The 54,979-nt window shown below is 65.9% G+C and carries 58 protein-coding genes and 1 tRNA gene (2 of these 59 cut by a window edge); 29 read left to right on the top strand and 30 right to left on the bottom strand.

The window, feature by feature from the left end:
• Positions 1-1,834, bottom strand: partial view of an AsmA family protein gene (locus ACSFBF_RS11500; RefSeq protein WP_435466948.1) — the 5' portion only. 185 nt of this gene lie to the left of the window's left edge; only the first 1,834 of its 2,019 coding nucleotides appear in the window; the start codon lies at positions 1,832-1,834; the stop codon falls past the left edge of the window.
• 255 nt (positions 1,835-2,089) lie between these two features.
• On the opposite strand from ACSFBF_RS11500, the gene ACSFBF_RS11495 reads away from it, so the two are divergent.
• Complete coding sequence (locus ACSFBF_RS11495) at positions 2,090-2,503, top strand: response regulator (RefSeq protein WP_435466946.1); 414 nt, start codon at positions 2,090-2,092, stop codon at positions 2,501-2,503.
• A 52-nt stretch (positions 2,504-2,555) separates the two neighbouring features.
• On the opposite strand, the gene ACSFBF_RS11490 is transcribed toward ACSFBF_RS11495, so the two are convergent.
• On the bottom strand, positions 2,556-3,188 hold the full coding sequence (locus ACSFBF_RS11490) for a response regulator (RefSeq protein ID WP_007837167.1): 633 nt from the start codon (positions 3,186-3,188) through the stop codon (positions 2,556-2,558).
• Between the two features lie 131 nt (positions 3,189-3,319).
• Here ACSFBF_RS11490 and ACSFBF_RS11485 point away from each other — a divergent pair, with 131 nt between their 5' ends.
• The 6 genes from ACSFBF_RS11485 (at position 3,320) to ACSFBF_RS11460 (ending at position 6,921) form a co-directional block, all read left to right on the top strand.
• The gene (locus ACSFBF_RS11485; protein ID WP_435466944.1) at positions 3,320-4,639 is read left to right on the top strand and encodes a CHASE3 domain-containing protein; all 1,320 of its coding nucleotides are present in this window, start codon (positions 3,320-3,322) and stop codon (positions 4,637-4,639) included.
• A 196-nt stretch (positions 4,640-4,835) separates the two neighbouring features.
• Complete coding sequence (locus ACSFBF_RS11480) at positions 4,836-5,000, top strand: DUF1328 domain-containing protein (RefSeq protein ID WP_007837165.1); 165 nt, start codon at positions 4,836-4,838, stop codon at positions 4,998-5,000.
• A 53-nt stretch (positions 5,001-5,053) separates the two neighbouring features.
• Positions 5,054-5,431, top strand: coding sequence for a hypothetical protein (locus ACSFBF_RS11475; RefSeq protein WP_093058053.1), 378 nt, complete (start codon positions 5,054-5,056; stop codon positions 5,429-5,431).
• A gap of 41 nt (positions 5,432-5,472) precedes the next feature.
• Complete coding sequence (locus ACSFBF_RS11470) at positions 5,473-5,856, top strand: hypothetical protein (protein ID WP_435466942.1); 384 nt, start codon at positions 5,473-5,475, stop codon at positions 5,854-5,856.
• Complete coding sequence (locus tag ACSFBF_RS11465) at positions 5,843-6,352, top strand: hypothetical protein (RefSeq protein WP_435466940.1); 510 nt, start codon at positions 5,843-5,845, stop codon at positions 6,350-6,352. The genes ACSFBF_RS11470 and ACSFBF_RS11465 overlap by 14 nt, the downstream gene beginning before the upstream one ends.
• Positions 6,349-6,921 (top strand): ferritin-like domain-containing protein, encoded by a 573-nt coding sequence (locus tag ACSFBF_RS11460; RefSeq protein WP_435466938.1) that lies wholly within the window; start codon positions 6,349-6,351, stop codon positions 6,919-6,921. Before ACSFBF_RS11465 ends, ACSFBF_RS11460 begins: the two co-directional genes overlap by 4 nt.
• A 74-nt stretch (positions 6,922-6,995) precedes the next feature.
• On the opposite strand, the gene ACSFBF_RS11455 is transcribed toward ACSFBF_RS11460, so the two are convergent.
• The 20 genes from ACSFBF_RS11455 to serA all read right to left on the bottom strand — a co-directional run bounded on the left by ACSFBF_RS11455 (position 6,996) and on the right by serA (position 27,320).
• Positions 6,996-7,514: a BON domain-containing protein gene (locus ACSFBF_RS11455; protein WP_435466936.1), complete on the bottom strand. Its 519-nt coding sequence runs from the start codon at positions 7,512-7,514 to the stop codon at positions 6,996-6,998.
• 66 nt (positions 7,515-7,580) lie between these two features.
• On the bottom strand, positions 7,581-7,778 hold the full coding sequence (locus tag ACSFBF_RS11450) for a CsbD family protein (RefSeq protein ID WP_435466934.1): 198 nt from the start codon (positions 7,776-7,778) through the stop codon (positions 7,581-7,583).
• Positions 7,779-7,902: 124 nt separating this feature from the next.
• Positions 7,903-8,724 carry a DUF429 domain-containing protein gene (locus tag ACSFBF_RS11445; protein WP_435466932.1) on the bottom strand — a complete coding sequence of 274 codons (822 nt, stop codon included), beginning with the start codon at positions 8,722-8,724 and terminating at the stop codon, positions 7,903-7,905.
• Positions 8,725-8,728: 4 nt separating this feature from the next.
• Positions 8,729-9,610: an EamA family transporter gene (locus ACSFBF_RS11440; protein WP_435466931.1), complete on the bottom strand. Its 882-nt coding sequence runs from the start codon at positions 9,608-9,610 to the stop codon at positions 8,729-8,731.
• 10 nt (positions 9,611-9,620) lie between these two features.
• Entirely contained in the window at positions 9,621-10,043 is a 423-nt protein-coding gene (locus ACSFBF_RS11435) for a BLUF domain-containing protein (RefSeq protein ID WP_093057484.1), read from the bottom strand.
• 3 nt (positions 10,044-10,046) lie between these two features.
• Entirely contained in the window at positions 10,047-10,778 is a 732-nt protein-coding gene (folE, locus tag ACSFBF_RS11430; protein ID WP_093057483.1) for a GTP cyclohydrolase I, read from the bottom strand.
• Between the two features lie 73 nt (positions 10,779-10,851).
• Positions 10,852-11,616, bottom strand: a complete 765-nt coding sequence (locus tag ACSFBF_RS11425) for an endonuclease/exonuclease/phosphatase family protein (RefSeq protein ID WP_435467414.1) — start codon at positions 11,614-11,616, stop codon at positions 10,852-10,854.
• 2 nt (positions 11,617-11,618) lie between these two features.
• Positions 11,619-12,095 (bottom strand): dihydroneopterin triphosphate diphosphatase, encoded by a 477-nt coding sequence (gene nudB / locus ACSFBF_RS11420; RefSeq protein WP_435466928.1) that lies wholly within the window; start codon positions 12,093-12,095, stop codon positions 11,619-11,621.
• A gap of 13 nt (positions 12,096-12,108) precedes the next feature.
• Positions 12,109-13,914 carry an aspartate--tRNA ligase gene (gene aspS / locus ACSFBF_RS11415; protein WP_093057480.1) on the bottom strand — a complete coding sequence of 602 codons (1,806 nt, stop codon included), beginning with the start codon at positions 13,912-13,914 and terminating at the stop codon, positions 12,109-12,111.
• Positions 13,915-13,953: 39 nt separating this feature from the next.
• Positions 13,954-14,586 (bottom strand): DUF502 domain-containing protein, encoded by a 633-nt coding sequence (locus ACSFBF_RS11410; protein ID WP_093057479.1) that lies wholly within the window; start codon positions 14,584-14,586, stop codon positions 13,954-13,956.
• Positions 14,587-14,595: 9 nt separating this feature from the next.
• Entirely contained in the window at positions 14,596-14,934 is a 339-nt protein-coding gene (locus ACSFBF_RS11405; RefSeq protein ID WP_435466925.1) for an FmdB family zinc ribbon protein, read from the bottom strand.
• 102 nt (positions 14,935-15,036) lie between these two features.
• The gene (locus ACSFBF_RS11400) at positions 15,037-16,485 is read right to left on the bottom strand and encodes a high affinity choline transporter 1 (RefSeq protein ID WP_093077449.1); all 1,449 of its coding nucleotides are present in this window, start codon (positions 16,483-16,485) and stop codon (positions 15,037-15,039) included.
• 13 nt (positions 16,486-16,498) lie between these two features.
• Entirely contained in the window at positions 16,499-18,064 is a 1,566-nt protein-coding gene (ubiB, locus tag ACSFBF_RS11395; protein WP_093077450.1) for a ubiquinone biosynthesis regulatory protein kinase UbiB, read from the bottom strand.
• On the bottom strand, positions 18,061-18,630 hold the full coding sequence (locus ACSFBF_RS11390; protein ID WP_093057475.1) for a ubiquinone biosynthesis accessory factor UbiJ: 570 nt from the start codon (positions 18,628-18,630) through the stop codon (positions 18,061-18,063). The genes ubiB and ACSFBF_RS11390 overlap by 4 nt, the downstream gene beginning before the upstream one ends.
• Before the next feature lie 160 nt (positions 18,631-18,790).
• Complete coding sequence (locus ACSFBF_RS11385) at positions 18,791-19,819, bottom strand: Tim44 domain-containing protein (protein WP_435466922.1); 1,029 nt, start codon at positions 19,817-19,819, stop codon at positions 18,791-18,793.
• A 32-nt stretch (positions 19,820-19,851) separates the two neighbouring features.
• Positions 19,852-20,583, bottom strand: a complete 732-nt coding sequence (gene ubiE, locus ACSFBF_RS11380) for a bifunctional demethylmenaquinone methyltransferase/2-methoxy-6-polyprenyl-1,4-benzoquinol methylase UbiE (RefSeq protein WP_435466920.1) — start codon at positions 20,581-20,583, stop codon at positions 19,852-19,854.
• A gap of 148 nt (positions 20,584-20,731) precedes the next feature.
• On the bottom strand, positions 20,732-21,145 hold the full coding sequence (locus ACSFBF_RS11375) for a gamma-butyrobetaine hydroxylase family protein (RefSeq protein WP_093057472.1): 414 nt from the start codon (positions 21,143-21,145) through the stop codon (positions 20,732-20,734).
• A complete protein-coding gene (locus ACSFBF_RS11370; protein WP_435466918.1) occupies positions 21,145-21,585 on the bottom strand; it encodes an HIT family protein in 441 nt (146 codons plus the stop codon). Before ACSFBF_RS11370 ends, ACSFBF_RS11375 begins: the two co-directional genes overlap by 1 nt.
• Positions 21,582-25,460: a DUF3683 domain-containing protein gene (locus ACSFBF_RS11365; RefSeq protein ID WP_435466916.1), complete on the bottom strand. Its 3,879-nt coding sequence runs from the start codon at positions 25,458-25,460 to the stop codon at positions 21,582-21,584. Before ACSFBF_RS11365 ends, ACSFBF_RS11370 begins: the two co-directional genes overlap by 4 nt.
• A gap of 627 nt (positions 25,461-26,087) precedes the next feature.
• On the bottom strand, positions 26,088-27,320 hold the full coding sequence (serA, locus tag ACSFBF_RS11360; RefSeq protein WP_354337676.1) for a phosphoglycerate dehydrogenase: 1,233 nt from the start codon (positions 27,318-27,320) through the stop codon (positions 26,088-26,090).
• Between the two features lie 229 nt (positions 27,321-27,549).
• Here serA and ugpB point away from each other — a divergent pair, with 229 nt between their 5' ends.
• The 6 genes from ugpB to ACSFBF_RS11330 all read left to right on the top strand — a co-directional run bounded on the left by ugpB (position 27,550) and on the right by ACSFBF_RS11330 (position 35,067).
• Entirely contained in the window at positions 27,550-28,863 is a 1,314-nt protein-coding gene (gene ugpB, locus ACSFBF_RS11355) for a sn-glycerol-3-phosphate ABC transporter substrate-binding protein UgpB (RefSeq protein WP_435466913.1), read from the top strand.
• Between the two features lie 136 nt (positions 28,864-28,999).
• Complete coding sequence (gene ugpA, locus ACSFBF_RS11350; protein ID WP_435466911.1) at positions 29,000-29,881, top strand: sn-glycerol-3-phosphate ABC transporter permease UgpA; 882 nt, start codon at positions 29,000-29,002, stop codon at positions 29,879-29,881.
• 54 nt (positions 29,882-29,935) lie between these two features.
• Positions 29,936-30,784 carry a sn-glycerol-3-phosphate ABC transporter permease UgpE gene (gene ugpE / locus ACSFBF_RS11345; RefSeq protein ID WP_435466909.1) on the top strand — a complete coding sequence of 283 codons (849 nt, stop codon included), beginning with the start codon at positions 29,936-29,938 and terminating at the stop codon, positions 30,782-30,784.
• A gap of 15 nt (positions 30,785-30,799) precedes the next feature.
• Positions 30,800-31,807 (top strand): sn-glycerol-3-phosphate ABC transporter ATP-binding protein UgpC, encoded by a 1,008-nt coding sequence (gene ugpC / locus ACSFBF_RS11340; protein ID WP_435466907.1) that lies wholly within the window; start codon positions 30,800-30,802, stop codon positions 31,805-31,807.
• Between the two features lie 3 nt (positions 31,808-31,810).
• A complete protein-coding gene (gene ugpQ, locus ACSFBF_RS11335; RefSeq protein WP_435466905.1) occupies positions 31,811-32,557 on the top strand; it encodes a glycerophosphodiester phosphodiesterase in 747 nt (248 codons plus the stop codon).
• A 77-nt stretch (positions 32,558-32,634) separates the two neighbouring features.
• On the top strand, positions 32,635-35,067 hold the full coding sequence (locus ACSFBF_RS11330; RefSeq protein ID WP_435466903.1) for a DUF3772 domain-containing protein: 2,433 nt from the start codon (positions 32,635-32,637) through the stop codon (positions 35,065-35,067).
• A gap of 13 nt (positions 35,068-35,080) precedes the next feature.
• On the opposite strand, the gene ACSFBF_RS11325 is transcribed toward ACSFBF_RS11330, so the two are convergent.
• Entirely contained in the window at positions 35,081-35,551 is a 471-nt protein-coding gene (locus ACSFBF_RS11325) for an Lrp/AsnC family transcriptional regulator (RefSeq protein ID WP_435466901.1), read from the bottom strand.
• 266 nt (positions 35,552-35,817) lie between these two features.
• Here ACSFBF_RS11325 and ACSFBF_RS11320 point away from each other — a divergent pair, with 266 nt between their 5' ends.
• From ACSFBF_RS11320 to ACSFBF_RS11305, 4 genes are read left to right on the top strand one after another with little or no spacing between them, the layout of a single operon-like run.
• The gene (locus tag ACSFBF_RS11320; protein ID WP_435467412.1) at positions 35,818-36,744 is read left to right on the top strand and encodes an ABC transporter substrate-binding protein; all 927 of its coding nucleotides are present in this window, start codon (positions 35,818-35,820) and stop codon (positions 36,742-36,744) included.
• A gap of 21 nt (positions 36,745-36,765) precedes the next feature.
• Positions 36,766-37,662: an ABC transporter permease gene (locus ACSFBF_RS11315; protein WP_435466899.1), complete on the top strand. Its 897-nt coding sequence runs from the start codon at positions 36,766-36,768 to the stop codon at positions 37,660-37,662.
• Positions 37,662-38,456, top strand: coding sequence for an ABC transporter ATP-binding protein (locus tag ACSFBF_RS11310; protein ID WP_435466897.1), 795 nt, complete (start codon positions 37,662-37,664; stop codon positions 38,454-38,456). Before ACSFBF_RS11315 ends, ACSFBF_RS11310 begins: the two co-directional genes overlap by 1 nt.
• Entirely contained in the window at positions 38,456-38,968 is a 513-nt protein-coding gene (locus ACSFBF_RS11305) for a GNAT family N-acetyltransferase (RefSeq protein WP_435466895.1), read from the top strand. The genes ACSFBF_RS11310 and ACSFBF_RS11305 overlap by 1 nt, the downstream gene beginning before the upstream one ends.
• A 10-nt stretch (positions 38,969-38,978) precedes the next feature.
• Here the strand turns inward: ACSFBF_RS11305 and ACSFBF_RS11300 are convergent, their stop codons facing one another.
• Positions 38,979-39,257 carry a hypothetical protein gene (locus ACSFBF_RS11300; protein ID WP_258353236.1) on the bottom strand — a complete coding sequence of 93 codons (279 nt, stop codon included), beginning with the start codon at positions 39,255-39,257 and terminating at the stop codon, positions 38,979-38,981.
• A gap of 112 nt (positions 39,258-39,369) precedes the next feature.
• Between ACSFBF_RS11300 and hemA the strand changes: the two genes are divergently transcribed.
• From hemA to paeA, 6 genes are all read left to right on the top strand, one after another.
• On the top strand, positions 39,370-40,641 hold the full coding sequence (gene hemA, locus ACSFBF_RS11295; protein WP_435466893.1) for a glutamyl-tRNA reductase: 1,272 nt from the start codon (positions 39,370-39,372) through the stop codon (positions 40,639-40,641).
• A gap of 97 nt (positions 40,642-40,738) precedes the next feature.
• A complete protein-coding gene (gene prfA / locus ACSFBF_RS11290) occupies positions 40,739-41,827 on the top strand; it encodes a peptide chain release factor 1 (RefSeq protein ID WP_435466891.1) in 1,089 nt (362 codons plus the stop codon).
• Positions 41,827-42,678, top strand: a complete 852-nt coding sequence (gene prmC, locus ACSFBF_RS11285) for a peptide chain release factor N(5)-glutamine methyltransferase (protein WP_435467410.1) — start codon at positions 41,827-41,829, stop codon at positions 42,676-42,678. The genes prfA and prmC overlap by 1 nt, the downstream gene beginning before the upstream one ends.
• A 30-nt stretch (positions 42,679-42,708) precedes the next feature.
• Positions 42,709-43,035 (top strand): Grx4 family monothiol glutaredoxin, encoded by a 327-nt coding sequence (gene grxD / locus ACSFBF_RS11280; RefSeq protein ID WP_093057456.1) that lies wholly within the window; start codon positions 42,709-42,711, stop codon positions 43,033-43,035.
• Positions 43,036-43,051: 16 nt separating this feature from the next.
• Positions 43,052-43,573 carry a cupin domain-containing protein gene (locus tag ACSFBF_RS11275; RefSeq protein WP_435466889.1) on the top strand — a complete coding sequence of 174 codons (522 nt, stop codon included), beginning with the start codon at positions 43,052-43,054 and terminating at the stop codon, positions 43,571-43,573.
• 55 nt (positions 43,574-43,628) lie between these two features.
• The gene (gene paeA, locus ACSFBF_RS11270; RefSeq protein WP_258353232.1) at positions 43,629-44,939 is read left to right on the top strand and encodes a polyamine export protein PaeA; all 1,311 of its coding nucleotides are present in this window, start codon (positions 43,629-43,631) and stop codon (positions 44,937-44,939) included.
• A gap of 18 nt (positions 44,940-44,957) precedes the next feature.
• Here the strand turns inward: paeA and ACSFBF_RS11265 are convergent, their stop codons facing one another.
• Complete coding sequence (locus tag ACSFBF_RS11265; RefSeq protein ID WP_435466887.1) at positions 44,958-45,638, bottom strand: lytic transglycosylase domain-containing protein; 681 nt, start codon at positions 45,636-45,638, stop codon at positions 44,958-44,960.
• Positions 45,635-47,380, bottom strand: a complete 1,746-nt coding sequence (locus ACSFBF_RS11260) for a proline--tRNA ligase (protein WP_435466885.1) — start codon at positions 47,378-47,380, stop codon at positions 45,635-45,637. Before ACSFBF_RS11260 ends, ACSFBF_RS11265 begins: the two co-directional genes overlap by 4 nt.
• A gap of 147 nt (positions 47,381-47,527) precedes the next feature.
• On the opposite strand from ACSFBF_RS11260, the gene ACSFBF_RS11255 reads away from it, so the two are divergent.
• Both ACSFBF_RS11255 and ACSFBF_RS11250 read left to right on the top strand, forming a co-directional pair.
• On the top strand, positions 47,528-48,196 hold the full coding sequence (locus ACSFBF_RS11255) for an RNA pyrophosphohydrolase (RefSeq protein ID WP_093057451.1): 669 nt from the start codon (positions 47,528-47,530) through the stop codon (positions 48,194-48,196).
• Complete coding sequence (locus tag ACSFBF_RS11250) at positions 48,144-48,737, top strand: CNP1-like family protein (protein ID WP_435466883.1); 594 nt, start codon at positions 48,144-48,146, stop codon at positions 48,735-48,737. The genes ACSFBF_RS11255 and ACSFBF_RS11250 overlap by 53 nt, the downstream gene beginning before the upstream one ends.
• 44 nt (positions 48,738-48,781) lie before the next feature.
• Here the strand turns inward: ACSFBF_RS11250 and proB are convergent, their stop codons facing one another.
• The 4 genes from proB to rplU form a co-directional block, all read right to left on the bottom strand.
• Positions 48,782-49,921 carry a glutamate 5-kinase gene (gene proB / locus ACSFBF_RS11245; RefSeq protein WP_435466881.1) on the bottom strand — a complete coding sequence of 380 codons (1,140 nt, stop codon included), beginning with the start codon at positions 49,919-49,921 and terminating at the stop codon, positions 48,782-48,784.
• Positions 49,922-49,986: 65 nt separating this feature from the next.
• Entirely contained in the window at positions 49,987-51,063 is a 1,077-nt protein-coding gene (gene cgtA, locus ACSFBF_RS11240) for an Obg family GTPase CgtA (RefSeq protein ID WP_435459348.1), read from the bottom strand.
• 71 nt (positions 51,064-51,134) lie between these two features.
• Positions 51,135-51,395, bottom strand: coding sequence for a 50S ribosomal protein L27 (rpmA, locus tag ACSFBF_RS11235; protein ID WP_093057448.1), 261 nt, complete (start codon positions 51,393-51,395; stop codon positions 51,135-51,137).
• Between the two features lie 12 nt (positions 51,396-51,407).
• Positions 51,408-51,719 carry a 50S ribosomal protein L21 gene (gene rplU, locus ACSFBF_RS11230; RefSeq protein WP_007833243.1) on the bottom strand — a complete coding sequence of 104 codons (312 nt, stop codon included), beginning with the start codon at positions 51,717-51,719 and terminating at the stop codon, positions 51,408-51,410.
• A gap of 191 nt (positions 51,720-51,910) precedes the next feature.
• On the opposite strand from rplU, the gene ACSFBF_RS11225 reads away from it, so the two are divergent.
• From ACSFBF_RS11225 to ACSFBF_RS11210, 4 genes are all read left to right on the top strand, one after another.
• A complete protein-coding gene (locus ACSFBF_RS11225; RefSeq protein WP_435467408.1) occupies positions 51,911-52,903 on the top strand; it encodes a polyprenyl synthetase family protein in 993 nt (330 codons plus the stop codon).
• 51 nt (positions 52,904-52,954) lie between these two features.
• Positions 52,955-53,031: transfer RNA gene (locus ACSFBF_RS11220), tRNA-Pro, on the top strand.
• Between the two features lie 113 nt (positions 53,032-53,144).
• On the top strand, positions 53,145-54,878 hold the full coding sequence (gene pilB, locus ACSFBF_RS11215; RefSeq protein ID WP_435466878.1) for a type IV-A pilus assembly ATPase PilB: 1,734 nt from the start codon (positions 53,145-53,147) through the stop codon (positions 54,876-54,878).
• Positions 54,879-54,904: 26 nt separating this feature from the next.
• Positions 54,905-54,979: the beginning of a type II secretion system F family protein gene (locus ACSFBF_RS11210; protein WP_435466876.1), read on the top strand. It continues 1,155 nt past the right edge of the window; the window shows 75 of its 1,230 coding nt (coding positions 1-75); it begins with the start codon at positions 54,905-54,907; its stop codon lies beyond the right edge, outside the window.

Raw genomic sequence — 54,979 nt, 5'->3', positions numbered from 1 at the left:
CAAGGGGCCCAACCTCCACGCCGCCCTTCGGATCGCCGAGCGTGCCACTCACCACCAGCGGCGTACGGATCGACAGGATGCTCTTGCTCTTGGGCTCCGGCCGGACCACGAAATCGAGCCCCTCTGTCGCCAGGTTGGCCTGGCCGGTGGCGATGAACACGGCGTTGGTCGTGTCCACCACGAGCGTGCGCCCGGTCATCAGCCCCTTGTTCACGTCGAAGGCCAAGGCAGCGCAGCGCAACTCGACGTTGCGGTCGCCACGCAGCATGAACTTGATGATGTCGCCACCCACCAGCGTCGCGAACACCGGCAGCAGGTTGCCGAACTGGCCGCGCCCCGAAATGACCGCTACGTCGCCAGACGCGCCCCCCAGCCAGTTGGCCACGCTGCTGCCGGAGCCCGACAGGTTGATGCGCCCGTCCAGCCGGCCCACGCTGTTGCCCGTGGTCTCGAGCTTGGGGAACAGCCGGGCGAGCTGCATCGCCCGCACGTCGAGCGAGGCGCGGATGTCCGCCGGGTTCTTCGATGCGTCGATGCGGATCGCACCGCTCAGTTTGCCGCCGGCCACGCCCAGGTCGAGCGGGTCGAGGGTGAGCACGCCGTTGACCAGCTTGACCTGCACGCTGCCGCTGTCTAGCGGGACGTCGCGCACGTTCCGGATGCGGTCTGCCGTGTACTTCACGTCAGCGTTCATCGCGCGCAGGCGTTCGAAGTCGAGCGGCGCCGTGGGCAGCACCTTGCCGCCCGGACGCTTGACCTGGGTGATGGTCGGCGGCGGAGCCACGCCTTCCACGGTGGCGGCGGTGCGCGCCGTGGGCGGCAGGCCGATCAGCGGGCCGAGGTCGTCCATGTCCATCACGCGCGAACGCAGGTCGCCCGCCAAGTGCGGCAACTGGCCGGCCTGGTCGAAGCGCATGTCGCCGGCGATGTCGGACAGGCCCAGCCTGCCCTTGAGGCCGGTGGCTTGCCACAGCTTGCCGCGCTTGCCCAGGCTGCCGCTCAGGGCGTAGGGCGAGGTCTGCGGCAGCGCGATGCCCAGCAGCGGGAACAAGGCGCCCAGCGTCTGGCCCTTGATTTCGAACTTGGCGTCGATGCCGTCGAGCCCCGACAGTTCGGCCACCGTGCCGGCAGCCTTCAGCTGGGTCTGGCCGGCGGCAGCGTTGATCTCCATCGGAAACGGCGGCGCACCCGCGGCGTTGATCTGCAGCACGTTGCCGGTGCGCCCGCTGGCGGTCAGCGGCTGCCCCTTGTAGCGGCCCTTGATGCGGTAATTGAGCGGCATCTCGCCGCGGCTGCTGTCGTAGCTCAGGTCGGCGTGCAGATCGACCCCCAGGTGCTTGGCCAGGAAGTCGACCGCGCCGGTGTCGACCTGCATCAGGCCGATGCTGGGCACGGTGCCGCCGTCGGAGGTGTCCTTGCCTAGCGCCCAGGTGCGGCGCCCGTCCGCCTCCATCTGCAGGCCCAGCGTGGGCGAGAAAAGCGCAAGCCGCGGAATGACGATCTTGCTGGCGATCAGCGGCCAGATGCGGATGTCGAACTCGGCGCGATCCGCCTTGACCAGGTAGGGATCGCGCGCCCACGAGGGGTTGGCGAACTCGATGCCGTCGAACTTGACCGTGGCCTGCCGCCAGCCAAGGCCCACGTCGAGCCGCCGCGTGATCTCGAACTTGCGCCCGGTCTTCTCGCTGACATAGCGGTTGACCGGCTCGCGCAGCATGTCCCAAGGAAAAAAGGCCAACCCGATGACCAGCGCCGCGAACAGCAGCACGACGCAAGCCACCAGCTTCTGCCAGAGCGGTCGGTTGCGCAGGATGTTCGTTGCGTTCGTTGCCATGGGTCGTTGTAACTCGAATGATCGTGCCGCCCGGGTCGGCGATGGGCCGCAGAAACCGTGAGGCATTGCCTACGAATGCACTTTGCAGACTTTTGCGACCTTGCGAGTGCACGCGTCGGACCTCGCCTACAAGAGCCACGCGCCGAAGCTTGCATGATCTGCCACCGCAACGCCTCAAAGTCCATGCTGGCAGGCATTTGCACCAGAGGGGCGCTGCGAATGCACCTGTCAACCTGAGAGGAAGCGCGGTTCGGCATGGATTCCAGATTGCAGACCTACGTCGTAGAAGACAACCTCACGATCCGTGAAAACCTCATTGGCACGCTGGAAGAACTCACCTCTACCACGGTCGTCGGCTTCGCCGAAACCGAAAGCGGCGCACGCGCATGGCTGCTCGGCCACGATGGCGAGTGGGACCTCGTCATCGTCGATCTCTTTCTCAAGCAGGGCAGCGGCCTGGGCGTGCTCCAGGCCTGCCAGTCGCGCAAGCCGGTGCAGAAGGTGGTGGTGCTCAGCAACTATGCGACGCCCGACATCCGGCGGCGCTGCGCCGAGTTCGGGGTCGACGCGGTGTTCGACAAGTCGAACGAAATCGACGCGCTGGTCGACTTCTGCATCGTGCAGGCCAAGGCCTTGCACCCCTCGCCCGGGACCCCCGGGGCGGGTTGAGGAAGAAGCCGCGTTGGGCTCCCTCCCCACTCTTTCCGCTCCCTGGCCGATCTCAATCGATCAGCTTGTTCTTCAGCGCGTAGTAGGTGAGGTCGCTGTTGGAGGAGAGGTTCATCTTCTCCATCAGGCGCGTGCGGTAGGTGCTCACGGTCTTCACCGACAGCGACAGCGTCTTGGCGATGTCGCCGGCGGTCTCGCCCTTGGCGAGCTTCAGGAACACCTGGAACTCGCGCTCCGAGAGCTGCTCGTGCGGCGCGGCGTCGTCCTTACGGTCGAGCTGGCGGGCCAGCAGTTCGGCCACGGCGGGCGTGATGTAGCGACGGCCCAGCGAGATGGTGCGGATGGCGTTGACGATCTCGATGGGATCGCATTCCTTGTTGAGGTAGCCGCTCGCGCCCTGGCGGATCAGGTTCATCGCGTAGTGCTCTTCGGGGTAGCCGCTCAATATGAGGATGCCCACGTCCGGCGCCTTGGCGCGGATCATGGCGAGCGCGTCGATACCGCTTTGACCGGGCATCGAAAGGTCCATGACCAGAACGTCCAGCTCCGTGGTGCGCACCAGCTCGATCGCCTCGCGGCCGCTGGCTGCTTCACCCGCCACGCGCAGGTCCACGTGCTCGGAGAAGAACTGCCGGAGGCCCGATCGCACGATGGCGTGGTCGTCCACAATTCCGATTTTGATCATCTGTTACTTTCTTCGTTGTGTTGCGGACATGCGGGTCGCAACATTCCGGGTCCCTGATTGTTATCAATTATTCACGAACTTGCGTAGTACGCAGCCTTGAAAGTTTCATGCACTGGTTAGCCCCTCCAAGAATGGCCGTGAGCCTGCTGCTCGCGGCGCTGGCTGCGCTGGCCCTCGTCGGCATCAACGAGGCCGGCTACCGGCAATCGAGCCGCGCCCTCGCCGACATCGACGAGGCGCAGCAGATGCGGGGCGCGCTCAACCAGATCCTGCAGAACATGCTGGATGCCGAGACCGGCCAGAGAGGCTACCTGCTGACCGGTGAGGTGAGCTACCGAAAACCCTATGACGACGCGGTCAAGCAGGTCGACGGCCAACTCGCGACCCTGCGCCGGCTGTACGCCGGCCGTCCGGCCGAACTCACACAGCTGGCCGAGCTGTCGAAGCACGTGCTGCGCAAGGTGGCCGAGATGGACATGAGCGTGCGGCTGCGCCAGGACGGCAAGGAAGACGCCTGGAAGTTCGTCATCACCACCGACGTGGGCCGCGAGGAGATGGACTCCATCCGCGCGACGGCGGGCGAGCTGGTGAAGATCAGCAACGTCACCCTGCACCAGAGCCAGGAGCAGGTGCTGCGCTCGCTGCAGCTGGCGCGCATCGGCACCGCCATCGTGGCGCTGGCCGCGCTGTTCGCCTTCTTCCTGTACCTGCGCCAGACGCATGCGCTGCACTCCATCGGCGAGCGCCAGCAGGAGGCCCTGCAGCGCGAGCGCAATGCGCTGGAAGACGAAGTGCGCGAGCGCACCGCCTCGCTGGCCGAGCTGGCCACCCACCTGCAGGACGTGCGCGAGACCGAGCGCGGCTATCTCGCGCGCGAGCTGCACGACGAACTGGGCTCGCTGCTCACCGCCGCCAAGCTGGACGTGGCGCGGCTGAAGTCGCGGCTGGCGGACTCGCCCGACGCGATCCAGCGGCTGCAGCATCTGACCGACCTGCTCAACAGCGGCATCGCGCTCAAGCGCCGCATCATCGAAGACCTGCGGCCGTCGTCGCTCTCCAACCTCGGGTTGGTCGCCTCGCTGGAGATCCTGGGGCGCGAGTTCGGGGAACGCTCCGGCCTGCAGGTCGAGATGGTGCTGGAGCCGGTGACCATGGACGAGTCGCGCCAGCTCACCATCTACCGCATGGTCCAGGAAAGCCTCACCAACATCAGCAAGTACGCCGAGGCCAGCGAAGCCACCATCGTGCTGAAGAACTACGACAACCACGTCATCGTGGAAGTGGCGGACAACGGCAAGGGCTTCGACACGCAGCGCATGCGGCCGTCGACGCATGGCCTGGCGGGCATGCGGCATCGGGTGGAGGCGGCGCGCGGCAAGCTCACGGTCGCATCGACGCCGGGCAGGGGTACCCGCCTGAGCGCCATGCTCCCCATCGTCAAGCCGGCCTGAGGCGCCTGCAGGAGCGGCACTCCTGCACATACCGGCGCAGAGCGACTCGGCCATCTCCTACGCACCCCGCCCCCGACCGCTGACAGGTCAGGGGCATGCCCCCACTTAAGGTTGCACCCATGCCATTCGAGACCTCCAGCGAGGTTCCGGAGGGGTGTTTTTCATAACGACGAGGCAAGCCTCGAAGGAGTTCCACATGCTGCATTACGCCGTGGTGTTTCTGGTCATCGCGCTTATCGCGGCCCTGTTCGGGTTCGGCGGCATCGCCGCCAGCGCGGTGGGCATTGCCAAGATCCTTTTCGTGATCTTCGCGATCCTCGCGATTGCGAGCTTCCTTGCCGGCTTGCTACGACGCAAGTAGCGTCGTTACGATCAACAGGCTTGCGCATTTCATTTTTCCGGAAAGGACCTCACATGAACACGACGACCAAGACTCCCTCGCAACTCGCCGACGACGTGCGCCAGACCGCGCGTGAAGCGGTCGAAACCACCCGCGCCTACGCACAGAACGCGGTGAATGCGGCGGGCGAAAAGGTCCGCGACCTGCAACGCGATGCCGAACCGGGCGTCGAGCAGCTGGCAGCCCGCGTGCAGCAAGCCGTCCAGCGCGGCCTGGACGCCGCGTCCACCACCAGCGCGCGTGCGCAGCGCCGCATCGAACAGGCTGCCGACGTCACCGGCCGCTACATCTCCGACCAGCCAGTGCGCTCCGTGCTGCTGGCCGCAGCCGCCGGCGCAGCCATCACGGCACTCATCGTGCTGGCCAGCCGCCGCAGCCGGGACGACTATTGATTCGCTGCTGAATTTCCGTCGCTGCACCGGTTCCCGGCACCATGCTTCATCCGATTTTTTCCACGGTGCTCGGGCATCCGGAACTCGTTGCTGAACATCTCGCCAACTACGCCGCCCTCGTCCGCCAGGAATCCGCGCAGGCGGGGCGCAGCCTCGTCGCCCGGCTCGTGGCGGCCTTGCTGGCGGTGGCCAGCGCCACGCTGGCCCTCGGGCTCATAGGCGTGGCCGTGCTGCTCGGCGTGATGCACGGCAGCTTTCACTGGGTGCTGGTGGCCGTGCCGGCCGTGGCGGTGGTGATCGCGGCTATTTGCGCGTGGTATGCGACGCGACCCGTGCCGGGCTACGGTTTCGACGACCTGCGCTCGCAGCTCGACGCCGACCTGCAGGCCTTGCGCGACACCGGAGCCCGCCATGGCCAGCGCTGAACGTCATCTCCTCACGCCGCAGCAGCGCCTGGCCCTCTCGCGCCGCGCGCTTGTGCGGCAGCTGAACGACAGCGCGGACGCACCCGACAACGACGATCTGGAATACGCGCAGCACGAAACCCCGGCCGCTGCGCCACCGCATGACCGGCACCCGCGCAACCCGCGAGGAGAAAGAGGAAGAAGCGAAGGAGGAGGAAGAAACAACGTGTGGCTCGGTGTGGGCCGCAGCGTGGTGGAACGCTGGTGGCGCCGGCATCCCGCGCATGCGGTCGGCCAGCTGGCGCGTCCGCTGCTCGAACACTACGCGCGCAAGGAGCCGGCCAAGCTGATGGCAGCCGCCGCTGCCACCGGCGCGGTGCTGGTGCTCGTCAGGCCATGGCGACTGCTGTCGGCCACGGCCGTGCTGGCGGCGGTACTGAAGACGTCCGACGTGGCTGACCTCGTCAACACGTTGATGCAGAAGACCCCAAGCCCCCCACGAAAGGACCCTCCATGAAAGCCGATGTCTCCTCCATTTCCAAGGTTTCCTCCAAGACCAACGGACACAAGCACCTGACGCTCGACCAGGGCGGCCTCGATGCCGCGCGCAAGAGCCTCGACGACGGTGCCGTCACCCCCAGCTACGGCCCCTGGCGCGACGACATCGTCCAGTTGCTGAACGATGCGCTGGCCACCGAGCTGGTCTGTGTGCTGCGCTACAAGCGCCATTACTTCACCGCCAACGGCGTCGAATCGCCCGCCATCGCCGACGAGTTCCTGGTGCACGCCAACGAAGAGTCGGGCCATGCCGACCGCATTGCCGAGCGCATCGTGCAACTCGGCGGCGAGCCCGACTTCGCGCCCTCGCACCTGCTGGAGCGCAGCCATGCGGCCTACGACGAATCGACCGAGCTGCAGGCGATGGTGCGCGCCAACCTGATCGCGGAACGCATCGCCGTGGAGTCGTACCGCCAGATGATCGCGCTGATCGGCGACAAGGACCCGACCACGCGCCGCATGCTCGAAGACATCCTCTCCGACGAGGAAGAGCATGCCGACGAGCTGAAGGACTGGCTCGGTCACTGAAGGCTGCGTGCCCCACCCATGAAAAAGCCCGGTCGAACCGGGCTTTTTCATGGGCAAAGTGCCAGGGCGATCAATCAGCTCTTCACTTCGAGCTGGTTGCTCACCGACGTCACACCCTGCACGCCCTTGGCGATCTCTTCGGCACGAGCCTTGGCTGCCGCCGTGGGTGCCGGGCCCTTCAGGCTCACCGCGCCGCCCTTGGTGTCGACGTTGATCTTGAGCGCGCTCAGATCCGGGTCCTTGGCCAGACCCGCGGACACAGAAGCCGTGATGGCGGCATCGTTCACCGTCGCGCTCACTGCTGCACCGGCGTCCTTGGCAGCTTCCTTGGCATTGGTCATGCCTTCCTTCACCTCGGCGGTGGTGCTGGATGACTCGACCTTGGCCGTGGCGTCCTTCACGGCCTCGCCGGTCTTGGCAGCCGCGGTATCGGCGGCCTTCTCGGTCTTTGCCACCGCGCTGTCGAGCTTCTCGCCCGCAGAGCGATTGTCGGCCTTGTCGCAGGCGGCCAGCGTCAGCGCCGCGCCGGCCACGAGCACGGCAAGCCACGCACGCGAATGCGGCATGGCGATGTGTTGATTCGATTTGTTCATGGGAATCCTCCAGTCACTCACGGAAATTGAAAAGGGCTGCGGGGAGATGCCCGCCGCCCCGTTCGGTCACAACTTGTCGGCGCCCGACTTGATCGCGTCCTTGGTCTTTTCCTTGATGTCGCCGTAGGTCTTCTGCACCTTGCCGGCAGCCTGATCGGCAATGCCCTCGCCCTCGAGTTTTTCGTTGCCGACGACCTTGCCGGTGACTTCCTTCAGCTTGCCCTTGGCCTCTTCGACGCGGCCTGCCACTTGGTCCTTGTTCATGTCGTTTCCTTCCTGATCAGATGGTGAAATTCGTGGGCCGGAATGACCCACTGATTTCAATCTAGGCCCCCGCCAGTGACAGTGAATGCCGACGGAAGCCCGAAGCGGTGTAGGACAACAAGGCTCAGGCGGTGACGATCCATCCTTCAAGCGGGTCGAATTCCGGCAGGCCGTGGCCCGGGCCGGGGCTGTCGGCGCGCAACAGGCCCCAGGCCGCCTGTACAAGGCACAGCACCGCGTCGATGTCGTCGCCGCGGGCATCGGCCAGCAGTTCGGCGCGCTGGGGCTTGGTGATGGAGAGCCGCAGGCCGAGGCGGGTTGCTCCGGCCTCGAGCGCGGCCAGCAAGTCGGTGCGTGCGATGCGGCGCTCGGGCGTCTGCTTCTGCAGGTCGTCGCTCTTGTAGCTGCGGCGCCCGATCAGCTCGCGCGCCAGCAGGCCGGGATAGGCCTCCAGCGCAATGCGGTCGGCACTGCTGCCTGCGTGCAGGCCAGGAATGCGCGCACCAGCCGCCAGCAGGCGCGGCACGCCCGCATGAAGCATGTAGGCCACCGGCGGGTTGACCCATTTCATCGAGGGGCTGGAGCCCGCGGGCCCGTCCGTCGCACGGTGCGCGAACTTGCCGCCGACCGGGCGCGCCGCGCAGAACGCGGCGAAGGTCTCGCGGATTTCGGCACGGCTCAGGCTGGCGTAGTGAGCCATCAGCGGCTCCCACTGCAGTGGCCATCGCAGATGCTCGACGAGTTCGCGCGGCAGGCTGAATGGAAAGTCGAAACCGCCGGTCCAGGACGGCGTGGCGCATAGCCATTCGCCCCATGCTTCGAGCGTCGCAAAGCGCCGCAGGCTGGTGAGCACAATGCGGTCGGCAGCGGCCAGTTCTCCGACAGCGATCACGATCGGCTTGCGTGCCGTTGGCGCGCTGGAGAAGTCGCAGCCGAACAGCACCATCGCCTCAGCCCATCGCGAGCGCCACCACCCCGGCGGCGATGAACAGCGCGCCCAGCAGCCGCAGCAGCCGGTCGCCTTCGCGCAGCAGGTGGCCGCCGATCAATGCGGCGAACAGCATCGACACCTCGCGCGCCGGCGCGACGTGCGAGATCGGCGCCTGCTGCACCGCGTACAGCACGAGCACATACGACACCGGGCTGACCGCCGCCACCAGCAGCGCGTATTTCCACTGCTCGCGCCACATGCGCACGGTGGTTGCACGGTCCTTCAGCGCGACGGGCGCCAGCAACACCATGCGCACGAGATTGCCGAAGTAGTCGAGCAGGATCGGCGACATCGCAAGGAACTTGACCGCGTAGCTGTCGGCCACGGTGTACGCCGCGATGAAGCCACCGGTCAGCACACCGTAGCGAATGCCCTTGTGCACGCGCTCGCGCTGCGCCGGGTCATGCGCCTTGCGCCACAGCTTGGGCCCACCCGCAACGAGAAACACGCCGCCCACCACGCCGGCGATGCCAGCCACGCCGACCACGCTGATCTTCTCGCCCAGGAAGAGCACCGCCACCAGCGACGACAGCAGCGGCCCAGAGCCGCGCGCCAGCGGGTAGACCACCGTGAGGTCCGACTTGCGATAGCCGCGCAGCAGCACGATGAAATAGAAGATGTGCAGCACGCCGCTGAGCACGACGAAGCCCCACTCGGTCAGGCCCCAGCCGGGCACCACGTTCCAACCCAACGTGATGCCCACGGGCGCCCAGATGAGCATGTTGAACACGCTGGTCTGGAAGCTGAAACGCGCATCGCCATTCGCCTTCTTGGCGGCGATGTTCCAGCCTGCGTGAACGATCCCGGCGAGCAGGATCAGCGCGAATGCGGAGAGCGGCACCCCTGCCGGACTAGTGGCGGCCGACGATGGCAGCGGTGGCCATCAGCTCTTCGAGCAGCGCCAGCGAAACCTTGCCCGACACCGCGTACGGGTTGAGTTCGGGCTTCTCGGAGTACTTCAGCAACGTCGAGGCATTGAGCTTCGACAGGTTGACCTGCCCCATCGTCCAGCCGCCGAAGCGGCGCTCGGAAATCTCTTCGTAATGCAGCAGCACCACGTCCTTGTGGCGCGCGTCGCGCTGGATGTGGCCGTAGAGCTCGCTGATGGCCATGCGGCCGCCCTCGATGGCCTGCAGGAAGGTGCCGGCGCCGTAGCAGAGGATGCCGGTGATGCCGCAGGTCGTGTTGTGCGTGCGCGATTGCGCGAGGATCGCCTCGATGGCCTCGGGGCTGGTGTCGACGGCGCGGCTGGCGTAGAGAAGTCGGACCAGCATGGCTCAGCTCTTTCGGGGAAGGAGAGAAAGGAATTCGCGGCGCAGGCTCGGGTCTTTGAGGAACACGCCGCGCATCACGGAGTTGATCATCTTGCTGTCCATTTCCTTCACGCCGCGCCAGGCCATGCAGAAATGCTCGGCTTCCATGACCAGCGCAAGGCCGTCGGGCTGCGTCTTTTCCTGGATCAGGTCGGCCAGCTGCACCACGGCTTCTTCCTGGATCTGGGGACGGCCCATGACCCACTCGGCCAGGCGCGCGTACTTCGACAGGCCGATCACGTTGGTGTGCTCGTTGGGCATCACGCCGATCCAGAGCTTGCCGATGATCGGGCAGAAGTGGTGCGAGCAGGCGCTGCGCACGGTGATCGGGCCGACGATCATCAGCTCGTTCAGGTGCTCGGCGTTGGGAAACTCGGTGAGCGAGGGCGGCGCCACGTAGCGGCCGCGGAACACCTCGTTCAGGTACATCTTGGCGACGCGCCGTGCGGTGTTGTCGGTGTTGTGGTCGTTCTCGACGTCGATGACCAGGCTCTGGAGCACGCCCTTCATCTTGACCTCAACCTCGTCGAGCAAGGCCTCAAGCTCGCCGGGCTCGATGAACTCGGCGATGTTGTCGTTGGCGTTGAAGCGCTTGCGCGCTGCGGTGAGGCGCTCGCGGATCTTCACGGAGACGGGCGTACCCTCGTCATCGTCGTTTCGATCGGGGCGCGGGTCGACGTCGGTTTTCCTCAGCATGGCGGGGATCGTACCAGTGAATGGCTCCAGACATTCGGGCCCGCAACGCCCGTCCCTTCTTGGAGCAATGCTATCAATTGAGGAGCGCGAAATCGGCCACCAGCGGCAGGTGGTCGGACATGCGGGCCCAGATCGGGCCACGCGGCACGTTGCAGGCCAGCGGCTCCAGCCTGCGTCCATAGACGAAGTCGAGCTGCGCCACCGGCAGGCGCGATGGGTAAGTGAGCGTGCGCGGACCGCGCAGGTCGCTGGTGTCGCGCAGGCCCATGGCGTTCATGGCGTAGCGCATGCGCGCACCCCAGTCGTTGAAGTCGCCTGCCACCACCACGGCCTCGTCGGGCGGCACCTCGCGGTCGATGAACTCGCGCAGGCGGGCAATCTGCCGCACCCGGCTGCCCTTGATGAGCCCGAGGTGCACCACGATGGTATGCACCCGCCGGCCCTCCACGTCGATCACCACGTGCAGCAGTCCGCGCTGTTCGAAGCGGTGGTCGGAAATGTCCTGGTGACTGGTTCGCAGCACCGGCCAGCGCGTGAGCAGCGCATTGCCGTGTTCACCGTGGCGCGTGACGGCATTGGTCTCGTAGACGGCGGTGTAGCCCTCGGGCGCGAGGAAGTCGGCCTGCGGCAGCTCGGGCCAGCGCGCGAAACGCGCGGCCGCCTGTCGGTTCATCTTGCGCACTTCCTGCAGGCAGACGATGTCGGCGTCGAGCTGCTCGATGGCGTGGCCGAGGTTGTGGATTTCGAGCCGCCGTGCGGGTCCGATGCCCTGAACGCCCTTGTGGATGTTGTAGGTCGCGACCCGGAGGTTCTGCGCCACTGCTGCCGGCTGGTTCATCGTCATCGCGCAAATTCTGGCAGCAACAGAATGGCTTCGGCGTTCGACGGGGAAAAGCAGGCGTCTGCTGCTTCGTGGTACGGCAACCAGCGCCAGTCGGTGTGCTCGCGCGGGTCTAGCGTGGGCGTGAGGCGCTCGGGCACGCACAGGCCGAACAGGTGCTCGGTGTTGTGGGTGACACCGGGCGCGTAGCGTGCACGCCAGCGCGGATAGATCTCGTAGACGTTGCGCAGTTGCCAGTCGACCAGCTGCGAGGCCAGCGCTGTGCCTTCGCCGCACTGGATGCCGGTTTCCTCGGCAACCTCGCGCGCCGCAGTGAGCGCGAGCAGCTCGTCGGCCGCGTCCTTGCTGCCGGTGACCGATTGCCAGAAGTCGGTCTCGGCATCCGCACGCCGGATAAGCAGCACGTCGAGCGCCGGCGTGTGGATCACGACCAGCACCGACTCCGGGATCTTCCAGGGCCGGGGGCTGGTCGTCATGTGCATCAAGCCATCAGGCAGCTTGGGGCGTGTTGCGCAGCTTGATGTGCAGCTCGCGCAGCTGCTTCTCGTCGACCGGGCTCGGCGCCTGCGTCAGCAGGTCTTGCGCGCGCTGGGTCTTGGGGAAGGCGATCACGTCGCGGATCGACTCGGCGCCAGTCATGAGCATGACGAGGCGGTCCAGGCCGATGGCGATGCCGCCGTGCGGCGGCGCGCCGTACTGCAGCGCGTCCAGCAGGAAGCCGAACTTGAGCTGTGCATCTTCGGCGCTGATCTTCAGCGCGCGGAACACCTTGCTCTGCACTTCCTCGCGGTGGATACGCACCGAACCGCCGCCCATTTCGATGCCGTTGAGCACCATGTCGTAGGCCTTGGCAATGCACTTCTCGGGGGCGGTGTCCATGAGGTCTTCATGGCCGTCCTTCGGTGCGGTGAACGGGTGGTGCACGGCGCTCCAGCGCTGGCCTTCCTCGTCGAACTCGAACATCGGGAAGTCCACCACCCACAGCGGTGCCCAGCGGTCGTCAAAGAGGCCCGCCTTCTTGCCGAATGCGCTGTGGCCGATCTTGACGCGCAGTGCACCAATGGCGTCGTTGACGACCTTCTCTTTATCGGCGCCGAAGAACAGGATGTCGCCGTTGCGCGCACCCGTGCGGGCGATGATCTCGGCCAGCGTGCTGTCGTCGAGGTTCTTGACGATCGGGCTTTGCAGGCCTTCGCGGCCGGCTTGGGCGTCGTTGACCTTGATGTAGGCCAGGCCCTTGGCGCCATAAATCTTGACGAATTCCTGGTACGCGTCGATCTCGCCGCGCGACAGGCCGCCCTCGGCACCGCCGCCGGGCACGCGCAGCGCCACCACGCGGCCACCGGTCATGGTGGCGGCATTCGAGAACACCTTGAACTCGACGCGCTTCATCAACTCGGTGAGTTCGGTGAATTCGAGCTTCACGCGCAGGTCGGGCTTGTCCGAGCCGTACTTGAACATTGCGTCGGCATACGTCATGGTCGGGAACACCGGCAGGTCGATGCCCGCGGCGTTGCGGAACACGTTGCGGATCATGCCTTCGAACATCTCGCGGATTTCCTCTTCGGCAAGGAACGAGGTCTCGATGTCGATCTGCGTGAATTCGGGCTGGCGGTCGGCGCGCAGATCTTCGTCGCGGAAGCACTTCACGATCTGGTAGTAGCGGTCGTAGCCGGCCACCATCAGCAGCTGCTTGAACAGCTGGGGCGACTGCGGCAGCGCGAAGAAGCTGCCGTCGTGCACGCGGCTGGGCACGAGGTAGTCGCGCGCGCCTTCGGGCGTGGACTTGCCGAGCATCGGCGTCTCGATGTCGATGAAGCCGTTGGCATCGAGGAACTTGCGCGTTTCCATCGTCACCTTGTAGCGCAGCATCATGTTGCGCTGCATGGCCGGGCGGCGCAGATCGAGCACGCGGTGCGTGAGGCGGGTGGTTTCCGACAGGTTGTCGTCGTCCAGCAGGAACGGGGGCGTGACCGAGGGGTTCAGCACCTTCAGTTCGTGGCACAGCACTTCGATCTTGCCGCTCTTGAGCTGGTCGTTGGTCGTGCCTTCGGGGCGTGCGCGCACAAGGCCCGTGATCTGCACGCAGAACTCGTTGCGCAGGTTCTCGGCCACGGCGAAGGTGGATGCGCGATCGGGGTCGCACACCACTTGCACGTAACCTTCGCGGTCACGCACGTCGATGAAGATCACGCCGCCGTGGTCGCGGCGACGGTTGACCCAGCCGCACAGGGTGACGGTTTGGCCCAGCAGGGCTTCGGTCACGAGACCGCAATAGTGAGTACGCATGGCCATAGGAATCCATTCCGGCGCCTTGTGGGCGCGTTCGTTCTTTTATGAGTTGGAAGATTTCACCGCCACCGTGGTGGGGCCGCCTGGAACGACCACCCCCATCGAGACGATGTACTTGAGCGCTTCGTCCACGCTCATCTTCAGTTCGATGCAGTCGCTGCGCTTGAGCATCACGAAGTAGCCGCCCGTGGGGTTGGGCGTGGTCGGCACGTAGACGCTGAGGAATTCCTCTTCGCCGAGGTGTTCAGCAACTTCGTTGCCGGGCGCGCCGGTGACGAAGGCGATGGTCCACACGCCTTCGCGCGGCCATTGCACCAGCACCGCCGTGCGGAAGGCATTGCCGTTCTCGGAGAACAGCGTGTCCGACACCTGCTTGACGCTGGAGTAGATCGAGCGCACCACCGGAATGCGGCGCACCACGGCGTCGCCCCAGCCCAGTAGGCGCTTGCCGACAAAGTTGCTGGCGGTGGCGCCCACCACCAGCAGGATGGCCAGTGTGAGCAGCACGCCCAGGCCGCGCACCTTGTGATCGCTGAGCCAGACCTGCCATTGTTCAGGCAGCAGCCATAGCGTCTGGTCGAGCGTGCCGATGATCCAGTTCAGCACGCCGAGCGTGATGACCAGCGGCACGATGACCAACAGGCCGGACAGCAGCCATTTGCGCAGGGCGAGCATGGTGATCGATCAGTCGCCGCTCTTGGCGGCAGCAGCCGGCGCGGGGGCCGGTGCCGCGGGCGCCGGAGCGGGGCTTGGCACGGCAGCGGCGGAAGATGAAGACTCGGCGGACTTGGCACCGTCGCTCGACACGGGCGCCGTGGCGGGCTCGGCCTTCTTGCCGCCGCCCTCACGGAAATCGGTCACGTACCAGCCCGAGCCCTTGAGCTGGAAGCCGGCGGCCGTGACCTGCTTTTCGAATGCACTCGCACCGCACGCCGGACACACCGTCAGGGGCGCGTCGGACATCTTTTGCAGGGCGTCTTTGGCAAAGCCGCAGGCGCTGCACTTGTAGGCGTAGATGGGCATGGGAAATGAGGTCAAAAAGCGGCGCAGCTGCCGCTCGCAAAGCCCTCGATTATAGGGGCGCCCCCGCCAAAGGGCGCCCGGCGTGGCCGCCGATCCCCAGCTTCAGGCCGGCTCCGTCGCCAAAGGGCGATGCGGCGTGTGAGTGTTCGCCAACCATTGCGGCAGCAGCGAGCCGGCCACCATGCCCACGAACGAGCAGAGCACGCCCGCCAGCTGGGCCGGGAACGCGCTGCCCCAGGGCATCCACAGGAACAGCAGCCACACGCCGATGCCCAGGACGATCGAGGCGACCGCTCCCTGGGTGCTGGCGCGGCGCCAGTACAGGCCGCACACCAGCGGCACGAAAGCCCCCACCAGCGGCACCTGGTAGGCGCCCGACACCAGTTCGTAGATCGGCGTGCCCTGCATGCGGATCGCGTAGGCCAGCACGGCGGCGCTGAACAGCAGCACCGTGATGCGCATCGTCATGAGGTTCTGGCGGTCGGTGCCGGCCGGGCGAAACTGGCGCCAAATGTTCTCGGTGAAAGTGACACTGGGCGCCAGCAGGGTGGCCGAGGCGGTCGACTTGATGGCCGACAGCAGCGCACCAAAAAACAGCACCTGCATCACGAACGGCATCTTCTGCAGCACCAGCGTGGGCAGCACCTTCTGCGGATCTTCTTTCAGCAGCGTGGCGGTCTGCTCCGGCATGATCAGCAACGCGCTGGCCACCAGGAACATCGGCACGAAGGCGAACAGGATGTACGCCACGCCGCCGATCACCGGGCCACGCTGGGCCGCCTTCACGCTGTTGGCCGACATCACGCGCTGGAACACGTCCTGCTGCGGAATGGAGCCCAGCATCATCGTGATGGCGGCCGCGAAGAAGAACACCATGTCGTGCCAGCTCGGCTCGGGCCAGAACTTGAAGAGGTCCTTGCTCACGGCAAAGGCCACCACCTTGTCAGCGCCGCCGGCCATGTTGCCCGCGAACACCGCGATGACGGCCAGGCCAGCCACCAGGATGATCATCTGCATGAAGTCGGTCACCGCCACCGACCACATGCCGCCGAACAGCGTATAGGCCAGGATCGAGACAACCCCGATCACCATGCCTACAGGGATGCTGATGGCGTCGCCCGACAGCAGGTTGAACACCAGCCCCAGCGCCGTGACCTGCGCCGACACCCAGCCCAGGTAGCTCAGCATGATGATCAGCGAGCAGGCCACTTCCACCGTGCGGCCGTAGCGTTCGCGGTAGTAGTCGCTGATGGTCAGCAGCGTCATGCGGTAGAGCTTGCCCGCGAAGAACAGGCCCACCAGGATCAGGCAGGTGCCCGCGCCGAACGGGTCTTCGACCACGCCGTTGAGCCCGCCCTCGATGAACTTGGCCGGTATGCCAAGCACCGTTTCGGAGCCGAACCACGTAGCAAAGGTGGTCGTGACGATCATGAAGAGCGGCAGGTGCCGCCCGGCAATGGCGAAGTCGGTGGTGTTCTTCACCCGCTTGGCGGCATAGAGGCCGATCGCGATGGTGACCAGCAGATAGACGATGACCAGCGTCAACAACACGGCGGAAACTCCTCTAGAACAAGCGCACGCGCACCAGCAATTGCATGGCGAGCAACCCCAATACAAAACCTATGCCACCGTAGACGATGGTCTGGAGCAACCGGTTGGTGCGCTTCTGCTCGGCCAGCAGTTCGAGCAGCTCGCGGCGGTTGTCGGAGGGGCGATTTTCCAGGAAATCGTGCAGCAATCGAGGAAGCTGGGGCAGCAGCTTGGCGTATCGCGGCGCCTCGGCCTTGAGTTGCTGCAGCAGCTTCTTGGGGCCGATCTGGTCGACCATCCATTTTTCGAGGAAAGGCTTGGCTGTGGCCCAGAGGTCGAGTTCGGGGTCGATGTTGCGGCCCAGGCCCTCGATGTTGAGCAGCGTCTTCTGCAGCAGCACCAGCTGCGGCTGGATCTCGACATGGAAGCGGCGCGAGGTCTGGAACAGGCGCATCAGCACCATGCCCAGCGAAATTTCCTTCAAGGGCCGGTCGAAGTACGGCTCGCAGACGGTGCGGATGGCGCCCTCCAACTCGTCGATGCGGGTGCCCACCGGCACCCAGCCGCTCTCAAGGTGCAGTTCGGCCACGCGCTTGTAGTCGCGCCGGAAGAAGGCCACGAAGTTCTGCGCGAGGTATTCCTTGTCCGACTCGGTCAGCGTGCCGATGATCCCGAAGTCCAGCGAGATGTAGCGCCCGAAGGTCTCGGGCTCCAGGCTCACCTGGATGTTGCCGGGGTGCATGTCGGCATGGAAGAAGCCGTCGCGGAACACCTGCGTGAAGAAGATCGTGACGCCGTCGCGCGCCAGCTTGGGAATGTCGACACCGGCCGCGCGCAGGCGGTCCATCTGCGCGATGGGCACGCCCTTCATGCGCTCCATCACGATGACCTCGGGGTGGCAGAAGTCCCAGAACATCTCGGGGATCAGCACCAGGTCGAGCTCGGCCATGTTGCGGCGCAACTGGGCGGCGTTGGCGGCCTCGCGCACCAGATCGAGCTCGTCGTGCAGGTACTTGTCGAACTCGCCGACCACCTCGCGCGGCTTCAAGCGTTTGCCGTCGGCCGAGAGATTTTCGAGCCAGCCGGCCATCATGGCCATCAGCGCCAGGTCTTTCTCGATCACGCCGCGCATGTTGGGGCGCAGCACCTTGACCGCCACCTCGCGCACATCGCCCTGGTTGGTGCGAATGGTCGCGAAGTGCACCTGCGCGATCGACGCGCTGGCAATGGGCGTTTCGTCGAACTGCACGAACACGTCGCCCACCGGGCGGCGGAATGCGCGCTCGATGGTGGCGATGGCCACCGCCGACGGAAACGGCGGCACGCGGTCCTGCAAAAAGGCCAGCTCGTCGGCGATGTCGGGCGGCAGCAGGTCGCGCCGGGTCGACAGCACCTGGCCGAACTTCACGAAGATGGGGCCGAGGCGCTCGAGCGCCTCGCGCAGCCGTTGGCCGCGCGGCGCATCGAGGTTGCGCCCGATGGAAACGACACGCGCCACAACGAGCAGCCAGGGCTTCCGGAAGCTCGTGAGCACGAGCTCGTCGAGGCCGTAGCGCAGCGCGACCCAGACGATGAACAGTCCGCGGTAGAAGCGCCTCATTCGGCCGTGCTCGCCGAGCCGGCCGTCGAGCCGCCAGCCTTGGCCGTGCGGTCGCCGACGAACTGGCGCAGCGCGCCCACGACACGCCGCACGCCGTTGCCGAGGGTGTGGGCGGGCACGTCGCCGATCACGCGGGCAAGGTCGTCCTCGACGTCCCAGCGCACATGGTCGACCAGCCAGTTGACCTCGGCCGCCAGTTGCACGTCGCCGATGATTTGCACGGCCGGCTTGTCGCCGCGCAGCGTGGCGCGGGCGATGTCGAAGGGGGAATCGTCGGTGACGGTGAGCGTGAGTTCGGGCACCGAACCGGCGGGGGCCAGGTCAAGCAGGCCGGCCGGCGTGGCCACCAGCTCCATGGTCACGAAGCGCCACTGGAAGCGCACCACCCGCCCCTGCTGGCGCAGCAGCCGCTGCTGGGCCTCGGGCTCCTGCTGCAGCACATGGTTCAGGAACAGGACCGCGCGATGCTGGATCTCGTGAACCGCCCAGTCCGGCGGCTGCAGGCGCTCGCCGATGCGGTTGAAGAGGTCGCCGAGAAAAGAAAATGGGGACGATGGTGTGGCCATGTCCCCATTATCCCGTCACTGTAGCGCCCCGCGACTCATGGACCGCATGCCCTTTTCCAGAAACACCGCAGAACCGGCTTTGCCGGGCTGCTGGTGTTGCCCCCGGTAGGGGGTAGGAGAAGCGACACGAAGTGCGCGAAGCCTGGGGGCGAGCCTTTATTTACTGCAGTGCTTGCACGCCAGCCACCAGCCAGCCGCTGTTGCCGCTGGTCGGCTTGGTCATGTTCCACACTTCGCGGAACGGACCCGGGCCGGCCGAGGCGTCTTCGCGGATCATGCCGGAGAACTCCACGCTGGCCATGTAGGCGTCGGGCAGCTCTTCGATGCCCAGCAGCTTGGCGTCGAGCATCACGACTTCGGTCTTGTTCGAGGCGCCGCCGGTGTGGCTGGCGCGGTCGGCCAGCTGCGAGCGGATCTCGTCGACCATGCCGTCGGTCATCATCGAACGCAGCATCGACACGTCGGCGCGGTCCCATGCGTCCTGCAGCGTCACGAAGTTGCGCTTGGCTGCGCCGAGGAAGCCGTCGATGTCGAAGCCCGTGGGAATGCCCCAGGACTGCGAACCAGCGAGTGCCGAGCCGATCATGCTGCCACCGGCCGCGGCGCCCGCTGCCGAGAGGCTGCTGCCGTGAGGAGCCGTGTCGTTTGCGGGCGCGGTGTCGAAGGCTGCGGCATTGCGCTCCCACGGACGAGCCGACGCATCGTTACCCACGTTGGCCGGGCTGTACTGCACCGGCGCACTGGCGTTGGAGGGGCTGCCGCCAGCACCCTGAAACGCGAAGCCACCCTGGCGGCTGCCTGCTGCGTTTTGTGAACGTGCCTTGATCATGCGCCACACCACCACACCGGCAAGCACGAGCAGACCGATCAGCAGGATGTTGCCGAAACCGGCACCGAGGCCGAGCGAGCTCGCGAGCCATGCGAGGCCCAGGCCTGCGGCAAGACCGCCGAGCATCGCGCCCCACGGACGCTTCGGTGCAGCGGCGGCGGGTGCGGGCGTTGCGGGCTTCGCCGCTGCCGCGTTGGTAGCGCTCTGCTGCGAGGGCGCGCTAGGCGATGCGGACTCGCGCTGCGTCACGTTGGACGACTGGCGTCCGACCGACTTGCCACCACCCATGCGGGCGGCCTCGGCCTGAACACTGCCCAGCACCAATGCAGCAGCCAAAAACAAAGAACCCAAACTCTTCATGTCGTCTCCTCTTGAGCGAAAGATTCGCTTCATCAACATTTGATTCCAACATGGAGGGCAGCAATGCCACCCGTCATGTTGTGATAGTCCACATGTCCGAAACCGCCCTCTTTCATGAGGGTCTTGAGCTCCTCTTGCGAGGGGTGCATCCGGATCGATTCGGCGAGATAGCGATAGCTCGCGTCGTCGCCGGCCACGAGCTTGCCCAGGCGGGGCAGCACGTTGAAGGAGTACCAGTCGTAGGCCTTTGCGAGCGGCTTCGCGACCTTCGAAAATTCGAGCACCAGCAGCTTGCCGCGCGGCTTGAGCACGCGGTTCATTTCCTTGAGCGCGATGTCCTTGTGCGTCATGTTGCGCAGGCCGAAGGCCACCGTGACAACGTCGAAGTGGTTGTCCGGAAAAGGCAGCTTCTCGGCGTCGCAGACCGTGGTGGGAAGCACCACGCCAGCGTCGAGCAGGCGGTCGCGGCCGGTGCGCAGCATGGCCTCGTTGATGTCGGTGTGGACCACTTGCCCGCTGGCGCCGACCTTCTTGGCAAAGGCCAGCGCGAGGTCGCCGGTGCCGCCTGCGATGTCGAGCACGCGCGAGCCCTCGCCCACGTTCGCAACCATCACGGTGTACGCCTTCCAGGCGCGGTGCAGGCCGGCCGACATCAGGTCGTTCATGACGTCGTAGCGCGAGGCAACCGAATCGAAGACACCGCGAACGCGGCGAGCCTTCTCGCTTTCGTCGACTGTTTCGAAGCCGAAGTGTGTGGTACTCATGCAACCGATGTTAGGCCGGAAGCCTTCACATCAAGCCGACGACCCCGCGCGCACGGCGGGCATTTGTTGCTTTTTTCCGCCCGCCCTTCCTGGGCGTAGGGCTATCTTTTCAATAGCGCGGCGCGGATTTTCAGGCGATTTCGCAGGCTTAGTGGCTGCCGCAGGCGTGGCCGCTCTTGTCGATCATCGGCGTGTCGCGATCGACGCCCGCCTCGAGCAGCCGCCGCTCGTAGGTGGCCCACAGCTCGGCCTGCTTCTCGCCGAGTTCGTAGAGCAGGTCCCACGAGTAGATGCCCGTGTTGTGGCCGTCGCTGAAGGTCGGCTGCACGGCGTAGTTGCCGACCGCTTCGAGGTCGACGAGCTCGACCTCGCGCTTGCCCGTCTGCAGAATTTCCTGGCCTGGGCCGTGGCCTTGCACTTCGGCCGACGGCGAGTAGATACGCATCAGCTCGAAAGGGATTCGAAAGGTCGCGCCATCGGAAAAGCCCACCTCGAGCACGCGCGACTGGCCGTGCACGGTGATCGATTGCGGCGTCGGTGCGCCCGGTTTCAAGCCTGCCATCAGAAACTCCTGTTGCCCAAGCGCTCGATCATCGCAGCCTCGACTGCAGGCAGGCGCGCGGCGATATTCGCCTCTTGCGCCGCATTGCGTTCGCGCTGCACCGGCGCCCACACCGAGCCCGGGAAATGGCTGTCGTCGGCGAAGCGCGCGATCACGTGCCAGTGCAGGTGAGCGACCATGTTGCCGAGCGCGGCGAGGTTGATCTTGGCCGGCTTCAGGTGCTCGCGCAGGCACTGCTCGACGACCGCCACCGCTTCCATGCACAGCGTGCGGTCGGCAGCGTCGAGATCGGAAAACTCCGCCGCATGGTCATGCCACACCACGCGATAGAAGGCCGGAAAGCCCGCCTCTTCCGCATGGATGACGCGAAGCTTCGCGCCCTCGAACACGAAGCGGCCACCCGGCCCCTCGCACAGCACGCAGCCTTGCGCCTTCGTCACACCAGCACCCGCTCGATCCCGCCCTGATTGGCTGCGGCCACATAGGTCGGCATCCAGTCGGCGCCGAGGATCTTGTTGGCCATCTCGACCACGATGTAGTCGGCTTCGAGCAGGCCGTTGTTCAGGTCGTTGCCGTAGCGCGAGAGGCCTTGCAGGCAGCTGGGGCAGCTGGTGAGGATCTTCACGTTGTCCTGTGCGCCAACCTTGCCGCTGTCGCGCAGCGCGGCTTCGCCCTTCTTCAGCTCTTCTTCCTTGCGGAAGCGGATCTGCGTCGAGATGTCGGGCCGCGACACGCCCAACGTGCCCGACTCGCCGCAGCAGCGGTCGTTCTTGAGCACGTTGTCGCCGACCAGCGCCTTCACGGTCTTCATCGGGTCCTGCAGCTTCATCGGCGAATGGCAGGGGTCGTGGTACAGGTAGCCGCCACCACCCGCATCGGCGAGCGTGATGCCCTTTTCGAGCAGGTACTCGTGGATGTCGATGATCCGGCAACCGGGGAAGATCTTGTCGAACTGGTAGCCCTGCAGCTGGTCGTAGCAGGTGCCGCAGCTCACCACCACCGTCTTGATGTCGAGGTAGTTGAGCGTGTTGGCCACGCGGTGGAAGAGCACGCGGTTGTCCGTGATCATCTTCTCGGCCTTGTCGAACTGGCCGCTGCCGCGCTGCGGATAGCCGCAGCACAGGTAGCCCGGCGGCAACACGGTCTGCACGCCCGCGTGCCAGAGCATCGCCTGCGTGGCAAGGCCGACCTGCGAGAACAATCGCTCCGAACCGCAGCCGGGGAAGTAGAAGACCGCCTCGGTTTCAGATGTGGTCGCCTTCGGGTTGCGGATGATCGGCACGTAGTCGGCATCCTCGATGTCGAGCAGCGCGCGTGCCGTCTTCTTCGGCAGGTTGCCCGGCATCTTCTTGTTGATGAAGTGGATCACCTGCTCCTTCACCGGTGCCGGGCCGAGCGTGGCTGGCGGTGCCGCCGTCTGCTTCTTCGCGAGGCCGCGCAGCAGGTCGTTGGCCATGCGCTGCGCCTTGAAGCCGATGCCCACCATGCCCGCGCGCACCGCCTTGATGGTCTGCGGATTGGTCGCGTTGAGGAAGAACATCGCGGCCGCGTTGCCCGGGCGGAAGCTCTTCTGGCCCATCTTGCGCAGCAGGTTGCGCATGTTCATCGACACGTCGCCGAAGTCGATCTTCACGGGGCACGGCGTGAGGCACTTGTGGCACACGGTGCAGTGGTCGGCAACGTCCTCGAACTCTTCCCAATGCTTGATGCTGATGCCGCGCCGCGTCTGCTCTTCGTAGAGGAAGGCCTCCACCAGCAGCGAAGTCGCGAGGATCTTGTTGCGCGGGCTGTAGAGCAGGTTGGCGCGCGGCACGTGCGTGGCGCACACCGGCTTGCACTTGCCGCAGCGCAGGCAGTCCTTCACGCTGTCGGCAATGGCACCGATGTCGCTCTGCTGCATGATCAGCGACTCATGGCCCATGAGGCCGAAGCTCGGCGTGTAGGCGTTGGTCAGGTCGGCATGCAGCGTCTGCGCCTCGCCGGCAGGCGCGCGCAGCAGCTTGCCCTTGTTGAAGCGGCCTTCGGGGTCGACCCGAGCCTTGTATTCGGTGAACGGGCGCAGCTCTTCGTCGCTCAGGAATTCGAGCTTGGTAATGCCGATGCCGTGCTCGCCCGAGATCACGCCGTCGAGGCTGCGCGCCAGCGCCATGATGCGCACCACCGCGGCATGCGCGGTCTGCAGCATGTCGTAGTTGTCGCTGTTGACGGGGATGTTGGTGTGCACGTTGCCGTCGCCCGCGTGCATGTGCAACGCGACCCACACGCGGCCCTTGAGCACGCGCTTGTGGATGGCCGTGCACTCGGCCAGGATCGGCGCGAATTCGGCGCCCGAGAAAATCTCCTGCAGCGGCTGGCGCAGCTGCGTCTTCCAGCTCGCGCGAAGGCTGTGGTCTTGCAGTTGCGGGAACAGCGCGTCGACGTTCTGCAGCCAGCCAGCCCAGAGCGTGCGCACTTCCTGCACCAACGCCACGGCCTGTGCCACACGATCTTCAAGCAGCTCGGCCGCCGGAATCTCGTGCGCATCGTCGGTCTTGCCCAGCGGCAGGTTGCCGCGCATGAGAAAGGCTTCGAGCTCGTCGGTGAGCGCGAGCTTGTTCTGCAGCGACAGCTCGATGTTGATGCGCTCGATGCCGTCGCTGTACTCGGCCATGCGCGGCAGCGGGATCACCACGTCTTCGTTGATCTTGAAGGCGTTGGTGTGCTTGCTGATGGCGGCCGTGCGCTTGCGGTCGAGCCAGAACTTCTTGCGCGCCTCGGGGCTGATGGCGATGAAGCCTTCGCCGCTGCGCGAGTTGGCGATGCGCACCACTTCAGAGGTAACGCGGGCCACCGCGTCGGCGTCGTCGCCGGCGATGTCGCCGAACAGCACCATCTTCGGCAGGCCGCCGTGCTTCTTCGACTTGGTGGCGTAGCCCACGGCCTTGAGGTAGCGGTCGTCCAGGTGCTCGAGGCCGGCCAGCAGCACGCCCGAGCGCTTCTGCTCGGCGAACATGAAGTCCTTGATCTCGACGATGCTGGGCACCGCGTCCTTGGCGTTGCCGAAGAATTCGAGGCACACGGTGCGGGTGTGCGAAGGCATCTTGTGCACCACCCAGCGGCAGCTGGTGATGAGGCCGTCGCAGCCCTCTTTTTGAATGCCCGGCAGGCCCGAGAGGAACTTGTCGGTCACGTCCTTGCCGAGGCCTTCCTTGCGGAAAGTGCGGCCGGGGATGTCGAGGCGTTCGGTGCGCAGCTTTGTCTTGCCGTCGGCGGCGTAGTACTGCAGCTCGAACACGGCACTTTCGGCGTCGTGGATCTTGCCGAGGTTGTGGCCGATGCGCGTGACTTCGAGCCATTCGGCCTGCGGCGTGACCATGCGCCACGAGGCGAGGTTGTCGAGCGCCGTGCCCCAGAGCACGGCCTTCTTGCCGCCTGCGTTCATGGCGACGTTGCCGCCGACACACGAGGCCTCTGCGGAAGTCGGGTCGACTGCGAAGACGAAGCCCGCGCGCTCGGCCGCGTCGGCCACGCGCTGCGTGACCACGCCGGCTTCAGTCCAGATGGTGGGCACGGGCGCCTCGAGGCCGGGCAGAGAGACGTGCTCGACATCGGTCATCGCCTCGAGCTTCTCGGTGTTGATGACGACGCTGTTCCAGGTCAGCGGGATGGCGCCGCCGGTGTAGCCGGTGCCGCCTCCGCGCGGGATGATGGTCAGGCCCAGCTCGATGCAGCCCTTCACCAGCAGCGCCATCTCGGCCTCGGTGTCGGGGCACAGCACGACGAACGGGTATTCCACGCGCCAGTCGGTGGCGTCGGTGACGTGCGACACACGCGAGAGCCCGTCGAACTTGATGTTGTCCTTGGACGTGAGCCGGCCCAGCACGCGCGTAGCCTTGCGGCGCAGGGCGGCGACGTCGCGGAATTTGGTGTCGAAGGCGGCCACCGCGTCGCCCACGAGGCCGGTGAGTTCGCCCACGAGCTGGTCGCGCGGCAGGTCGCTGTCGGGGGTGCGGCGCTTTTGCACCTCGGTCAGGCGGTGCCTGAGGGCGTCGACCAGCTGGCCGCGGCGGCGCGGGTTGTCGAGCAGGTCGTCGACGAGGTACGGGTTGCGCTGCACCACCCAGATGTCGCCGAGCACTTCGTAGAGCATGCGCGCCGATCGGCCGGTGCGGCGCTCGGCGCGCAGGGTCTGGAGCAGTTCCCAGCCGCGTTCGCCCAGCAGGCGAATCACGATCTCGCGATCGGAGAAGCTGGTGTAGTTGTACGGGATCTCGCGCAGTCGGACAGGCTCTGCGGCCTGTGCCAACAGCGTGTTCAACGCAGTCGGAGCATTCATCGGGTGGGGCGCCTCGGCCGGGCGCTGCGCGCCCATAGCCGGGCTGGGGATTTTAGGGCAGCGCCTGGGGGCTTGCCTCGTGGCGTGCCTGTTGTCCTTGTGCTAGTAGAGGCTCCCAGGCTTGGGGGCACCCGGCAGACGGTACGGCGCGGTCGGCCCCACTATGCCGGCCCTTCGGGCTCCCCTGCGGTGCTCGCGTTTCGCGGGGTCTCGCAGAACTCGCTGCGCTCAGATAGCTGCGAGCCCTTATCCGCGAAATGCTGCGCTCCTCGGCGGCACAGAGGGGCCGCCCACGCCGCACCGCCTGCCGGGCGCCTGTCGTGACGTGAATGCCGTTGCCCTCACCCCAGCCCTCTCCCAAAGGGAGAGGGAGCAAAACCATGTGCGGGCTCCAAGGAGTGGGGCTCAACAACTGCTCTGACCACGGCGGTGGGTGCTGTGCCCTTGGGCGGCCGTTGAGGCACCGCCGAGCAGCGCAGCGACGGGCGGATCAGGGCTCGCCCTTGTCTGAGCGAAGCGAGTTTGGGCGAGACCCCGCCCGTCGTGAGCAGCGCAGGGAAGCCCGAAGGGCCGGTGACGTCGGCCGCCCAAGGGCACAGCACCCACCGCCGCACCCCAAAAAACAAATCAGAACAGCACGCGGCTGCGGATCGTCCCGCCCACCTTTGCCAGCTTCTCCAGCGCCAGGTCCGAGGAAGCCGCGTCGATGTCCATCACCACGTAGCCGATCTTCTCGTTCGTCTGCAGGAACTGCGAGGAGATGTTGATCTGGTTGTCCGAGAAGATCTTGTTGATCTCGGACAGCACCCCCGGCACGTTCCGGTGGACGTGCAGCAGCCGGTGCTTGCCAGGGTGCGCGGGCAGCGCCACTTCGGGGAAGTTGACCGACGAGGTCGAAGTGCCGTTGTCGCTGTACTTGACCAGCTTTTCCGCCACTTCCAGCCCGATGTTGGCCTGCGCCTCCATCGTCGAGCCGCCGATGTGCGGCGTGAGGATCACGTTGTCGAGGCCCCGCAGCGGCGACTGGAACTCGTCTTTGTTGCTGCGCGGCTCCACCGGGAACACGTCGATGGCGGCGCCCAGCAGCTTCTTCGCCTTCAGGGCCTCGGCCAGCGAGTCGATCTCGACCACCGTGCCGCGCGAGGCGTTGATCAGGATGGCGCCGGGCTTCATCGCCGCGATCTCGGCCGCGCCGATCATCCATTGCGTGGCCTGCGTCTCGGGCACGTGCAGCGTCACGATGTCGCTCTGGGCCAGCAGCTGGTGCAGCTCGCGCACCTGGCGCGCATTGCCCAGCGGCAGCTTGGTGACCACGTCGAAGAAGGCCACGTGCATGCCCAGCGCCTCGGCCAACACCGACAGCTGCGCGCCGATGGAGCCGTAGCCCACGATGCCCAGCGTCTTGCCGCGGATTTCAAACGCGTTGTCGGCCGACTTGAGCCAGCCGCCGCGGTGCGCCACCGCGCTCTTCTCCGGCACGCCGCGCAGCAGCAGGATGGCTTCGGCCAGCACCAGTTCGGCCACCGAGCGGGTGTTGGAATACGGGGCATTGAACACCGCCACGCCGTGCTCGCGGGCAGCTTCCAGGTCGACCTGGTTCGTGCCGATGCAAAAGCACCCTGCGGCCACCAGCTTGTGGGCGGCGGCGAACACCTCGGCCGTCAGCTGGGTGCGCGAGCGGATGCCCAGGAAGTGCACGTCGGCGATCTTCGCCTTGAGCTCGGCGTCGGGCAGTGCGCCCGGCAGCGACTCGATGTTGGTGTAGCCGGCGGCGCGCAGCACCTCCACGGCCGAGGGGTGAATGCCTTCGAGCAAGAGGAACTTGATCCTGCTTTTGTCGAGGGAGGTTTTGCTGCTCATGGCGGTCTCTCGGAAGCCCTGGCCGTGGCGACAGGCTAGGCCAAAAAAGGGAGGGCGATGCTAGCATGGTGCGGCGCAGCATGCAGGCGCACCGTAGGGGTGCGCCACGGCGTCAAAGGGGGTTTACCCGGGTTTCTTGCACTGTGCACTCCGTGCGACAAACACCGCCGTAAAACCGTCACGTATGTAACCTACTATCGCCGGTTTACTTTTTCCCTACAGGAGTCCTATGCGCTTCAAGACGCTTGCCATCGCTTCGGCGCTGGCCACCACGCTGGCAATGCCAGTCCTTGCCCAGGCCCAGACTGAAATCCAGTGGTGGCATTCGATGGATGGCGCGCTGAACGACTGGGTCAACGACCTCGCCAAGCAGTTCAACGAGAGCCAGAAAGAGTACAAGGTCGTGCCGACCTACAAGGGCGAATACGACCAGTCGATGGCCGCCGGCATCGCGGCATACCGCTCGGGCAACGCGCCGGACATCCTGCAGGTCTTCGAAGTGGGCACCGCCACCATGATGTATTCCAAGGGCGCCATCAAGCCCGTGGCCGAAGTCATGAAGGAAGGCGGCCAGAAGTTCGACCCCAAGGCCTACATTCCTGCGGTGGCCGGCTACTACACGGCCCCCAACGGCCAGATGCTGTCGTTCCCGTTCAACAGCTCGACGACGGTTTTCTACTACAACAAAGATGCCTTCAAGGCCGCCGGCCTCGACCCCGAAAAGGCCCCCGTCACCTGGCCTGACGTGGTTTCAGCCGCCGCCAAGCTCAAGGCCAGCGGCAACCAGTGCCCGTTCACCACCTCGTGGATGAGCTGGGCCCAGCTCGAGAGCTTCTCGACCTGGCACAACACCTCGTACGCGTCCAAGGGCAACGGCTTCGGCGGCCTCGACACCCGCCTGGAGTTCAACTCGCCGCTGCACGTTCGCCACTTCGAGAACCTGTCGAACATGTCCAAGCAGGGCCTGTTCGTCTACAAGGGCCGCGCCAGCAAGCCGATCACTTCGTTCACCTCGGGTGAATGCGCGATGTTCATCGGCTCGTCGGGCAGCTACGCCAGCGTGAAGCGCGACGCCAAGTTCAAGTTCGCCGAATCCACTCTGCCCTACTACCCGGACGTGCAGGGCGCGCCGCAGAACACCATCGTCGGCGGCGCCAGCCTGTGGGTGATGTCGGGCAAGCCGGCCGCCAACTACAAGGCCGTGGCCGCGTTCTTCACCTTCCTGTCGAGCCCCAAGGTCCAGTCCGAGAGCCACATGCGCACCGGCTACCTGCCGATCACGACCGCAGCCTATGAGCTGACCCAGCAGTCGGGCTTCTACAAGGAAAACCCGGGCACCGACGTGGCCGTGAACCAGATGATCCGCAAGACCACCGAGAAGTCGCGTGGCGTGCGCATGGGCAACATGCCCCAGATCCGCGCCATCGAGGACGAAGAAACCGAACTGATCTGGACCGGCAAGAAGACGCCCAAGGAAGCGCTGGACAGCGCCGTCAAGCGTGGCAACGAACTGCTGGTGAAATTCCAGGCCGCAAACAAGTAAGCTCTGCCACCCCTGACGGCCGCGGCGAACCCCTGTTCGCCGCGGCCTTGTCCGAAAGAAGAACCGCAAGCCAGCCTGTCCCGTGCAGTGCTGGCTGTTTGCTTATTAGTGTGTCTGCGACCTGAACGCTCCCCTCATGGAAAAACGCGTCCTCTTCCGCTCGAAATGGCTGCCTTGGGCCTTGCTGGCGCCACAGCTGATCATCGTCGGCGTCTTTTTCTTCTGGCCAGCCGGCCAGGCGCTGGTGCAGTCGCTGCAGCAGCAGGATGCCTTCGGCAACTCGATCACCTGGGTCGGCTTCGACAACTTCGTGGCGCTGTGGAACGACAGCACCTACATGGCCTCGTTCCAGACCACCATCGTCTTCTCGGTGCTGGTGACCGTGCTGGGCCTGGGCATCGCGCTGCTGCTGGCGGTGTTCGCCGACCGCGTGGTGCGCGGCTCGCGCTTCTACCGCAGCGTGTTGATCCTGCCGTACGCGGTGGCGCCGGTGGTAACCGGCCTGCTGTGGTCGTTCATGTTCTCTTCGTCGATCGGCATCGTGTCCTATTGGCTCAAGAAGATGGGCTTCAGCTGGAACCACCTGCTCAACGGCAACGACGCCATGGCGCTGGTCGTGATGGCCGCCGTCTGGAAGCAGATTTCCTACAACTTCCTGTTCTTCCTCGCGGGCCTGCAGTCGATCCCGAAGTCGCTGATCGAAGCCGCCGCCATCGACGGCGCGCGCCCGATGCGCCGCTTCTGGACCATCCAGTTCCCGCTGCTCACGCCCACCACCTTCTTCCTGCTGGTGATCAACATGGTGTACGCCTTCTTCGACACCTTCGCGATCATCGACGCCACCACCCAGGGCGGTCCCGGCAAGGAAACCGCCACGCTGGTCTACCGCGTGTACTTCGACGGTTTCCGCGGCATGGACTTCGGCGGCGCCGCTGCCCAGTCGGTGGTGCTCATGGCCATCGTCATCGGGCTCACGGTGCTGCAGTTCCGCTACGTCGAGAAAAAGGTCCAGTACTGATGACCGCCCCGATGCAACTCCTATTCGCTCTTTCCTGCACCACGGAGGCCCGCCATGGTTGAGCGCCGCCCGTCCCTCGGCATCCTCGCGCACGCGATCATGATCTTCGGCGTGCTGCTGGTGGTGTTCCCGATCTACCTGGCCTTCGTGGCCTCGACCCACACGCCGCAGGAAATCGTGCAGGCGCCAATGCCGATCCTGCCCGGCAGCAACTTCTGGGAAACCTACAAGGCCGCGCTCACAGGCGGTGGCCACACCAGCACCAACGTGTCGGTGGCGCGGATGATCTGGGTCAGCACGGTCATCACCTTCATCATCACCTTCGGCAAGATCAGCATCTCGCTGCTGTCGGCGTTCGCGGTGGTTTACTTCCGCTTTCCGCTGCGCAACCTGTGCTTCTGGCTGATCTTCATCACGCTGATGCTGCCGGTGGAAGTGCGCATCGGCCCGACCTACCAGGTGGTGGCCAGCCTCGGCATGATCAACACCTTCGCCGGGCTCTCGGTGCCGCTGATCGCCTCGGCCACGGCAACCTTCCTTTTCCGACAGTTCTTCCTCACGGTGCCCGACGAGCTGGTCGAGGCCGCGCGCGTCGACGGCGCGGGCGCAATGCGCTTCTTCAAGGACATCCTGCTGCCGTTGTCGAAGACCAGCATCGCCGCGCTGTTCGTGATCCAGTTCATCTACGGCTGGAACCAGTACCTGTGGCCGCTGATTGCCGCCACCAGCGAGGACATGTACCCGATCGTGGTCGGCATCAAGGCGATGACCGGCAACGGCGAGTCGCCTGTGGACTGGAACGTGGTGATGGCCACGGCCGTGCTCGCCATGCTGCCGCCAGCGGTGGTGGTGGTGCTGATGCAGAAATGGTTCGTCAAGGGCCTGGTCGATACCGACAAATAAAACGCTGAACGAAAAATGGCTGCTCTCTCTCTACGCAACGTCATCAAGCGCTACGGCCACGGGCCGAAAGCAAACCAGGTCATCCACGGCGTGAGCGCCGAGATCGCCGACCGCGAATTCATCGTCATCGTCGGTCCCTCGGGCTGCGGCAAGTCGACGCTGCTGCGCATGGTGGCCGGCCTCGAGGAGATCTCGGCCGGCGAGATCTCCATCGGCAACCGCGTGGTGAACAACCTCGAGCCCTCCGAGCGCGACATCGCGATGGTGTTCCAGAACTACGCGCTCTACCCGCACATGACGGTCTTCGCGAACATGGCCTACGGCCTGAAGATCCTCAAGGTGCCGGTGCCCGAGATCAAGGTGCGCGTCGACAAGGCCGCGAAAATCCTCGAACTCGGCCACCTGCTGGAGCGCAAGCCGCGCGAACTCTCCGGCGGCCAGCGCCAGCGCGTGGCCATGGGCCGCGCCATCGTGCGCCAGCCGCAGGTGTTCTTGTTCGACGAGCCGCTGTCGAACCTCGACGCCAAGCTGCGCGCGCAAACGCGCCTCGAAATCCAGAAGCTGCACCGCGAGCTCGGCATCACCTCGCTGTTCGTCACGCACGACCAGGTCGAGGCCATGACGCTGGCGCAACGCATCATCGTGATGAACGGCGGCGTGATGGACCAGTTCGCCACGCCCGAAGAGGTGTACAACCGCCCCGCCACCACCTTCGTGGCGAGCTTCATCGGCTCGCCGCCGATGAACCTGCTGCGGCACGCGCCGGGCGTGCGCCCGGGCCAGATCCTGGGCATTCGCCCCGAGCACATGAAGCTCGACGAAAGCGGCTGGACGGTGCAGGTCGAGCAGGTCGAACTGCTGGGCGCCGAGCGCCTGGTGTACGGCCGCATCGGCGACGAGCAGATCATCATGCGCACCGACGAAGGCGACCATCCGCCGGTCGCGGGCGACACGGTAAAAATCGCGGCGCGCGAAGACAAGCTGCACTGGTTCGACGCCGGTTCGGGCAAACGCGCAGACTGAACGATGGCCTTGTCGACACCCTGGCCGTATCCCCGCTGGGTCGCGCACCGCGGCGCCGGCAAGCTGGCACCCGAAAACACGCTTGCGGCCTTCAAGCTCGGCGCTGCCCATGGCTACCGCATGTTCGAGTGCGACGCCAAGCTCAGCGCCGATGGCGTGGTCTTCCTCATGCACGACGCCACGCTCGGCCGCACCACCAGCGGCCATGGCATCGGCGGCGCGCAGCCCTGGAGCGAGCTCGCGCAGCTCGACGCGGGTGGCTGGCATTCGCGCAGCTACGCGGGCGAGCCACTGCCCACGCTGGAAAACATCGCGCGTTTCTGCCTGGCCAACGGGCACCTGCTCAACATTGAGATCAAGCCGACGCCCGGCGTCGAGCGCGAAACCGGCGAAGTGGTGGCGCGCGAAGCCGCCCGCCTGTGGCAGGGCGCGACCGTGCCGCCGCTGCTCACGTCCTTTCAAGTCGAGTCGCTGAAAGGCGCGCAGGCAGTGCAGCCCGAGTTGCCGCGCGGCCTGCTGCTCGACACGCTGTGGAACGACTGGCTCGAAGCCGCGCAGCAGCTGGGCTGCGTGGCCATCGTCTGCAACCATGCGCTGTGGGACGCGGCGGTGGTGGCGCAAGTGCACGGCGCAGGCCTGCGCGCGCTGAGCTACACGGTGAACGACGAGTGGGCCGCGCAGCGGCTGATCGACCTGGGCACCGACGGCATCATCACCGACAGGGTGGACCTGTTCAGCCCCGCCGGCTGAAGCTGCGCGGCTGAGGCTGCACCTACGCACTTACTTCTTACCGGCTCTTACGAAATGGCGGCTTCTATGATGCGGCCATGAGTTGGACCCTACGCTTCGCGAGCTTCTGCCTCGCAGCCCTGTGCATGTGCGGCGGCGCCTCGGCGCAGCCAGACCTTGGCGGCAACGCCAACAGTGCTGCCGCGGCCGCAGCAGCCCCCGCCCCCACAGTGGCCGAACTGCGCGAGCAGTTCACCAAGCTCAGCACCGCCGCCGAGACCGACGAAGACGCGCGCAAGCTGCTCGCGCAGATCAACGACATCGGCACCCAGGCCGACAAGTTCGTCACCGCGCGAACCGGTGAGCTCGCCGACCTCAACGCCCGGCTCGGCGAACTCGGCAACCCGCCCGCCGCTGGCGCCACCGAAGACCCCGACATCACCCGCCAGCGCGCGCGCCTGACCAAGGAGCGCAACGCGCTGGACGCCGACATCCGCCTTGCGCGCCTGCTGTCGGTCGACGTGCGGCAGCGCGGCACCGAACTGGTCACGCAGCGCCGGGCGCTGTTCGAGGCCCAACTCACCGAGCGCGCGGCCTCGCCGCTGACTGCCGAGTTCTGGAACGACCTGCGCGAGGCCTGGCCCGACGACAAGGCACGGCTGAAGGCGATGGTGTCCTCGGTGAACGACGGCCTGGTGGCCGCGACGCAACCCGAAACACGCCTGCAGGTGATCGCGGCCCTGGTCGCAGCGCTGCTGCTGGCGGTGTTCGGCAACTGGGCGGCCGAAGTCCTGCTCACCCGGCTGGCCGCGCGCGTCCTGCCGGCAGGGCGGCTGCGGCGCTCGGTGCTGGTGATCGGCATCGTCGCCAGTCATGTGCTGCTCGTGGCCGTGGCCGCGCACGGCTTCGTCGAGGTGCTGAAAGAATTCGCCACCTGGGAGTCGCAGGCGCGCAAGGTACTTAATTCGACGGCGCAGGCGCTGGTGTTCATGGCCTTCGTGATCGGGCTGGGTCGCGGGCTGCTGGCCACGCGCCGGCCCTCATGGCGCCTGCCGCCGATTCCCGACGCCATGGCCTCCCGGCTCGCCGCCCTGCCCTGGCTGGTGGCGCTGGTGGCTGCGCTGGCGTGGACCCCGGCGGAGGTCAATGCGCTGATCGACGCGAGCTTCGCGGCCGTGGTGGCCACGCACGTGCTCACGGCACTGGTGCTGACGGCGCTGGTCGCCACAGTGCTCTACGTCGTGAAGCCGCTGCGCGCCGATGCGGCCGAGGCCGGCCTGCCCGAGCGGCCGATGTGGGTCGGCCTGCTGGTGGCGCTGATCGGCGCGCTGATGATCGCGATCTGGGTGCTGGTGGCCGTCGGCTACGTGGCGCTCGCGAGCTTCCTGGCCTCGCAGCTCACCTGGAGCGGCATCGTGGCGGCGGCCTTCTACGTGCTGTTCAAGTTCGCGGACGACGTGTTCATGGCCACGGTGTCGTCGCGCGCCGCCTTCGGCCAGCGGCTGCAGAAGAGCTTCAACCTTGCACCGCAGACGCTGGACCAGGTCGCCACGGTGCTGTCGGCGCTGAGCCGGGTGGCGCTGTTCTTCTACATGTTGATAGCGCTGGCCGCGCCGCTGGGCACGGGGCCGGGCGAGGTGTTCCAGCGCAGCGGCAAGTTCGGCACCGGCGTGAAGGTGGGCGAGTTCCAACTGGTGCCGGGCGCGATCCTGAGCGCTATCGGGGTGGCGGTGGTGGGCTTTGTCGTGCTGCGGATCTTCAAGCGCTGGCTCGAACGAGCCTACCTGCCAAACACGAAGTTCGAGCCGGGCATGCAGAGTTCCATCACCACGCTGCTGGGCTACGTGGGCGGCATCCTGGTGGTGGCGTTCGCGCTTTCCGCACTGGGCATCGGCATCGAGCGCATCGCGTGGGTGGCGAGTGCGCTGTCGGTGGGTATCGGCTTCGGCCTGCAGGCCATCGTGCAGAACTTCATCTCGGGGCTGATCCTGCTGGCCGAGCAGCCGGTGAAGGTGGGCGACTGGGTGGTGCTGGGCACGGCGGAGGGCGACGTGCGGCGCATCAACGTGCGCGCCACCGAAATCCAGTTGGGCGACCGCTCGACACTGATCGTGCCGAACTCGGAGTTCATCACCAAGACCGTGCGCAACATGACGCTGGCCAATGCCGAAGGCCGCGTGCTGATCCGCCTGCCGATGCCATTGACCACCGACGCTCAGCGTGTGCGCGACCTGATCCTCGCGGCCTGCAAGGCGCACGAAGGCGTGCTGGAAACCCCGGCGCCGTCGCTCACGCTCGAGGGCATCGAGAACGGGCTGCTGATCTTCCAGGCGATCGCCTATGTGGCGAGCCCGCGGCTCGCGGGCGGCGTGCGCAGCGACCTGCTGTTCGTGATCCTCGACGAGCTGAAGAAGGCCTCGCTGCCGCTGGCGGTGCCGACGATGGTGATGACGGCTGCCGCGCCGGAAGCGCTCGCCACGCCCTCCGTGCCTTCGTCGCCCGCCTCGCCGATTCCGGGCATGCCGAGCTGAGGCTCTTCAGCAGTCATTCCAGCGGCAGCGCCGTGGTGAATTTGATTTCGTTGAGGCACACGCTCGAGCGCACCGCCGACACGCCGGGCATGTGCATCAGCGTGTGCATCAGGAACTGCGAGAGCGCCTCCAGGTCTTGCGCGACCACCTTCAGCACGTAGTCGAAGTCGCCCGTCACCGAATAGCACTCCAGGATCTGCTTCAGGTCGGCGATCAGGTCCTGGAACTTGGGCAGTTCGTCGACATGGCCGCGCGCCATGGTCACGTGGATGAAGGCGATCACGCCCAGCCCGATGTGGCGCGCGTTCAGCCGCGCCGCGTAGCCGTTGATGAGCCCCAGTTCTTCCAGCCGCCGGTGGCGCCGCAGGCACTGGGCCGGCGAGAGATTGGCCACCTCGGCAAGCTCCAGGTTCGACGCGCGACCATGCGCCTGCAGGTGCTCAAGAATCCTCCGGTCGATCCGGTCGAGTTCGATCTCATGCAATTTTGTCTCCCAATGCACCAGTTGGATGCAATTTTATGGCGTAAAGCGGGGTAAGCCCGAGCCGTTCATGCACCTTAATTGTGCAAAGTACGATCTAGACTCCAAAGCTGCCGGGATTGCATGCCGCGATCCCGCGCCGCTGAATTCCCCGCCCCGGCTCCTGCCGGCGGCCCCACTCAGACGCACCCATCCCCCAATCCGGAGACCCTCACGTGAAAAACGCTTTGCTTCGCACACCCTTCAGCGCAGTGGCCCTGGCCCTCGGCATGCTGGCCGCCGCGCCTTCGTTCGCGGCCGACATCAAGTCGGTGGCCGTGACCGCCATCGTCGAGCACCCGGCGCTGGACGCCGTGCGCGACGGCGTGAAGGCCGAGCTGAAGGCCGCCGGCTACGAAGAAGGCAAGAACCTCAAGTTCACCTACCAAAGCGCGCAGGGCAACGTGGGCACCGCCGCCCAGATCGCCCGCAAGTACGTGGGCGACGCGCCCGACGCGATCGTCGCCATTGCCACGCCGTCGGCGCAGGCCGTGGTGGCCGCCACCAAGACGATTCCGGTGGTGTATTCGGCAATCACCGACCCGGTGGCCGCCAAGCTGGTGAAGAACTGGGAGCCCTCCGGCACCAACGTGACGGGCGTGTCGGACCTGTCGCCGCTCGAAAAGCACGTTGGCCTCATCAAGCAGGTGGTGCCGAACGCCAAGCGCATCGGCGTGATCTACAGCCCCGGCGAAGCCAACTCGGTGGCCATCGTCGCCTCGCTGAAAAAGGCGGCCGCCGACGCCGGCATGACCGTGGTCGAAGCCGCCGCCGCCCGCACGGTGGACGTGCCGACCGCCGCCCAGAGCCTGGTCGGCAAGGCCGACGTGATCTACACGCCCACCGACAACAACGTGGTCTCGGCCTTCGAGGGCATCGTGAAGGTGGCGCAGCAGGCCAAGCTGCCGGTGGTGGCGGCCGACACGGCCACGGTGGAGCGCGGCGCCGTTGCGGCACTGGGCCTGAACTACAGCGACATCGGCCGCCAGACCGGCAAGATCGTGGTGCGCATCCTCAAGGGCGAGAAGCCCGGCACCATCGCCTCGCAGACCAGCACCAACTTCGAGCTGGTGGTGAACCCCGGCGCGGCCAAGCTGCAGGGCGTGACGCTGTCCGAATCGCTGCTGAAGACCGCCAAGGTCGTGAGCACGAAGTAAGCACGCGAGCCTTTTTCTCTCATGTCGCTCATCGCTTCGTTGGGCGCCATCGAGATCGGTCTGATATTCGGACTGGTCGCGCTGGGCGTCTTCATGTCGTTTCGCATCATCAACTTTCCCGACCTCACGGTGGACGGCAGCTTTCCGCTGGGCGCCGCCGTGGCCGCGACGCTGATCGTCGCGGGCTGGAACCCGGTGGCCGCCACCGCCGTGGCCTGCGTGGCCGGCGCGGTCTCGGGCTGGGTCACGGCCTGGCTCAACGTGAAGCTGAAGATCATGCAGTTGCTCGCGAGCATCCTGGTGATGATCGCGCTGTACTCCATCAACCTGCGCGTGATGGGCAAGCCCAACGTGGCGCTCATCACCGAACCCACGGTGTTCACCATGGTCGACTTCGGCGGCATGCCCGAGCAGTGGGCCAAGCCGCTGTTGCTGCTGCTGATCGTGATCGTCGCCAAGATCCTGGTCGACATGTTCTTCGCTTCTGAAGCCGGCCTGGCGATGCGCGCCACCGGCGGCAACGCGCGCATGGCGCGGGCCCAAGGCATCTCGACCGACTTCCACACCATGGCGGGCCTGGCGCTGTCGAACGCGCTGGTGGCGCTGGCCGGCGCGCTGTTCGCCCAGAGCCAGGGCACGGCCGACATCTCGATGGGCGTGGGCACGATCGTGATCGGTCTGGCCGCGGTGATCATCGGCGAGACGTTGCTGCCCGCGCGCAGCATGGTCATCACCACGCTGGCCTGCGTGCTGGGTGCGCTGCTGTACCGCTTCTTCATCGCGATGGCGCTGAACACCGACTTCATGGGCCTGCAGGCGCAAGACCTGAACCTGGTGACGGCCGTGCTGGTGGCGTTCGCGCTGCTGGTGCCAGCCTACAAGCGCAAGCTGGGCGGGCTTTTCAAGGGGAAGAACTGATGCTGCGCGCCCAACAACTCGAGATGACCTTCAACCCGGGCACGCCGATCGAGAACCGCGTGCTGCGGGGCCTGAGCCTGGAAATTCCGACTGGCCAGTTCGTCACCGTGATCGGCTCGAACGGCGCGGGCAAGTCCACTTTTCTCAATGCGGTGAGCGGCGACCTGATCGTCGACAAGGGCAGCATCGAGATCGACGGCAAGGACGTGACCCGCCTGAACGCCTGGCAGCGCTCGGGCATGGTGGCCCGCGTGTTCCAGGACCCGATGGCCGGCACCTGCGAGGCGCTGACCATCGAGGAAAACATGGCGCTGGCATGGAAGCGCGGCGAGCGCCGGGCCTTCGGCTTTGCGCTGAACCGCAACCTGCGCGAGCTGTTCCGCGAGAAGCTGTCGATCCTGAAGCTGGGGCTGGAGAACCGACTGGCCGACCGCATCGGCCTGCTCTCAGGCGGACAGCGGCAGGCGGTGAGCCTGCTGATGGCATCGCTCAAGCCCTCGCGCATCCTGCTGCTGGACGAGCACACGGCCGCGCTCGACCCGAAGACCGCCGCTTTCGTGCTGGAACTGACGGCCAAGATCGTCGAAGGCAGCCAGCTCACCGCGATGATGGTGACGCACAGCATGCGCCAGGCGCTGGACTACGGTTCGCGCACGGTGATGCTGCACGAGGGCCAGGTGATCCTCGACGTGGCCGGACCGCAGCGCTCGGGGCTCGATGTGCCCGACCTGCTGCGCATGTTCGAGCAGACGCGCGGCGAGAAGCTGGACGACGACAAGCTGCTGCTCGCCTGATGGTGTTGGACGCCCCGTTCGTGCGCGGCATGCGCGCCGACGACCTCGACGCTGTGCTCGCGATCCAGCTCGCCTGCTACGGCGCGGGGTTCGTGGAAGACGGCGCGCTGATCGCAAGGCGGCTCGCTGCAGCGCCGTACACGGGTTGGATGGCCGGGCATGAAGGCGGCGTGCGGGCCTATCTGGCGGGGTATCCGTCGGTGGCCGGCAAGCTCACGCCGCTGCACGGGGAGTTCGAAGTGGCGGCGCAGGCCGATTCGCTGTACCTGCACGACCTGGCGGTGCATCCGGACGCCTCGGGCGTGGGGCTGGGGCCCCTACTGGTACGCCATGCCTGGGCCCACGCGGCACAGGCCGGCTGGCGGCATTCGACGCTGGTGTCGGTGCAATCCTCGGTGGGTTTCTGGCAGCGCCAGGGCTATGCGGCCACGCAGCCCGCCGGCCCGGGGCAACAAGCCCGGCTCGCCACCTACCCTGGCGAATCGGTCTACATGGTTCGCCGGCTGGACTGACGACCGCTTGTCAGCGGCGCCAGCCGCGCATCGCCAGCCACTGGACAGTGCCGCAGACCACGACGAGCGCGGCGTAGGTCACCATCGCCCCGTCGCGCCCGAACACGGCAAGGCCGACCACCAACACCCCCACGCCGGCCGCAAAGGTCAGCGCCCACTGCACCCACCAGCGCGGGACGCCAGCGCGGTTGCCGCCCAGGAACCGCCCGACAAAGGCCAGCACCAGAGCCAGAAAAGCCGCGGGTGCTACAAAATTAAGCAGGTGGTTCAGGAGGGCCAGCAGGTCCATCAGAGGGGATTTCGCATGTGCCGGAACATGCGTCGAAGGTTATGGCTGTCATAGGGAAAGCCATTTGTCCCTCGGCGAGCCTCGTGCGGCTGCTGATTTTATAATCACGGCCATGTCAGTCTGGGCTCTCGGCTTGAACCATACGACCGCGCCGCTCGATCTGCGCGGTCGTTTCGCGTTCGCGCTCGACCAGATCGCCCCCACGCTGCAGAGCCTGCGCAGTTCCTTTGCCTCCGGCCGCCACCCCCAGGTCGAGGCCGCGATCATCTCCACCTGCAATCGCACCGAGATCTATTGCGCCTCGGAACACGCCGCGCTCGACCACACCTTCGGCTGGCTGGCGGCCAGCGGCGGCGTGGCCCCCGCCCTGCTGCGCTCGCATGCCTACACCCTGCACGACGACGAAGCCGCGCGCCATGCCTTCCGCGTGGCCAGCGGGCTCGATTCGATGGTGCTCGGCGAAGCGCAGATCCTCGGCCAGATGAAAGACGCCGTGCGCGCGGCCGAGACGGCCGGCGCGCTCGGCAGCACGCTGAACCAACTGTTCCAGCGCTCCTTTGCCGTCGCAAAAGAGGTCCGCACTGCCACCGAGATCGGCGCGCACTCCATCAGCATGGCCGCCGCGGCAGTCCGCCTGGCCGGACAGCTCTTCGAAGATTTGCACCAAACGCGCGTGCTGTTCGTCGGCGCGGGCGAAATGATCGACCTCGCGGCCACGCACTTCGCGGCCAAAGACCCGAAGTCGATTGCCATTGCCAACCGCACGCTCGAACGCGGCGAGAAGCTGGCCTCGCGCTTCGGCGGCGAGGCGATGCGGCTGGCCGACCTTCCCTCGCGGCTCGCCGAGTTCGACATCGTGGTGAGTTGCACCGCGAGCACGCTGCCGATCATCGGCCTGGGCGCCGTCGAGCGTGCGCTCAAGGCGCGCAAGCACCGACCGATGTTCATGGTCGACCTGGCCGTGCCGCGCGACATCGAGCCCGAAGTGAAGGCGCTCGAAGACATCTATCTCTACACCGTCGACGACCTCGCTCAGGTCGTGCAACAGGGCCAGGCCAACCGCCAGGCCGCAGTGGCACAGGCCGAAGTGATCATCGATGCCGGCGTGCAGAGCTTCATGCACTGGCTGGGCCAGCGCGGCACCGTGCCGCTGATCCAGCAGCTCAACGCACAGGCCGACGAATGGCGTGCCGCCGAAATGGCGCGCGCGCGCAAGCTGCTGGCCAAGGGCGAATCGGTCGATGCGGTGCTCGAAGCCATGTCGCGCGGGCTCACGCAGAAGATGATGCATGGCGCCATGGCCGAGTTGCACGCGGGCGATGCCGCCTCGCGCGAGCAGACGGCGCAGACGATCTCGCGCCTGTTCCTGCGCAAAGAGCGTTAGCGACGCTCGTCGGCGGCCCGGCCTGAACGGCTGCGGCTTTCATGCGCCCTGCCCTCGCACGGCAGCACCTTCCCATTTTTTCGAGCCTCTCTCCTCCGTGAAATCCTTTCTTCGCCACCAACTCGAACGCTACGCCCAGCGCCTGGGCGAGCTCGACTTCCTGCTCTCGCGCGAAGACATCATGAGCGACATGGCGCAGTACCGCACCATCTCGCGCGAGCATGCCGAGGTCACGCAGATCGCGGGCCGCTACGAGCGCTACCGTCAGCGCGAGGCCGACATCGCCGGTGCCAAGGAAATGCTCGACGACCCCGACATGGCCGAGATGGCGAAGGAAGAAATCGCGGGCGCCGAGGCCGAGCTGGTGCAGCTCGAAGAAGAGCTTCAGCGCCTGCTGCTGCCCAAGGACCCTGACGACGCGCGCAACGCGTTCCTCGAAATCCGCGCCGGCACGGGCGGTGACGAATCGGCCCTGTTCGCGGGCGACCTGCTGCGCATGTACACGCGCTACTGCGAGCGCGCCGGCTGGCGCTGCGAGGTGGTGAGCGAAAGCGAGAGCGAGCTCGGCGGCTACAAGGAAGTGGTGATCCGCATCGTCGGCAACGACGTGTTCGGCCACCTGCGCTTCGAATCGGGCGGCCACCGCGTGCAGCGCGTGCCGGCCACCGAGACGCAGGGCCGCATCCACACCAGCGCCTGCACGGTTGCCGTGCTGGCCGAACCTGACGAAACGGTTGCAGTGCAGATCAACCCCGCCGACCTGCGCATCGACACCTACCGCGCGAGCGGCGCCGGCGGCCAGCACATCAACAAGACCGACTCGGCCGTGCGCATCACACACATTCCGACCGGCATCGTGGCCGAATGCCAGGACGACCGCAGCCAGCACCGCAACAAGGCCAAGGCGCTGCAAGTGCTGTCGGCGCGCATCCAGGAAAAGGAACGCAGCGAGCGCGCCGCCAAGGACGCGGCAATGCGCAAGGGGCTGATCGGCAGCGGCGACCGCTCGGACCGCATCCGCACCTACAACTTTCCGCAGGGGCGGCTGACCGACCACCGCATCAACCTCACGCTCTACAAGCTGCTCGCCATCATGGAAGGCGACCTCGGCGACGTGCTCGACGCATTGCGCGCCGCACGCGAGGCCGAGCAGCTGGCCGAGCTGGAATCGAGCCTGCCGGCATGATGACCACCGAGAACCCGTTGCCGTCGACCGTGGCGCAGGCGCTGACCGCGGCTGTCGCCCTGGGCATCGACCGGCTCGACGCGCAGTTGCTGCTGCTGCACGCGCTGGGCCGCGCGCCGCACGACCGGGCCTGGCTGCTGGCGCACGACACCGATGCGATGCCCGACGCGGCGTGGTCGGCGCTGGCCGCGCAACTGTCGCGCCGCCGCACCGGCGAGCCGGTCGCCTACCTGCTGGGCGAGAAGGAATTCCACGGGCTCAACCTGCAAGTCGATGCCCGCGTGCTCGTGCCGCGGCCCGACACGGAAACGCTGGTCGAATGGGCCCTGCAGTGTCTCGAAGGCCATGGCGCTCCGCGCGCGCTCGACCTCGGCACGGGCAGCGGCGCGATCGCGCTGGCCCTGCAGCATGCCCGCCCCGATGCGCAGGTCGATGCGGTCGACGCGAGCGCCGACGCACTCGCGGTCGCCCAGGCCAACGCCCGGCGCCTCGGCCTGCCCGTGCGCTTTGCCCAGGCGAATTGGCTCGACGGCGCCGGCAGCGGCTACACGGTCATCGCCAGCAACCCGCCGTACATCGCCGCCGGCGACCCCCATCTGCCCGCGCTGCGCCACGAGCCTTCTTCGGCGCTGGTTGCAGGTGCCGACGGCCTCGATGACATCCGCCAGATCGTGCAGAACGCCCCCGCCCACCTCGCGGAGGGCGGCTGGCTGCTGCTCGAACACGGCCATGACCAGGCCGCCGCAGTGCGCCAGTTGCTCGCCGCGCGCGGTTTCGCCGAAGTGCAAAGCCGCGACGACCTCGCCGGCATCCAGCGCTGTTCCGGCGGAATCTGGCGCACGGTGAAATAATCCCCCCAGCCTATTTTTTCAGGAGTCCCCATGTCCGACGCCCAGCAACGCATCGACGACCTCGTCAAGACCAACGACCTCGTGCTCTTCATGAAGGGCAATGCAAGCTTTCCGATGTGCGGCTTCTCGGGCCGCGCGATCCAGATCCTGAAGGCGGTCGGCGTCGACACCAAGACGCTCAAGACCGTCAACGTGCTCGAAGACGACGGCATCCGCCAGGGCATCAAGGAATACAGCAACTGGCCCACGATCCCGCAGCTCTACGTGAAGGGCGAGTTCATCGGCGGCTCGGACATCATGATGGAGATGTACGAATCGGGCGAACTGCAGCAAGTGGTGAACGGCGCTGCCGCCTGAACCCACGAAGCCGGTCATGAGCCACGATCACGACGCGGATCACGGCCATTCGCATGACGGCGATGAAGGCGAAAGCGCCCCGGCCTGGAAGCACGACGGCGTGCGGGTGATCGGGGCCAACCAGCTCGACGTCAACACCGCCCAGACGCCCGGCATGAACCGGGCAGCCGCCATCAACTTCGCCCGCGTGGGCGCACAGAAGCTCTGGGCCGGCACCGTGACCATCCACGCCGACGCCAAGACCGGCGCCCACCACCACGGGCATCTCGAATCGGTGATCTACGTCGTGCGCGGCCGGGCCCGCATGCGCTGGGGCGAGAAGCTGGAGTTCACGGCCGAGGCCGGACCGGGCGACTTCATCTACGTGCCGCCCTTCGTGCCACACCAGGAAATCAACGCCAGCGCGACCGAGACGCTCGAATGTGTGCTGTGCCGCAGCGACGGCGAAGCAGTGGCCGTCAACCTCGACATCGAGCCCGTGGAAAAACCCGAATCGGTGCTCTGGGTCGACCCGACTCACCCGCACGGCGGGGTCTGAGCGTTTTTCCGGTGCCGAGTCATGGCACCATGGTGGCCGTCTTCGACGTGCCACCATGACTCTGACCCAAAGCCTGCTCATCATCGCGCTGCTGATTGCGCTGAGCGCCTTCTTCTCCCTTGCCGAAATCACCTTGGCGGCGTCGCGCCGTCTGCGTTTGCGCCAGATGGCCGACGAAGGCGACCCTCGGGCGGAGAAAGTACTGCGCGTGCAGGAACAGCCCGGCCACTACTTCACCGTGGTGCAGATCGGGCTCAACGCGGTGGCGATTCTCGGCGGCGTCGTGGGCGAAGGCTCGCTCAGCCCGTACTTCGCGGTCTTCTTCGAGAAATGGCTGAGCGTCGAGGCTTCGGCCAGTGCGGCTTTCCTGTGCTCGTTCATCATCATCATCGCGGTGTTCCTGGTGTTCGCCGACCTGTTTCCCAAGCGGCTGGGCATGAGCAACCCAGAGCAGTTGGCGGTGCGCATGGTCGGGCCGATGCAGTTGCTGATCACCACCTTCAAGCCGCTGGTGTGGTTCTTCACGCGCTGCACCGACCTGCTGTTCAAGCTGCTCGGCATGCCGATGGTGCGCGACGACAAGATCACCTCGGCCGACATCCTCGCGATGACCGAGGCCGGCGCCCGGGCCGGCGTGCTCGCGGTGCGCGAGCAGCAGGTGATCGCCAACGTGTTCGAGCTGGAAACACGCCTGGTGAGCAGCGTGATGACCGCGCGCGACAGCATCGCCTGGTTCCTGCACGACGACCCCGAGTCGGTGCTGCGCGCGCGCATCGTGGCCGAGCCCTTCTCGGCGTACCCGGTTTGCGACGGCGACATCGATCATGTGCTGGGCTATGTGGATGCCAAGGACATGTTCCAGCGCGTGCTCAGTGGCCAGCCGCTGGCCTTCGACCAGGGCCTGCCGCTGCACAAGGCGCTGGTCATTCCCGACCGGCTGTCGCTGACCGAGGTGCTCGAGCAGTTCCAGCAGGCGCATGAAGACTTCGCAATCATCGTCAACGAATACAGCCTGGTGGTGGGCGTGATCACGCTCAACGACGTGATGAGCACGGTGATGGGCGACCTGGTGTCGATGCCCGACGAAGAGCAGATCGTGCAGCGCGACGAGAACTCGTGGCTCATCGACGGCATCACGCCCATTCAGGACGTGCAACGCGCGTTGCACATCGATGAGCTGCCGCATGCCGAGGAGTACGAAACGCTCGCTGGCTTCCTGATGGTGATGCTGCGCCGCGTACCCAAGCGTACCGACAACGTGACGTGGGGCGGCTACACCTTCGAGGTGATGGACGTCGACAGTTACCGCATCGACCAGGTGATGGTCACGAAGGGCTCGGGCACCGCCAAGGCGCCGGCGAGTTGACCAGACTGGCTGACAGACTCAGGCCGCCGACCGGTCTTTGTCCTTTTCCTTCTCGCGTTCCTTGTCGTTGAACACCCAGAGCCGCTGGTTGGCGAACACCGCGTTCGGGTACGGCGACTTGCCCCGGCTGCCGTTGTAGCGACCGAGCGTCATGTACAGGTCGCCGTTCTCGCGGTCGAGGTAGTGGCGCAGGATCACGCAGCCGAAGCGCAGGTTGGTCTGCATGTGGAAGAGCTTGGCCGAATCGCTGTCGCCGATCACGCGCGTCCAGAACGGCATGACCTGCATGTAGCCGCGCGCGCCGGCGCTCGACACCGCGAACTTGCGGAAATTGCTCTCGACCTGAACCAGCCCGAGCACCAGGCTCACTTCGAGCCCCGAGCGCTTGGCTTCGTACCAGGCGGTCTGCAAAAACTCGATGCGTGATGGCGCGTCGGCGATCTTTTTCTTCAGCCGCTCGCTCATCTCGCCGAGCCAGCGCAGGTAGGCCAGCCGGGCTTCGGTGTTCGCAAACTGGGGCACCGGCGGCGCCTTGTTGTGGATGGCCGAGCTCAGCGCGGTGCGCACCGAGTCGATCAGCGGCTCCTCGATCTGCGCGCCGGCCAGGGCGGTCTGCGGCAGCGACAGCATGGTGAGGGCGCCCGCCGTCACGGCGCCGCCCAGGCACTGGCGTCGCGAGAGGCCGCCCTCGAGGCTCATTTGGCGAGCTTGCCGGTGATGAAGTCGGCGATGCCGGCCACAGGCACCTTAGTGGCCGCGGTGTCGCGCCGGCCCTGGTATTCGAGCTGGCCTTCCTTGAGACCGCGATCCGAGATGACCACGCGGTGCGGCACGCCGATCAGCTCCCAGTCGGCAAACATTGCGCCGGGGCGCTCGCCGCGGTCGTCGAGCAGCACGTCGACGCCCTTGGCGAGCAGCTCTTCGTAGAGCGCTTCGGCCGCCACCTTGACCTCAGGGCTGCGGTCCATGCCGATCGGGCAGACCACCACCGTGAACGGGGCCAGCGCGTCGGGCCAGATGATGCCGCGCTCGTCGTGGTTCTGTTCGATGGCGGCAGCCGGCAGGCGGGTGATGCCGATGCCGTAGCAGCCCATTTCGAGGAACTGCGGTTTGCCGCCTTCGTCGAGGTAGGTGGCGTTCATGTCCTTGCTGTACTTGGTGCCCAGCACGAACACGTGGCCGACTTCGATGCCGCGCTCGATGGCCAGCACGCCCTTACCGTCGGGCGAGGCGTCGCCCGCGACCACGTTGCGGATGTCGGCGATCAGGTCGGGCTCGGGCAGGTCACGGCCCCAGTTGACGCCGGTCATGTGGAAGTCGACCTCGTTGGCGCCGGTGATCCAGTCGGCCATGACAGCGGCTTCGCGGTCGGCCACCAGCTTGACGGGCTTCTTGAGGTTCAGCGGGCCCAGGTAGCCGGGCTTGCAGCCGAAGTGGTCCTCGATCTCGGCGAGGGTCGCGAAGCGGAAGCCCTGGTTCAGGCCGGGCAGCTTGCTGACCTTGATCTCGTTCATGTCGTGGTCGCCGCGCAGCAGCAGCAGCCAGACCTGCGAACCCTTCGGATTACCGGCCTCGTCGACGATGTCAGTGGCCAGCACCAGCGACTTGATGGTGGTCGAGAGCGGCACACCGAGCAGCTCGGCCACGTCGGCGCAGGTGCTCTTGCCGGGGGTCGGCGTTTTCTGGAGCGCCTTGGCGGCCGCGGGGCGCGGGCCAGCCGGGGCCAGTGCCTCGGCCTTTTCCATGTTGGCGGCGTATTCGCTGTCGGGGCAGTAGACGATGGCGTCTTCGCCAGTCGCGGCGATCACCTGGAACTCTTCGCTCAGGTCGCCGCCGATGGCGCCGCTGTCGGCCGCCACGGCGCGGTAGCGCAGGCCGAAGCGGTCGAAGATGTTGCGGTAGGCCTGCGCCATGGTCTGGTAGCTGGCCTTGGCGGCGTCGAGGTCGCGGTCGAAGCTGTAGGCGTCCTTCATGATGAATTCGCGCCCACGCATCAGGCCGAAGCGCGGACGGCGCTCATCGCGGAACTTGGTCTGGATCTGGTAGAAATTCTTCGGCAGTTGCTTGTAGCTGCGAATTTCCTGGCGCGCGATGTCGGTCACGACCTCTTCGCTGGTCGGCTGGATCACGTAGTCGCGGTCATGCCGGTCCTTGATGCGCAGCAACTCGGGGCCCATCTTCTCGAAACGACCGGTCTCCTGCCAGAACTCGGCCGGCTGCACCACGGGCATCGTCATCTCGACGGCACCGGCGCGGTTCATCTCCTCGCGCACGATGGCCTCGACCTTGCGGATCACGCGCAGTCCCATGGGCATGTAGGTGTAGATGCCCGTGCCGAGCTTCTTGATCATGCCGGCCCGCATCATGAGCCGGTGGCTCGCGACCTCTGCGTCAGCGGGCGCTTCCTTGAGGGTGGAGACAAAAAATCGGGAAGCTTTCATCGGGATCGGTGTGATGGATTCGCTGGATTCGAAAATGGGAAGTGGGGGACTGCTCCCCCGGAGAGACCCTGAGAGCCTGGCATCGGCAGCTTGCCGAGGGCAACCCGGCATGCATAATCGACTCAGTTCAAAAATTGGGGTTTGATTATGCTCGACCGGGACGGCTTCAGGCCCAACGTCGGCATCATCCTGCTCAACCAGAGAAACCAGGTTTTCTGGGGCAAACGCATACGCACGCATTCCTGGCAGTTTCCGCAAGGCGGCATCGACCGCGGCGAAAGTCCCGAGCAAGCCATGTTCCGGGAACTGCACGAGGAAGTGGGGCTCCATCCGGAGCACGTGCGCATCGTGGCCCGTACCCGCGACTGGTTGCGCTACGAGGTGCCGGATCGGTTCATCCGCCGTGACGCACGGGGCCACTACAAGGGCCAGAAACAAATCTGGTATTTGCTGCAACTCGTCGGCCACGACTGGGATCTCAACCTGCGTGCCACCGACCATCCCGAATTCGACGCTTGGCGCTGGCACGACTACTGGGTGCCGCTCGACGTGGTCGTCGAGTTCAAGCGCGGCGTCTACGAGATGGCGCTCACCGAGCTTGCTCGCTACCTGCCAAGGCAGGATTTCCGCAACCGCTTCCTGCGCAGCAACGTGCGCGCCCGAGAATTCGAGCGCCATTCGCCAGACGCCGGGGCGCCTCCCGGACTGGACCTGCCGCCCGGCGGCAGTTTCGATCCGCATCCCGACATTCCTTCTGCGAGCGATGAACCTCCTGTCCATAACAACAAAGCGCCGTTCCTTCCGACGCAACGCTGAACGCGCCCTGCTTCTGATCTGCTTCGGCGTCCTCGCGGGCTGCGCCTCGGGCCAGCACGACACCGACAACCCCGACTGGGCGCAGGCCGGCAGCCCGCCGCCGCCGAAGCGGTCCGAAACGGACAGGGAATGGGAAGAAACGGCAACGCCGCCGCCGCCGGCCTTCAGCGAAAGCCGTCTGCTGCCGATCGAGATGCCGCCCTACATGAGCCTGAAGTTCGGCGTCGACCCGAACACGATCGCAATCACTGGCGACGGGATCGTGCGCTATGTGGTGGTGGCGCACAACCGCAACGGCGGCGCCGTCAACGCCTTCTATGAGGGCGTGCGCTGCTCTACGGCGGAAATGAAGAGCTACGCGCGCTACAACAATGGCGCCTGGCAAGACGTCGCAAAGCCGGAGTGGAAGCGCCTGAACGACCTGAACTCCAGCTACACCCGGGCGCTGTCGACCCAGGCCCTGTGCCGCGGCAATGCGCCGCGCGCCTCGATCGGGGAAATGGTGCAGAACATACGCAACCCGGTGCGGGAAGTGCAGTAATCCAAACAACAACGGGGCCTTGCGCCCCGTTGTTGTTTGGATCATCAGTTGGGCATCAGCACCATGTTGTCGCGGTGGACCATCTCGGGTTCCGCAACATAGCCCAGCAGGCGCTCGAATTCGCTCGAGGGCTTGCGGCACAGCAGGCGCGCCTCCACGCTCGAATAGTTGGCAAGACCCCGGGCCAGCTCGACGCCGTCGACATCGCGCACCGCGATCACGTCGCCGCGTGAAAACTCGCCCGAAACACTGGTCATGCCGATCGGCAGCAGGCTCTTGCCCTCGGCCCGCACCTTGGCAGCCGCACCCGCATCGACGACGACGGCACCGCGCAGTTGCAGATGGTCGGCCATCCAGCGCTTGCGGGCCTGGTGCTTGGCGGTCTGCGCCACCAGCAACGTGCCGATGGACTCGCCTCGCGCCAGGCGCAGCAGGGCATCGGCCTCGCGACCCCAGGCGATGACGGTGGAGGCGCCCGAGCCAGCGGCGCGTTTGGCCGCAAGGATCTTGGTGATCATCCCGCCACGGCCGATGCTGGAGCCGGCGCCACCCGCCATCGCTTCGAGCGCCGGATCGCCCGCGGCGGCTTCGTGCACGAACTTGGCTTCCGGGTCCTTGCGCGGGTCGGCCGTGTACAGGCCCTTCTGGTCCGTGAGGATGACCAGCGCATCGGCCTCGACCAAGTTGGCCACGAGCGCGCCCAGCGTGTCGTTGTCGCCGAACTTGATCTCGTCGTTGACGACCGTGTCGTTCTCGTTGATGACCGGCACCACACCCAGCTTGAGCAGCGTGACCAAGGTGGAGCGGGCGTTGAGATAGCGCTCGCGATCAGCCAGGTCGGCGTGGGTCAGCAGCACCTGCGCGCTGCCGATTTCGTTTTCGCGCAGCTTGGTTTCGTACATCTGGGCCAGGCCCATCTGTCCGACGGCAGCGGCCGCTTGGAGTTCGTTGATTTCGTGCGGCCGGGTGCGCCAGCCGAGGCGCTTCATGCCTTCGGCGATGGCCCCGCTCGACACCATCACGACCTCGCGCCCTTCGCGCACCAGCGCAGCCAATTGCCGGCACCACTCGCCGATTGCGGCCTCGTCGAGACCCCGTCCCTCGTTGGTCACGAGGCTGGAACCCACCTTGACGACGATACGGCGGGCATCCCGCAAGGCAGTGGATCCGGAGTTCGAGGTCATGTTCGGGTTGTAACGGTCTTGGATGCTGCGTGGGTTGCTGTCTATCTATCTGTTGGCAGGGCCGCTCAGGCGCCCTCGGAAGGCAGCGGCGTGAAGCGCGGATCGACGACGACCGGCGCGTGCTCGGCCACCTGCTGCGCCTTGACCTGCTGATAAATGGCTTGCACCAGGTGTTCGCAGCCTTCGCGGGTGAGAGCCGAGATTTCAAACACGGGCCCCTTGAAGCGCAGGCGCTTCACGACGTCCTTGACGCGCGCCGCGCGCTCTTCGGTCGGCACCATGTCGAGCTTGTTGAGCACGAGCCAGCGCGGCTTTTCGTAGAGCGCGGCGTCGTACTTCTTGAGCTCGCCGACGATGGCCTTGGCCTGGGCGACAGGGTCGATGTTGTCGTCGAACGGCGCCATGTCGATCACATGCAGCAGTAGGCGCGTGCGTTGCAGGTGACGCAGGAAGAGATGGCCGAGGCCGGCGCCTTCGGACGCACCTTCGATCAGGCCAGGGAGGTCGGCCACCACGAAGCTCTGCTCCGGGCCGACGCGCACCACGCCGAGGTTCGGGTGCAGCGTGGTGAAGGGATAGTCGGCGATGCGCGGGCGGGCATTGGAAATGGCGCTGATCAGTGTCGACTTACCGGCATTCGGCATGCCAAGCAGGCCGACGTCAGCCAGCACCTTCAGCTCCAGCTTGACGCTGCGCTTTTCACCGGGCCAGCCGGGCGTCTTCTGACGCGGCGCGCGGTTGATGGCGCTCTTGAAGCGCATGTTGCCGAAGCCGCCATCGCCGCCCTTGGCAATGGTGATGACTTCGCCCTCTTTCAATAGTTCGAACAGCACCTCGCCGGTTTCGACATCGGAAATGATCGTGCCGACCGGCATCTTGAGCGTGATGTCGTCGCCCGCGGCGCCGAACATGTCGGAGCCCATGCCGTGCTCCCCGCGCTTGGCCTCGTGGCGGCGCGAGTAGCGGAAATCGACCAGCGTGTTGAGGTTCGAGTCGGCCACCGCGAACACGTGGCCGCCGCGGCCGCCGTCGCCACCGTTGGGGCCGCCGAATTCCTTGTACTTCTCATGACGGAACGACACGCAGCCGTTGCCGCCATCGCCGGCGGCGATGTCGATGAAGGCTTCGTCGACGAACTTCATGGGATGTCCAGTTTACAAATGAAGAAGCCCCGGCAATGCGGGGCCTCGGGCAGGTCGAAGTGACTCGAGGCTTACGCCGCGGGGGTCACGTTGACCGTGTGCTTGTTGAGTGCACCCTTGGTACCGAACGACACGTGGCCGTCGACCAGGGCAAACAGCGTGTGGTCCTTGCCCACGCCGACGTTCACGCCGGGGTGGAACTGGGTGCCGCGCTGGCGCACGATGATCGAGCCTGCGCTGATCAGTTCGCCGCCGAAAGCCTTCACGCCGAGCATCTTGGGCTTGGAATCGCGCCCGTTTCGCGTTGAGCCGCCGCCTTTTTTCTGTGCCATGGAATCTGCTCCTTAGCCGGCGATCGCGCCGATTTGCAGTTCGGTGAACTGCTGGCGATGGCCTTGACGTTTCTGATAGTGCTTGCGACGGCGCATCTTGAAGATGTGGACCTTGTCGTGCTTGCCGTGCGACAGTACCGTGACTGTCACCGTTGCGCCGGACACCAGGGGCGTGCCAACCTTGATTTCAGCGCCGTTTCCGACGGCCAGAACCTGGTCGATCACGATTTCCTGGCCTACGTCCGCAGCAATCTGTTCTACTTTAATTTTCTCGCCGGAAGCAACGCGATACTGCTTGCCACCGGTTTTTATGACCGCGTACATGTAAACCTCTTAGAAATGAGTCTCCGCAGCGAATTCCGCAGAGCCCAAGATTATAGCGCGGTTTGTGCCTGCTAACCACTTTCGACCCAGCGCAACCCCGGCAAACCGCTGCGGCTCCCTATAATTTGCGCCTTCCGGTCCTTCCCCAGCTTGGGCCGCCCTCATCCTCAGCAGCGCCCCGCGCCTCCGCTTTGCCAGTTCCCGCCGCCGACACCTCCCCCACCGCCACCGTGCTGGACCTGATTGCCGGCGACATGGTCGAAGTCGACCGTGTGATCGCCCGCCGCCTCGACACGGGCGTGCCGCTGGTCAGTCAGGTTTCCAGGTACATCATTTCCGCTGGCGGCAAACGCCTGCGGCCGGCACTCCTGCTGCTGATGTCGGGCGCGCTGGGCTACACCGGCGAGCAGCGCTTCAATCTGGCGGCCGTTGTGGAATTCATTCATACAGCCACCCTGCTGCATGACGACGTGGTCGACGAATCGACCCTGCGGCGCGGTCGGGCAACCGCCAACGAATCGTTCGGCAACCCAGCCAGCGTGCTGGTCGGCGACTTTCTCTACTCACGCGCATTCCAGATGATGCTGGATGCCAACAACATGCGCGTCATGCAGATCCTGGCCGAAGCCACCAACGTGATCGCTGAGGGTGAGGTGCTCCAGCTGATGAACATGCACGACGCATCGTTGGACGAGGCAGCGTATCTGCGCGTGATCCGCTCGAAGACCGCGAAACTCTTCGAAGCCAGCACCCGCCTCGCGGCCGTGCTGGCAGGCGCCACGCCCGAAGTGGAAGAAGCCTGCGCAACCTACGGACAAGCACTCGGCACCGCCTTCCAGGTGATCGACGACGTGCTGGACTACGCAGGCGATGCCAACGAGACAGGCAAGAACGTCGGCGACGACCTGCGCGAAGGCAAGACCACGCTCCCACTCATTTTCGCAATGCAGCGAGGCACCTCGGCTCAGAGTGAACTGGTGCGCGCCGCCATCGAGGCGGGCGATACCGCTCAGTTAGGCAAGGTCGTCGAGATCGTTCGCGAAACAGGCGCCCTGGATGCCTCCCGCGCCGCCGCCGCCGCCGAAGCCCAGCGCGCAATTCATGCGCTGCACGGCTTCCCGTCCAATTCGCACGCTTCAGGTTTGCTACAATTGGCGGCTCAGTTGCTTGAGCGACGTGCCTGAACACCTCTCCTGAGTTGGCATCTAGGACGATTTCTTTTTTCTTGCAACCATCGGGGTGTAGCTTAGCCTGGTAGAGCGCTACGTTCGGGACGTAGAGGCCGGAGGTTCGAATCCTCTCACCCCGACCAGCCTTTGGCTGGCATAAATAAATGGCCATGCCTGTTGCTGTGTAGCGATTTACAGCACAGGACTGTTCAGCGATGATCGTGAAGCACTTTTTCACATCTTTTTCATTCGCTGAATGGCCGCTGCCGAACTTCCAGTTAAAGAACCCTCGCAGATTGCCCTCCCTGGGCTCGCGCGCGCCCTGGTGTCGGCCGGCAAGCTTCCTGCCAGGGCGGCCGAGGACATCTACCAGAAGTCCCTGAGCGGCCGCACCAGCTTCATCGCGGAGCTGACCGGCTCTGGCGCCGTCTCGGCCGCCGATCTCGCCCACACCCTTTCCACCGCTTTCGGCGCGCCGCTGCTCGATCTCGACGCCATCGATCCCCAGCGCCTGCCGAAGGACCTGCTCGATGCGAAGCTGTGCCATGCGTACCGCATCGTTGTCCTCAGCAAACGCAACAACCGTCTGATTGTTGCAACAGCTGACCCCTCGGACCAGCAGGCGGCAGAGAAGATCAAGTTCGCCTCCCAGATGGGCGTCGACTGGGTCATCGCGGAATACGACAAGCTGTCGCGAATGATCGAAGCCGCCGCAGTGACGGCAGCGGAGACCATCAACAGTATCGTCGGCAGCGAGTTCGAGTTCGACGACGTCTCGGCCGACACTTCGGGCGACAGCAACGAGCAGGCGGTCGCGGAAGTCGAGGACGCACCAGTCGTGCGCTTCCTTCACAAGATGCTGCTCGACGCCGTCGGCATGCGGGCCTCGGACATTCACTTCGAGCCCTACGAGCACCACTACCGCGTGCGCTTCCGGGTCGACGGCGAACTGCGCGAAATCGCCAGCCCGCCCACCGTCATCAAGGACAAGCTGGCCTCGCGCATCAAGGTCATTTCCCGGCTCGACATCTCCGAGAAGCGCGTGCCGCAGGACGGCCGCATGAAGCTCAAGATCGGGCCCGACCGCGTGATCGACTTTCGCGTGAGCACGCTGCCCACGCTGTTCGGCGAGAAGATCGTCGTTCGTATTCTCGACCCGAGCAGCGCGCGTCTGGGTATCGATGCCCTGGGCTACGACGCGGATGAAAAGGCGCGACTCCTGCATGCCATCGGCCGCCCATACGGGATGGTGCTCGTCACCGGCCCGACGGGCTCCGGCAAGACGGTTTCGCTCTACACCTGCCTGAACCTGCTGAACCAGCCGGGCGTCAACATCGCAACGGCGGAAGACCCGTCGGAAATCAACCTCCCCGGCGTCAACCAGGTCAACGTCAACGAACGGGCCGGCCTGACCTTTGCGACCGCGCTGCGCGCCTTCCTGCGCCAGGATCCCGACATCATCATGGTCGGCGAAATCCGCGACCTCGAAACCGCCGACATCTCGATCAAGGCCGCGCAAACGGGCCATCTGGTGCTCTCCACGCTGCACACCAACGACGCGCCGACCACGCTCACGCGGATGCGCAACATGGGCATCGCACCGTTCAACATTGCATCGAGCGTGATCCTGATCACGGCGCAGCGCCTTGCACGGCGGCTATGCACCGTCTGCCGCGTGCCGGCCGACGTTCCGCGCGAAGCGCTCCTCGACGCAGGGTTCAGGGAAGAAGATCTGGACGGCACCTGGAAGCCCTACCGCCCCGTCGGCTGCTCCGCCTGCAGCGGCGGCTACAAGGGCCGCGTGGGCATCTACCAGGTGATGCCGATCACTGAGGCCATCCAGGAAATCATCCTGCGTGACGGCAGCGCGCTCGACATCGCACAGCAGTCCGAGGCGGAGGGCGTACGCTCGCTGCGTCAGTCGGGTCTGCGCAAAGTGATGCAAGGTCTGACTTCTCTGGAAGAAGTCGTGGCCTGCACCAACGAATAACGAACACACTGAAAACCGGAGATCGAATGGCAACAGTGGCATCCACCCGCTCACGTGATGGGCTCAAGGAGTTTGTCTTCGAATGGGAAGGCAAAGACCGC

It is taken from the genome of Variovorax nivicola (assembly GCF_051216475.1).
Taxonomy (GTDB): domain Bacteria; phylum Pseudomonadota; class Gammaproteobacteria; order Burkholderiales; family Burkholderiaceae_C; genus Variovorax.
The sequence above is the reverse complement of the archived record's forward strand: the minus strand, read 5'-3'. Positions and strand labels throughout refer to the sequence as shown.

Coding starts and splice junctions, on each gene's coding strand:
- ACSFBF_RS11495 (WP_435466946.1), top strand. CDS start 2,090: ATGGATTCCAGATTGCAGACCTACGTCGTAGAAGACAACCTCACGATC.
- ACSFBF_RS11490 (WP_007837167.1), bottom strand. CDS start 3,188: ATGATCAAAATCGGAATTGTGGACGACCACGCCATCGTGCGATCGGGC.
- ACSFBF_RS11485 (WP_435466944.1), top strand. CDS start 3,320: ATGGCCGTGAGCCTGCTGCTCGCGGCGCTGGCTGCGCTGGCCCTCGTC.
- ACSFBF_RS11480 (WP_007837165.1), top strand. CDS start 4,836: ATGCTGCATTACGCCGTGGTGTTTCTGGTCATCGCGCTTATCGCGGCC.
- ACSFBF_RS11475 (WP_093058053.1), top strand. CDS start 5,054: ATGAACACGACGACCAAGACTCCCTCGCAACTCGCCGACGACGTGCGC.
- ACSFBF_RS11470 (WP_435466942.1), top strand. CDS start 5,473: ATGCTTCATCCGATTTTTTCCACGGTGCTCGGGCATCCGGAACTCGTT.
- ACSFBF_RS11465 (WP_435466940.1), top strand. CDS start 5,843: ATGGCCAGCGCTGAACGTCATCTCCTCACGCCGCAGCAGCGCCTGGCC.
- ACSFBF_RS11460 (WP_435466938.1), top strand. CDS start 6,349: ATGAAAGCCGATGTCTCCTCCATTTCCAAGGTTTCCTCCAAGACCAAC.
- ACSFBF_RS11455 (WP_435466936.1), bottom strand. CDS start 7,514: ATGAACAAATCGAATCAACACATCGCCATGCCGCATTCGCGTGCGTGG.
- ACSFBF_RS11450 (WP_435466934.1), bottom strand. CDS start 7,778: ATGAACAAGGACCAAGTGGCAGGCCGCGTCGAAGAGGCCAAGGGCAAG.
- ACSFBF_RS11445 (WP_435466932.1), bottom strand. CDS start 8,724: ATGGTGCTGTTCGGCTGCGACTTCTCCAGCGCGCCAACGGCACGCAAG.
- ACSFBF_RS11435 (WP_093057484.1), bottom strand. CDS start 10,043: ATGCTGGTCCGACTTCTCTACGCCAGCCGCGCCGTCGACACCAGCCCC.
- folE (WP_093057483.1), bottom strand. CDS start 10,778: ATGCTGAGGAAAACCGACGTCGACCCGCGCCCCGATCGAAACGACGAT.
- ACSFBF_RS11425 (WP_435467414.1), bottom strand. CDS start 11,616: ATGAACCAGCCGGCAGCAGTGGCGCAGAACCTCCGGGTCGCGACCTAC.
- nudB (WP_435466928.1), bottom strand. CDS start 12,095: ATGACGACCAGCCCCCGGCCCTGGAAGATCCCGGAGTCGGTGCTGGTC.
- aspS (WP_093057480.1), bottom strand. CDS start 13,914: ATGGCCATGCGTACTCACTATTGCGGTCTCGTGACCGAAGCCCTGCTG.
- ACSFBF_RS11410 (WP_093057479.1), bottom strand. CDS start 14,586: ATGCTCGCCCTGCGCAAATGGCTGCTGTCCGGCCTGTTGGTCATCGTG.
- ACSFBF_RS11405 (WP_435466925.1), bottom strand. CDS start 14,934: ATGCCCATCTACGCCTACAAGTGCAGCGCCTGCGGCTTTGCCAAAGAC.
- ubiB (WP_093077450.1), bottom strand. CDS start 18,064: ATGAGGCGCTTCTACCGCGGACTGTTCATCGTCTGGGTCGCGCTGCGC.
- ACSFBF_RS11390 (WP_093057475.1), bottom strand. CDS start 18,630: ATGGCCACACCATCGTCCCCATTTTCTTTTCTCGGCGACCTCTTCAAC.
- ACSFBF_RS11385 (WP_435466922.1), bottom strand. CDS start 19,819: ATGAAGAGTTTGGGTTCTTTGTTTTTGGCTGCTGCATTGGTGCTGGGC.
- ubiE (WP_435466920.1), bottom strand. CDS start 20,583: ATGAGTACCACACACTTCGGCTTCGAAACAGTCGACGAAAGCGAGAAG.
- ACSFBF_RS11375 (WP_093057472.1), bottom strand. CDS start 21,145: ATGGCAGGCTTGAAACCGGGCGCACCGACGCCGCAATCGATCACCGTG.
- ACSFBF_RS11365 (WP_435466916.1), bottom strand. CDS start 25,460: ATGAATGCTCCGACTGCGTTGAACACGCTGTTGGCACAGGCCGCAGAG.
- serA (WP_354337676.1), bottom strand. CDS start 27,320: ATGAGCAGCAAAACCTCCCTCGACAAAAGCAGGATCAAGTTCCTCTTG.
- ugpB (WP_435466913.1), top strand. CDS start 27,550: ATGCGCTTCAAGACGCTTGCCATCGCTTCGGCGCTGGCCACCACGCTG.
- ugpA (WP_435466911.1), top strand. CDS start 29,000: ATGGAAAAACGCGTCCTCTTCCGCTCGAAATGGCTGCCTTGGGCCTTG.
- ugpE (WP_435466909.1), top strand. CDS start 29,936: ATGGTTGAGCGCCGCCCGTCCCTCGGCATCCTCGCGCACGCGATCATG.
- ugpC (WP_435466907.1), top strand. CDS start 30,800: ATGGCTGCTCTCTCTCTACGCAACGTCATCAAGCGCTACGGCCACGGG.
- ugpQ (WP_435466905.1), top strand. CDS start 31,811: ATGGCCTTGTCGACACCCTGGCCGTATCCCCGCTGGGTCGCGCACCGC.
- ACSFBF_RS11330 (WP_435466903.1), top strand. CDS start 32,635: ATGAGTTGGACCCTACGCTTCGCGAGCTTCTGCCTCGCAGCCCTGTGC.
- ACSFBF_RS11320 (WP_435467412.1), top strand. CDS start 35,818: ATGCTGGCCGCCGCGCCTTCGTTCGCGGCCGACATCAAGTCGGTGGCC.
- ACSFBF_RS11315 (WP_435466899.1), top strand. CDS start 36,766: ATGTCGCTCATCGCTTCGTTGGGCGCCATCGAGATCGGTCTGATATTC.
- ACSFBF_RS11310 (WP_435466897.1), top strand. CDS start 37,662: ATGCTGCGCGCCCAACAACTCGAGATGACCTTCAACCCGGGCACGCCG.
- ACSFBF_RS11305 (WP_435466895.1), top strand. CDS start 38,456: ATGGTGTTGGACGCCCCGTTCGTGCGCGGCATGCGCGCCGACGACCTC.
- ACSFBF_RS11300 (WP_258353236.1), bottom strand. CDS start 39,257: ATGGACCTGCTGGCCCTCCTGAACCACCTGCTTAATTTTGTAGCACCC.
- hemA (WP_435466893.1), top strand. CDS start 39,370: ATGTCAGTCTGGGCTCTCGGCTTGAACCATACGACCGCGCCGCTCGAT.
- prmC (WP_435467410.1), top strand. CDS start 41,827: ATGACCACCGAGAACCCGTTGCCGTCGACCGTGGCGCAGGCGCTGACC.
- grxD (WP_093057456.1), top strand. CDS start 42,709: ATGTCCGACGCCCAGCAACGCATCGACGACCTCGTCAAGACCAACGAC.
- ACSFBF_RS11275 (WP_435466889.1), top strand. CDS start 43,052: ATGAGCCACGATCACGACGCGGATCACGGCCATTCGCATGACGGCGAT.
- paeA (WP_258353232.1), top strand. CDS start 43,629: ATGACTCTGACCCAAAGCCTGCTCATCATCGCGCTGCTGATTGCGCTG.
- ACSFBF_RS11265 (WP_435466887.1), bottom strand. CDS start 45,638: ATGAGCCTCGAGGGCGGCCTCTCGCGACGCCAGTGCCTGGGCGGCGCC.
- ACSFBF_RS11260 (WP_435466885.1), bottom strand. CDS start 47,380: ATGAAAGCTTCCCGATTTTTTGTCTCCACCCTCAAGGAAGCGCCCGCT.
- ACSFBF_RS11255 (WP_093057451.1), top strand. CDS start 47,528: ATGCTCGACCGGGACGGCTTCAGGCCCAACGTCGGCATCATCCTGCTC.
- ACSFBF_RS11250 (WP_435466883.1), top strand. CDS start 48,144: ATGAACCTCCTGTCCATAACAACAAAGCGCCGTTCCTTCCGACGCAAC.
- proB (WP_435466881.1), bottom strand. CDS start 49,921: ATGACCTCGAACTCCGGATCCACTGCCTTGCGGGATGCCCGCCGTATC.
- cgtA (WP_435459348.1), bottom strand. CDS start 51,063: ATGAAGTTCGTCGACGAAGCCTTCATCGACATCGCCGCCGGCGATGGC.
- rpmA (WP_093057448.1), bottom strand. CDS start 51,395: ATGGCACAGAAAAAAGGCGGCGGCTCAACGCGAAACGGGCGCGATTCC.
- rplU (WP_007833243.1), bottom strand. CDS start 51,719: ATGTACGCGGTCATAAAAACCGGTGGCAAGCAGTATCGCGTTGCTTCC.
- pilB (WP_435466878.1), top strand. CDS start 53,145: ATGGCCGCTGCCGAACTTCCAGTTAAAGAACCCTCGCAGATTGCCCTC.